62 protein-coding genes, 1 tRNA gene and 1 riboswitch are annotated in these 53,016 nt (G+C 68.0%); of the genes, 33 read left to right on the top strand and 30 right to left on the bottom strand.

The features are described from left to right. From QZ847_RS13530 to QZ847_RS13485, 10 genes are all read left to right on the top strand, one after another. A partial coding sequence (locus QZ847_RS13530; protein ID WP_294357283.1) for a Maf family protein occupies positions 1–329 on the top strand: 329 nt, incomplete at its 5' end. A 34-nt stretch (positions 330–363) separates the two neighbouring features. After that, positions 364–1,173, top strand: coding sequence for a shikimate dehydrogenase (locus QZ847_RS13525; protein ID WP_294357281.1), 810 nt, complete (start codon positions 364–366; stop codon positions 1,171–1,173). Continuing rightward, a complete protein-coding gene (coaE, locus tag QZ847_RS13520) occupies positions 1,170–1,772 on the top strand; it encodes a dephospho-CoA kinase (RefSeq protein ID WP_294357279.1) in 603 nt (200 codons plus the stop codon). Before QZ847_RS13525 ends, coaE begins: the two co-directional genes overlap by 4 nt. A 10-nt stretch (positions 1,773–1,782) precedes the next feature. Continuing rightward, complete coding sequence (dnaQ, locus tag QZ847_RS13515) at positions 1,783–2,475, top strand: DNA polymerase III subunit epsilon (RefSeq protein WP_294357277.1); 693 nt, start codon at positions 1,783–1,785, stop codon at positions 2,473–2,475. 70 nt (positions 2,476–2,545) lie between these two features. Continuing rightward, the gene (raiA, locus tag QZ847_RS13510; protein WP_093006868.1) at positions 2,546–3,136 is read left to right on the top strand and encodes a ribosome-associated translation inhibitor RaiA; all 591 of its coding nucleotides are present in this window, start codon (positions 2,546–2,548) and stop codon (positions 3,134–3,136) included. A gap of 15 nt (positions 3,137–3,151) precedes the next feature. After that, positions 3,152–3,616 carry a PTS sugar transporter subunit IIA gene (locus tag QZ847_RS13505; protein ID WP_294357273.1) on the top strand — a complete coding sequence of 155 codons (465 nt, stop codon included), beginning with the start codon at positions 3,152–3,154 and terminating at the stop codon, positions 3,614–3,616. Continuing rightward, positions 3,603–4,061 carry a PaaI family thioesterase gene (locus QZ847_RS13500; RefSeq protein ID WP_294357271.1) on the top strand — a complete coding sequence of 153 codons (459 nt, stop codon included), beginning with the start codon at positions 3,603–3,605 and terminating at the stop codon, positions 4,059–4,061. Before QZ847_RS13505 ends, QZ847_RS13500 begins: the two co-directional genes overlap by 14 nt. Further along, positions 4,058–4,393 carry a DUF1491 family protein gene (locus tag QZ847_RS13495; RefSeq protein WP_294357269.1) on the top strand — a complete coding sequence of 112 codons (336 nt, stop codon included), beginning with the start codon at positions 4,058–4,060 and terminating at the stop codon, positions 4,391–4,393. The genes QZ847_RS13500 and QZ847_RS13495 overlap by 4 nt, the downstream gene beginning before the upstream one ends. Before the next feature lie 165 nt (positions 4,394–4,558). Then, entirely contained in the window at positions 4,559–5,212 is a 654-nt protein-coding gene (locus tag QZ847_RS13490) for a cell wall hydrolase (protein WP_294357266.1), read from the top strand. 53 nt (positions 5,213–5,265) lie between these two features. Next, a complete protein-coding gene (locus QZ847_RS13485) occupies positions 5,266–5,760 on the top strand; it encodes an MmcB family DNA repair protein (protein ID WP_294357264.1) in 495 nt (164 codons plus the stop codon). 1 nt (position 5,761) lies between these two features. On the opposite strand, the gene QZ847_RS13480 is transcribed toward QZ847_RS13485, so the two are convergent. After that, a complete protein-coding gene (locus QZ847_RS13480; protein WP_294357262.1) occupies positions 5,762–6,358 on the bottom strand; it encodes an ankyrin repeat domain-containing protein in 597 nt (198 codons plus the stop codon). 94 nt (positions 6,359–6,452) lie between these two features. Here QZ847_RS13480 and QZ847_RS13475 point away from each other — a divergent pair, with 94 nt between their 5' ends. From QZ847_RS13475 to QZ847_RS13465, 3 genes are read left to right on the top strand one after another with little or no spacing between them, the layout of a single operon-like run. Beyond that, positions 6,453–7,049 (top strand): SCO family protein, encoded by a 597-nt coding sequence (locus QZ847_RS13475; RefSeq protein WP_294357260.1) that lies wholly within the window; start codon positions 6,453–6,455, stop codon positions 7,047–7,049. After that, the gene (locus QZ847_RS13470; RefSeq protein WP_294357257.1) at positions 7,037–7,480 is read left to right on the top strand and encodes a YcgN family cysteine cluster protein; all 444 of its coding nucleotides are present in this window, start codon (positions 7,037–7,039) and stop codon (positions 7,478–7,480) included. Before QZ847_RS13475 ends, QZ847_RS13470 begins: the two co-directional genes overlap by 13 nt. Before the next feature lie 24 nt (positions 7,481–7,504). Beyond that, positions 7,505–8,185, top strand: coding sequence for a YgjP-like metallopeptidase domain-containing protein (locus tag QZ847_RS13465; RefSeq protein WP_294357256.1), 681 nt, complete (start codon positions 7,505–7,507; stop codon positions 8,183–8,185). Here the strand turns inward: QZ847_RS13465 and QZ847_RS13460 are convergent. From QZ847_RS13460 to QZ847_RS13435, 6 genes are all read right to left on the bottom strand, one after another. Further along, the gene (locus QZ847_RS13460) at positions 8,155–10,323 is read right to left on the bottom strand and encodes a transglycosylase domain-containing protein (protein WP_294357254.1); all 2,169 of its coding nucleotides are present in this window, start codon (positions 10,321–10,323) and stop codon (positions 8,155–8,157) included. The two genes, QZ847_RS13465 and QZ847_RS13460, sit on opposite strands and share 31 nt — an antisense overlap. Before the next feature lie 92 nt (positions 10,324–10,415). Then, entirely contained in the window at positions 10,416–11,516 is a 1,101-nt protein-coding gene (locus tag QZ847_RS13455) for an FAD-dependent monooxygenase (protein WP_294357253.1), read from the bottom strand. After that, the gene (locus tag QZ847_RS13450) at positions 11,498–12,145 is read right to left on the bottom strand and encodes a methyltransferase domain-containing protein (protein ID WP_294357289.1); all 648 of its coding nucleotides are present in this window, start codon (positions 12,143–12,145) and stop codon (positions 11,498–11,500) included. Before QZ847_RS13450 ends, QZ847_RS13455 begins: the two co-directional genes overlap by 19 nt. Before the next feature lie 35 nt (positions 12,146–12,180). Beyond that, complete coding sequence (locus tag QZ847_RS13445) at positions 12,181–13,257, bottom strand: type III polyketide synthase (protein ID WP_294357251.1); 1,077 nt, start codon at positions 13,255–13,257, stop codon at positions 12,181–12,183. Between the two features lie 136 nt (positions 13,258–13,393). After that, positions 13,394–13,480, bottom strand: a tRNA-Leu gene (locus tag QZ847_RS13440). Positions 13,481–13,588: 108 nt separating this feature from the next. Continuing rightward, positions 13,589–14,305 (bottom strand): zinc-ribbon domain-containing protein, encoded by a 717-nt coding sequence (locus tag QZ847_RS13435; protein WP_294357249.1) that lies wholly within the window; start codon positions 14,303–14,305, stop codon positions 13,589–13,591. Positions 14,306–14,476: 171 nt separating this feature from the next. Here QZ847_RS13435 and ftsE point away from each other — a divergent pair, with 171 nt between their 5' ends. From ftsE to QZ847_RS13415, 4 genes are read left to right on the top strand one after another with little or no spacing between them, the layout of a single operon-like run. Then, positions 14,477–15,181: a cell division ATP-binding protein FtsE gene (ftsE, locus tag QZ847_RS13430; RefSeq protein WP_294357247.1), complete on the top strand. Its 705-nt coding sequence runs from the start codon at positions 14,477–14,479 to the stop codon at positions 15,179–15,181. A 19-nt stretch (positions 15,182–15,200) separates the two neighbouring features. Beyond that, positions 15,201–16,067, top strand: a complete 867-nt coding sequence (locus QZ847_RS13425; RefSeq protein WP_294357245.1) for a permease — start codon at positions 15,201–15,203, stop codon at positions 16,065–16,067. After that, positions 16,064–16,600: a YdcF family protein gene (locus QZ847_RS13420; protein ID WP_294357244.1), complete on the top strand. Its 537-nt coding sequence runs from the start codon at positions 16,064–16,066 to the stop codon at positions 16,598–16,600. The genes QZ847_RS13425 and QZ847_RS13420 overlap by 4 nt, the downstream gene beginning before the upstream one ends. Then, positions 16,593–17,282, top strand: a complete 690-nt coding sequence (locus QZ847_RS13415; protein WP_294357242.1) for a 1-acyl-sn-glycerol-3-phosphate acyltransferase — start codon at positions 16,593–16,595, stop codon at positions 17,280–17,282. Before QZ847_RS13420 ends, QZ847_RS13415 begins: the two co-directional genes overlap by 8 nt. Before the next feature lie 107 nt (positions 17,283–17,389). Here the strand turns inward: QZ847_RS13415 and QZ847_RS13410 are convergent, their stop codons facing one another. Next, positions 17,390–18,298, bottom strand: a complete 909-nt coding sequence (locus tag QZ847_RS13410) for a prephenate/arogenate dehydrogenase family protein (RefSeq protein ID WP_294357240.1) — start codon at positions 18,296–18,298, stop codon at positions 17,390–17,392. Further along, a complete protein-coding gene (gene hisC, locus QZ847_RS13405) occupies positions 18,298–19,464 on the bottom strand; it encodes a histidinol-phosphate transaminase (protein WP_294357238.1) in 1,167 nt (388 codons plus the stop codon). Before hisC ends, QZ847_RS13410 begins: the two co-directional genes overlap by 1 nt. Before the next feature lie 192 nt (positions 19,465–19,656). Here hisC and QZ847_RS13400 point away from each other — a divergent pair, with 192 nt between their 5' ends. The 4 genes from QZ847_RS13400 to QZ847_RS13385 are packed head-to-tail and all read left to right on the top strand — an operon-like array spanning position 19,657 to position 22,278. Beyond that, positions 19,657–20,787, top strand: coding sequence for a homoserine O-acetyltransferase (locus QZ847_RS13400; RefSeq protein WP_294357236.1), 1,131 nt, complete (start codon positions 19,657–19,659; stop codon positions 20,785–20,787). After that, complete coding sequence (locus tag QZ847_RS13395; RefSeq protein ID WP_294357234.1) at positions 20,784–21,218, top strand: GNAT family N-acetyltransferase; 435 nt, start codon at positions 20,784–20,786, stop codon at positions 21,216–21,218. Before QZ847_RS13400 ends, QZ847_RS13395 begins: the two co-directional genes overlap by 4 nt. Further along, positions 21,215–21,850: a methionine biosynthesis protein MetW gene (gene metW / locus QZ847_RS13390; protein WP_294357232.1), complete on the top strand. Its 636-nt coding sequence runs from the start codon at positions 21,215–21,217 to the stop codon at positions 21,848–21,850. Before QZ847_RS13395 ends, metW begins: the two co-directional genes overlap by 4 nt. Before the next feature lie 29 nt (positions 21,851–21,879). Next, positions 21,880–22,278 (top strand): response regulator, encoded by a 399-nt coding sequence (locus QZ847_RS13385; protein ID WP_294190936.1) that lies wholly within the window; start codon positions 21,880–21,882, stop codon positions 22,276–22,278. Here the strand turns inward: QZ847_RS13385 and QZ847_RS13380 are convergent. The 6 genes from QZ847_RS13380 to QZ847_RS13355 all read right to left on the bottom strand — a co-directional run bounded on the left by QZ847_RS13380 (position 22,256) and on the right by QZ847_RS13355 (position 28,354). Then, entirely contained in the window at positions 22,256–23,737 is a 1,482-nt protein-coding gene (locus tag QZ847_RS13380; RefSeq protein WP_294357287.1) for a PAS domain-containing protein, read from the bottom strand. The genes QZ847_RS13385 and QZ847_RS13380 overlap by 23 nt on opposite strands. Positions 23,738–23,839: 102 nt before the next feature. Next, complete coding sequence (gene ssb / locus QZ847_RS13375) at positions 23,840–24,397, bottom strand: single-stranded DNA-binding protein (RefSeq protein WP_294190935.1); 558 nt, start codon at positions 24,395–24,397, stop codon at positions 23,840–23,842. Positions 24,398–24,407: 10 nt separating this feature from the next. Further along, complete coding sequence (locus QZ847_RS13370; protein ID WP_294357229.1) at positions 24,408–26,261, bottom strand: ferrous iron transporter B; 1,854 nt, start codon at positions 26,259–26,261, stop codon at positions 24,408–24,410. A gap of 27 nt (positions 26,262–26,288) precedes the next feature. Next, entirely contained in the window at positions 26,289–26,552 is a 264-nt protein-coding gene (locus tag QZ847_RS13365; protein ID WP_294190933.1) for a FeoA family protein, read from the bottom strand. A gap of 51 nt (positions 26,553–26,603) precedes the next feature. Further along, positions 26,604–27,293 carry a COQ9 family protein gene (locus tag QZ847_RS13360; RefSeq protein WP_294357227.1) on the bottom strand — a complete coding sequence of 230 codons (690 nt, stop codon included), beginning with the start codon at positions 27,291–27,293 and terminating at the stop codon, positions 26,604–26,606. Beyond that, entirely contained in the window at positions 27,293–28,354 is a 1,062-nt protein-coding gene (locus tag QZ847_RS13355; RefSeq protein ID WP_294357225.1) for a DMT family transporter, read from the bottom strand. Before QZ847_RS13355 ends, QZ847_RS13360 begins: the two co-directional genes overlap by 1 nt. A gap of 63 nt (positions 28,355–28,417) precedes the next feature. Between QZ847_RS13355 and QZ847_RS13350 the strand changes: the two genes are divergently transcribed. After that, positions 28,418–29,500, top strand: a complete 1,083-nt coding sequence (locus tag QZ847_RS13350; RefSeq protein WP_294357224.1) for an alkene reductase — start codon at positions 28,418–28,420, stop codon at positions 29,498–29,500. Between the two features lie 34 nt (positions 29,501–29,534). On the opposite strand, the gene QZ847_RS13345 is transcribed toward QZ847_RS13350, so the two are convergent. From QZ847_RS13345 to QZ847_RS13305, 9 genes are all read right to left on the bottom strand, one after another. Then, entirely contained in the window at positions 29,535–30,038 is a 504-nt protein-coding gene (locus QZ847_RS13345; protein ID WP_294357222.1) for a hypothetical protein, read from the bottom strand. Positions 30,039–30,050: 12 nt separating this feature from the next. Continuing rightward, positions 30,051–30,470: a 6,7-dimethyl-8-ribityllumazine synthase gene (ribH, locus tag QZ847_RS13340; RefSeq protein ID WP_294357220.1), complete on the bottom strand. Its 420-nt coding sequence runs from the start codon at positions 30,468–30,470 to the stop codon at positions 30,051–30,053. A 4-nt stretch (positions 30,471–30,474) separates the two neighbouring features. Further along, a complete protein-coding gene (gene ribB, locus QZ847_RS13335; protein ID WP_294189523.1) occupies positions 30,475–31,617 on the bottom strand; it encodes a 3,4-dihydroxy-2-butanone-4-phosphate synthase in 1,143 nt (380 codons plus the stop codon). Further along, entirely contained in the window at positions 31,607–32,224 is a 618-nt protein-coding gene (locus QZ847_RS13330; protein WP_294357286.1) for a riboflavin synthase, read from the bottom strand. Before QZ847_RS13330 ends, ribB begins: the two co-directional genes overlap by 11 nt. Before the next feature lie 2 nt (positions 32,225–32,226). Continuing rightward, positions 32,227–33,195 (bottom strand): bifunctional diaminohydroxyphosphoribosylaminopyrimidine deaminase/5-amino-6-(5-phosphoribosylamino)uracil reductase RibD, encoded by a 969-nt coding sequence (ribD, locus tag QZ847_RS13325; RefSeq protein ID WP_366930197.1) that lies wholly within the window; start codon positions 33,193–33,195, stop codon positions 32,227–32,229. Between the two features lie 7 nt (positions 33,196–33,202). Continuing rightward, positions 33,203–33,550 carry a hypothetical protein gene (locus QZ847_RS13320; protein WP_294357218.1) on the bottom strand — a complete coding sequence of 116 codons (348 nt, stop codon included), beginning with the start codon at positions 33,548–33,550 and terminating at the stop codon, positions 33,203–33,205. Between the two features lie 38 nt (positions 33,551–33,588). Then, the gene (locus tag QZ847_RS13315) at positions 33,589–34,938 is read right to left on the bottom strand and encodes a glutamate--tRNA ligase (RefSeq protein WP_294357216.1); all 1,350 of its coding nucleotides are present in this window, start codon (positions 34,936–34,938) and stop codon (positions 33,589–33,591) included. Between the two features lie 40 nt (positions 34,939–34,978). After that, entirely contained in the window at positions 34,979–35,869 is an 891-nt protein-coding gene (locus QZ847_RS13310; protein WP_294357214.1) for a zinc ribbon domain-containing protein, read from the bottom strand. Between the two features lie 83 nt (positions 35,870–35,952). Next, on the bottom strand, positions 35,953–37,398 hold the full coding sequence (locus tag QZ847_RS13305; RefSeq protein WP_294357212.1) for a S41 family peptidase: 1,446 nt from the start codon (positions 37,396–37,398) through the stop codon (positions 35,953–35,955). A gap of 166 nt (positions 37,399–37,564) precedes the next feature. Between QZ847_RS13305 and QZ847_RS13300 the strand changes: the two genes are divergently transcribed. Then, entirely contained in the window at positions 37,565–37,915 is a 351-nt protein-coding gene (locus QZ847_RS13300) for a hypothetical protein (RefSeq protein ID WP_294190302.1), read from the top strand. 29 nt (positions 37,916–37,944) lie between these two features. Here QZ847_RS13300 and QZ847_RS13295 read toward each other — a convergent pair whose 3' ends face one another. The 3 genes from QZ847_RS13295 to QZ847_RS13285 form a co-directional block, all read right to left on the bottom strand. Continuing rightward, positions 37,945–38,376 (bottom strand): DUF1810 domain-containing protein, encoded by a 432-nt coding sequence (locus QZ847_RS13295; RefSeq protein ID WP_294357210.1) that lies wholly within the window; start codon positions 38,374–38,376, stop codon positions 37,945–37,947. A 426-nt stretch (positions 38,377–38,802) separates the two neighbouring features. After that, positions 38,803–39,840 carry a diguanylate cyclase gene (locus QZ847_RS13290; RefSeq protein WP_294357208.1) on the bottom strand — a complete coding sequence of 346 codons (1,038 nt, stop codon included), beginning with the start codon at positions 39,838–39,840 and terminating at the stop codon, positions 38,803–38,805. Positions 39,841–39,978: 138 nt separating this feature from the next. Further along, the gene (locus QZ847_RS13285) at positions 39,979–40,518 is read right to left on the bottom strand and encodes a peroxiredoxin (RefSeq protein WP_294357205.1); all 540 of its coding nucleotides are present in this window, start codon (positions 40,516–40,518) and stop codon (positions 39,979–39,981) included. Between the two features lie 64 nt (positions 40,519–40,582). Here QZ847_RS13285 and QZ847_RS13280 point away from each other — a divergent pair, with 64 nt between their 5' ends. Continuing rightward, complete coding sequence (locus QZ847_RS13280) at positions 40,583–41,407, top strand: inositol monophosphatase family protein (protein WP_294357203.1); 825 nt, start codon at positions 40,583–40,585, stop codon at positions 41,405–41,407. 42 nt (positions 41,408–41,449) lie between these two features. Then, positions 41,450–42,331 carry a polysaccharide deacetylase family protein gene (locus QZ847_RS13275; RefSeq protein WP_294357201.1) on the top strand — a complete coding sequence of 294 codons (882 nt, stop codon included), beginning with the start codon at positions 41,450–41,452 and terminating at the stop codon, positions 42,329–42,331. A gap of 3 nt (positions 42,332–42,334) precedes the next feature. Here the strand turns inward: QZ847_RS13275 and QZ847_RS13270 are convergent, their stop codons facing one another. Then, entirely contained in the window at positions 42,335–42,868 is a 534-nt protein-coding gene (locus QZ847_RS13270) for a hypothetical protein (RefSeq protein ID WP_294357198.1), read from the bottom strand. A gap of 27 nt (positions 42,869–42,895) precedes the next feature. After that, entirely contained in the window at positions 42,896–44,986 is a 2,091-nt protein-coding gene (locus QZ847_RS13265; protein ID WP_294357196.1) for an AsmA family protein, read from the bottom strand. A 170-nt stretch (positions 44,987–45,156) separates the two neighbouring features. Here QZ847_RS13265 and rpmI point away from each other — a divergent pair, with 170 nt between their 5' ends. Continuing rightward, positions 45,157–45,360: a 50S ribosomal protein L35 gene (gene rpmI / locus QZ847_RS13260; RefSeq protein ID WP_019515415.1), complete on the top strand. Its 204-nt coding sequence runs from the start codon at positions 45,157–45,159 to the stop codon at positions 45,358–45,360. A gap of 18 nt (positions 45,361–45,378) precedes the next feature. After that, a complete protein-coding gene (gene rplT, locus QZ847_RS13255; RefSeq protein WP_093006686.1) occupies positions 45,379–45,753 on the top strand; it encodes a 50S ribosomal protein L20 in 375 nt (124 codons plus the stop codon). A 138-nt stretch (positions 45,754–45,891) separates the two neighbouring features. On the opposite strand, the gene QZ847_RS13250 is transcribed toward rplT, so the two are convergent. After that, positions 45,892–46,185, bottom strand: a complete 294-nt coding sequence (locus tag QZ847_RS13250; protein ID WP_294357194.1) for a hypothetical protein — start codon at positions 46,183–46,185, stop codon at positions 45,892–45,894. 73 nt (positions 46,186–46,258) lie between these two features. On the opposite strand from QZ847_RS13250, the gene QZ847_RS13245 reads away from it, so the two are divergent. The 6 genes from QZ847_RS13245 to thiC all read left to right on the top strand — a co-directional run bounded on the left by QZ847_RS13245 (position 46,259) and on the right by thiC (position 52,922). Then, a complete protein-coding gene (locus tag QZ847_RS13245) occupies positions 46,259–47,074 on the top strand; it encodes a sterol desaturase family protein (protein WP_294357192.1) in 816 nt (271 codons plus the stop codon). Then, a complete protein-coding gene (locus QZ847_RS13240; protein WP_294357190.1) occupies positions 47,019–47,429 on the top strand; it encodes a DUF2141 domain-containing protein in 411 nt (136 codons plus the stop codon). Before QZ847_RS13245 ends, QZ847_RS13240 begins: the two co-directional genes overlap by 56 nt. Positions 47,430–47,493: 64 nt before the next feature. Then, complete coding sequence (locus QZ847_RS13235; RefSeq protein WP_294357188.1) at positions 47,494–48,381, top strand: MipA/OmpV family protein; 888 nt, start codon at positions 47,494–47,496, stop codon at positions 48,379–48,381. 153 nt (positions 48,382–48,534) lie between these two features. Further along, on the top strand, positions 48,535–49,587 hold the full coding sequence (locus tag QZ847_RS13230) for a ferritin-like domain-containing protein (protein WP_294357186.1): 1,053 nt from the start codon (positions 48,535–48,537) through the stop codon (positions 49,585–49,587). 54 nt (positions 49,588–49,641) lie between these two features. After that, entirely contained in the window at positions 49,642–50,757 is a 1,116-nt protein-coding gene (locus QZ847_RS13225) for a ferritin-like domain-containing protein (RefSeq protein ID WP_294357184.1), read from the top strand. Positions 50,758–50,925: 168 nt separating this feature from the next. Then, positions 50,926–51,035: riboswitch (TPP riboswitch) on the top strand. Between the two features lie 39 nt (positions 51,036–51,074). Further along, on the top strand, positions 51,075–52,922 hold the full coding sequence (gene thiC, locus QZ847_RS13220) for a phosphomethylpyrimidine synthase ThiC (RefSeq protein ID WP_294357181.1): 1,848 nt from the start codon (positions 51,075–51,077) through the stop codon (positions 52,920–52,922). The last annotated feature ends 94 nt before the right edge of the window (positions 52,923–53,016 follow it).

The raw sequence follows: 53,016 nt of genomic DNA, 5'->3' as shown, positions 1-53,016 counted from the left end.
ACCGCGACGACGCGCGCGATCACCTGATCCGCATGTCGGGCAAGCGCCACGATCTCGTCAGCGCGGCGGTGATCGCGGAAAACGGTCGCCCGGTGTGGCGCCACGTAGAAGCGGCGCGGATGTTCGTGCGGCCATTATCGGACGCCTTCATCGAGGCTTATCTCGACGCCGAATGGCCCGCGATCTCGGCCTGTGTCGGTTGCTACCGGATCGAGGGGCCGGGCGCGCAACTGTTCAGCCGGATCGAAGGCAGCCAGTTCACCGTGCTCGGCATGCCGCTGCTGCCGGTGCTCGGCTACTTGCGCGAGCGCGGCGTGCTGCTCGCGTGATCCCTCCGTCCTCACCCGACCGGAACAAGCTTCCATGACCAAGCCATATGCCGAGGTGATCGGCGACCCGATCGCGCAGTCCAAGTCGCCGCTGATCCATCGTTTCTGGCTCGACCGGCTCGGCATCGACGCCGATTATCGCGCGACCCGCATCGCGCCCGACGCGCTCGCGGCGTACTTTGCCGACCGAGCCGCCGATCCCGCCTGGCGCGGGTGCAACGTGACAGTGCCGCATAAGGTCGCCGCGCTCGACCACGTGCCCGATCCCGGCGACGTGCGCGGCTCGATCGGCGCCGCCAACACGGTGTTCCGCACTACCGACGGACTGGCCGCGACCAACACCGACGCCGCGGGCTTCCTCTCGCCGATTGCCGAACTCGACCTCACCGGCAAGCCGGTCGTCGTAGTCGGGGCAGGAGGGGCGGCGCGCGCGGTCCTGTTCGCGCTGTCGAAGGTCGGCGTGGGACCGGTCACGCTGCTCAACCGGACTCCGCTGAAGGGCGCGGCGCTGCTCTCGACCTTCGGGTTGAAGGGGCAGGCGCTGCCGCTGTCCGCCAGGCTCCCGTCCGCGGCACTGCTCGTCAACACCTCGACGCTCGGCATGACGGGTCAGCCGCCGCTCGAACTCGACCTGTTGGCGCTGCCCGCCGATGCGATCGTCTACGACATCGTCTATTCGCCGCTCGAGACCGGGCTGCTCACGCAGGCGCATGAGCGCGGGCTGGATACGATCGACGGGCTCGACATGCTGGTCGGCCAGGCCGCGCTCGCATTCGAGCTGTTCTTCGGTCAGCCCGCGCCGCGCGAGCATGACGATGAGTTGCGCGAACGGTTGCTCGCGTGAGCGCGCCGTTGATCGTCGGGCTCACCGGATCGATCGGCATGGGCAAGTCGACCGTCGCGCAGATGTTCCGCGAGGAAGGCGTACCCGTGTTCGACGCCGATGCGGAGGTGCATCGTCTGCAAGGTCCAGGTGGCAAGGTCGTCGCGGCGATCGAGGCGCGATTCCCCGGCACTACCGATGCCGGCGGCGTCGACCGCGCGTCGCTCGCCGCCGCGGTGCTCGGCGATGACGCGGCGATGAAGGCATTGGAGGCGATCGTCCATCCCGCAGTTGCGATCGAGCGCGCGGCATTCCTCCATGCCAACGCCGACGCCGACATGGTCGTGTTCGACGTGCCGCTGCTGTTCGAAACCGGCGGCGATGCCAAGGTAGACCGGATCGTCGTCGTCTCCGCCGCGTCCGAGGTCCAACGCGCGCGCACGCTCCAGCGCTCCGGCATGACCGAGGCGAAGTTCGATGCGATCCTCGCGCGCCAGACGCCCGATGCCGAAAAGCGCGCGCGTGCCGATTTCGTGGTCGCGACCGACACCTCGATCGAGGAGACCCGCGCCGCCGTCGCCCGCGTCATCGCTTGCCTAGCGCGCGACGAAGCACGATAACCGTTCCCCCATGCGTGAGATCGTCTTTGATACCGAAACCACGGGCCTGAGCTTCGCCGGCGGCGACCGGATGGTGGAGATCGGCTGCGTCGAATTGTTCAACCGGGTCGAGACCGGGCAGACGTTTCACGCTTACTACCATCCCGAACGCGACATGCCCGAAGAGGCGGCGCGGGTGCACGGGCTCAGGATCGACTTCCTGTCGAAATTCCCGGTGTTCACCGCCGGTGTCGACGCGCTGCTGGAGTTCATCGGGGATAGCCCGTTGATCGCGCACAATGCCGGGTTCGACTTTTCCTTTTTGAACGGCGAGCTCGAACGCTGCGGCCGCGCACCCGTGTGCCGCACGCGCATGGTCGACACGCTGCAGATCGCGCGCAGCCGCCATCCCGGCGCCAAGCACACGCTCGACGCGCTGTGCAGCCGCTACGGTGTCGATCGCTCGCACCGCGTACTCCACGGCGCGTTGCTCGACGCACAGCTCTTGGCGCAGGTGTACGTCGAACTGCTCGGCGGGCGGCAGATCGGCCTCGGGCTGGTCAGTGAAGTGCCGGTGGAAGCGGTCGAGGTCGTGGCGACCGCGCCGCGAAAGGCACGCGCGCCACGGGTATTTCGTGCCAGTGCCGCGGAACTGGCAGCGCACGCAGCGTTTGTGAACGGTATAAAGGAGCCTTTGTGGGGAGCGGCCGAGAGCTCTTCGTGAAGGGGGCCGTCGCGCCCGGTTGGCGCGGATGGCGGGGTCGTCCTGGCCCCGTGTCGAGCAGGAGAAGACAATGGATATCCGGACCAATGGTCATCAGGTTTCGATCGGCGACGCGCTGAAGAGCCATGTCGAGGACCGCCTCCAGGGTATCGCCGACAAATATTTCGCGCGCGCCATTTCGGCCGAGGTGACCTTTGGCAAGGGGCCGCACGATGTCGGGTTCCGCTGCGACATCGTCTCGCACGTGATGCGCGGACTGGTGCTGAAAGGCGCGCATGAGGCGCACGACGCGCACCTCGCCTTTGACGGCGCGGCGGAGAAGATCGAAAAGCAGCTGCGCCGCTACATGCGCCGGCTGAAGGATCGCCACGCGCTGCACGTCGAGGCAGAAGCGGAGCAGGATCGCTCGGGCTACGACAATGCCGGCTATACGCTGTTCGCCGAGTCGATCGCCGACGAGGAGGAGCAGGACGCACCGCTGGTGATCGCCGAAACCCGCGTCGACGTGCCCGATGCCAGCGTATCGGACGCGGTAATGATGCTCGACCTGCGTAATACGCAGGCATTGCTGTTCAAGAACGCAGGCACGGGTGCGTACAACATGGTCTATCGCCGCGGTGACGGCACGATCGGCTGGGTCGAGCCGCAGCGCGGCGGCTGATTCAACGCACGTTCGATGGATCTTAGCGACCTGTTGCTGCCCGAGTTGGTGGCGGTGAACGTATCCGCCGTCACCCGCAAGGCGGCCTTCACCCAGATCGGTGCGCTCGCCGCGCCGGTGCTGGGGCAGGATGCGCGTGTCATTGCCGACGCGCTCGGCGCGCGGGAAAAGCTCGGCTCGACCGCGTTCGGCGGCGGCGTCGCGATTCCGCACGCGCGGCTGCCAGGGCTCGACCGGATCGTCGCCGGCACGGTCCGGCTCGCGCAGCCGATCGACTTCGGTGCGGTCGATGACGCGCCCGTCGATCTGCTATTCGTGCTGCTCTCGCCACCCAATGCGGGGGGTGATCACCTGAAGGCACTGGCGCGGGTCGCGCGTCTGGTGCGCAATCGCGGGCTGCTGGCCAAGCTGCGCGGCGCAGGGTCGCGCGACGCGATCTGGGCACTGCTGACCTCGGACGAGACGCGTGACGCTGCCTGAAGGTGCGGCCGCCCACTTTCGCGCACTCGAGTCGCTCTACGCCGCGGCTCCGGTCAACCGGCTGTTCGAGTCGCGGCTGGAGGTGCCCGAGGCAGGCGTGTCGCGAATCCATTTCGCGGTCAATCGTCGCCATTTTCACGCCGCCGGCGCGGCGCACGGCACCGCATATTTCAAGATGCTCGATGACGCGGCCTTCTACGCCGCCAACAGCCTCGTCACGGATCGTTTTCTGCTGACGACCCAGTTCAGCCTCAACTTGACTCGTCCGCTAGGCGAAGGACCGGTCGTCGCGGAGGGACGCTGGATCAGCGGGCAGCGACGCGTCTTCATCGCCGAGGCGCGGTTGATCGCCTCGGACGGCGAGGAGGTCGCGCGCGGCACCGGAACCTTCATGCGTTCGCGCATCGCGCTCGCCGGTCTGCCGGGCTACGGCACGGCGACGTGAGCTCGCGGCTTCCGACGCATCTGGCGGTTGGTGCGCTCGTCCGCCGCGTCAACGATGCCGGCGGCTTCGCGGTCGTGCGTGCGCGCGGTGAAGCGCAGACCGGCGCGATCCTGCTGTTGATCGACGAGGGGCAGGTCGTGCGCGGGCTCGAGCGCTTTCGCGACCTCGACGATCGCGAGTCACTGGTACCCGCCGGACCGGTCGACGCCGACGGATTCGCAATGGACGAATATTGGCGAAAACGCCGCGCGTCCGACCCCGATTTGTGGGTCGTCGAACTGATGATCGCGCAAGCCGAACGGTTCGCCGCTGAAACGATCCTGGTTTGTTGACGCGCTGATGCGTTGCGGGACAAGAGCGGACATCAACTAAACGCGTTGTGCTGCGCCGGTGTGCGATGCCGGACGGTTACGCAGTCGGGTGGATCCCGGCGGTGGTGTTCTCGCGTGCGAGCAACACGCGCCGTTCGTGTACCAACCGCATGATGTAGACGATGAATGACGTTTCGGAAGCGCGCTGCAACGGTTGCAGCGACCCTGATTTCCCTGGCCGGTCTTGCTCTTCACAGCACCGCCAGCTTCGCCGCCGAGGCTCCGGCACTCGTCGCGAAAGATCAGACTTCCAAACCGATTACGCCGGCCTCGGTTCCGCCGGTTTCCTATTTCGTTCAACAGCTTCCGACCCAGCCCGCAGTCGCGCAGGACCCGGCGTTCGCGCCCGAGGCCGATGAGAACGACGTGGTCGCCTATCCGACCCTCGCCGCCGCCGTCGCCGCGCAGGATGCCGCGACCAGCGACGAACAGCTCCGCTGCCTCGCCGGCGCGATCTATTTCGAGGCGCGCGGTGAGCCGCTGAGCGGCCAGCTCGCGGTCGCCGAGGTCATCCTCAACCGTGCGAACTCGGGCCGTTTCGCCAAGAGCGCCTGCGGCGTCGTAACCCAGCCGGGCCAGTTCTCCTTCGTGCGCGGCGGTCGCATTCCCGATGTCGCCGAGAATGCACGCTGGCGCACTGCGATTGCCGTCGCCAAGGTCGCGATGAAGGATGCGTGGGACAGCGACGCTGCCAAGGCGCTGTATTTCAATGCCGGCCGCTCGCCCAACCGTGGCCTGGTCCGCATTGCTGCGATCGGCAACCACACCTTCTATCGCTGATCCGATCCGCGGGCGACTAGCCTGCGTTCCCCGAATGTTCTAAGCGTTCGGTCATGCTTCAGCCGCCCGCCACCTGTCAGGATACGTCCAACGACGCGCTCTGCGCCGCCGATGTCGCGCGCGGGGTGACGCGCATGTTTCTGCGCCACGATCTGGTGACGATCCACGAAGTGCCGCTGGAGGGAGGACGTCGCGCCGACCTGATGGCGGTCGACGCGCGCGGGCAGCTGGTGATCGTCGAGATCAAGGTGTCGCGCGCCGATCTGCTGGGCGATGGCAAGTGGCAGGATTATCTGCCGCACTGCGACCGCTTCTACTGGGCGGTACCTGCCGGCTTCGATGCCTCGCCGATTGACGGCCCGGCGTTTCTGCCCGAGCGTACCGGCCTGATCATTGCCGACCGCTACGACGCGGAGATCGTGCGCGAGGCGCGGACCGATCCGCTACCGGCGCACGTGCGCAAGCGCTGCACGCTCGCCTTCGCCAGACGTGCCGCACGGCGGTTGATCGCGCAACATGACCCGGAAGCGATGCAGCTCGGCGGCTGAGCTAGCGCAGCGTCGGTCCTGACACCGCGCGCGGCTTCGTGGCCGGCGTGGCCGACAGTACCTTCAGCACCGGCGCGGCGCGCGGATCGGCCTTGGCATAATCGCGCGCCGACATGCCCGCGACATTGTCGGTCTGGTCGGGGTTGGCACCTGCGGCGAGAAGCGATCGCACCAGCGCCAGGTCGCGGCGCTGCACCGCGCGGATCAGCGGGGTCTCGCCGCCCGAATTACCGAGATTGGCATTGGCCTTCACCAGCGCCAGGATGTCGATCAGCGCGGGCTCGCCCTCCTGAACCGCCAGCATCATCGGCGTGTTGCCCGCATTGTCGCGGATGTTGGGATCGGCCCCTTTCGCCAGCAGGTAGCGCAGATAGGTCGCGTCGCCGCGCTTCACCACGATGTGGAGCGCGGTCTCTCCGGTTGACACGTCGCGCGTGTTGATAATCCGCTGCCCCGGCTGCTCGACCAGCTGCGTCACCGCATTGCCGTCGCCGCTGCGCACTGCCTGCAGGAACTTGTAGCTGGCGGACTGCTGCTGCGCGACGGCCGGAGCGGCGAGCATGATCGCGGCGGCGGCAAGGGGGGCGAAACGGAACATGGGCCTCACGGGGTCAGGGTGACGGTCGGATGCAAACGCCTTGGCGAACATGCACTTGCTCCCCATCGTATAACCCATCAATGCTGGATGTACCATGTACATGCCCCGTCTGATGCTCGCCCTGCCTGCGCTGTTCGCGGTGGCGCTGTCGTCCTGCTCGACGCAGTCCCAACAGCCGACTGCCGCGCCGCCGCTCGCGGGTGCAAGGATCGGCGGGCCGTTCACGCTGGTCGACCAGAACGGCCGTACCGTCACCGACCGCGACTTCGCAGGGCGCTACCGGATCATCTACTTCGGCTATACCTTCTGCCCCGACGTCTGCCCGACCGACATGCAGAACGTCGGCGCGGCAATGCGATTGTTGGAGAAGTCGAACCCGTCGCTTGCCAGCCGTGTGGTGCCGATCTTCGTCAGCGTCGACCCTGCGCGCGACACGCCCAAGGTGTTGAAACAGTTCGTCTCCGCCTTTCACCCGCGCATGGTCGGGCTGACCGGCACGCCCGAAGAGATCGCGCGCGTCGCCAAGGAATACGGCATCTTCTTTGCGCGCGGAAAGGGCAACAAGGACGGCTATCTGATGGAGCACAGCCGGCAGATCTATTTGATGGATCCGGCCGGCAAGCCGCTCGCGCTGCTGCCCGAGACACCGCCGCAGGCGATGGCGGACGAGATCGCGAAGTGGGCCAAGTGAGCGCGCGCTTCTGGGAGGACACGCCGCTGTCGAAGCTCGACCGCGCACAGTGGGAGGCATTGTGCGACGGTTGCGGCAAATGCTGCCTCCACAAGCTGGAGGATGACGAGACGGGCGAACTCTACGCAACAAACGTCGCGTGCCGGCTACTCGACCGCCGCAGCGGGCAATGCTCCAATTACCGCAATCGCCGCGCCTATGTCAGCGAATGCGTGCGGCTGACGAACGGCAACGTCGACCAGATCGACTGGCTTCCCTCGACCTGCGCCTATCGCCTGCGCGCGGCGGGCGAGCCGTTGCCCGAGTGGCATTATCTCGTCAGCGGTGACCGCGAGGCGGTGCACCGTGCAGGCGAATCGGTGCGCGGCTGGACCGTCAGCGAGGATGACGCCGGCGACCTGGAGAACCACATGGTCGATCGTCGGCTGTGAGCGTCATCGGCTGATCATGCGGCGATGACCCCGGCAATCGACGTCGTGCGTCACGCCCGCGCGCGACGCGCCAGGCTGTCGTTCGATCCGGTGACCGGCCGCGTACGGCTGACGATCCCGAAGCGCGCGGCACTCGCGCCGTTGCTCGCCTGGGCGCACTCGCACGATGAGTGGATCGCGCAGCAGCGCGATACGCTGCCGCAGCCACGCCCGTTCGTGCCCGGCGCGCAACTGCCGTTCGACGACGCCACGCTGGAGATCGTGTGGGCGGCCGACGCGCCGCGCCGCGTCGAGCGTCGGGGAGATCGGCTGATGGTCGGCGGTCCGGTCGAGCGGGTAGAGCTGCGCGTTCTCGCTTGGGTGAAGCAGCAGGCGCTCGCGCTGCTGACGGCCGACACTGATCATTATGCCGCACGGGCGGGCGTCGCGGTCACGCAGGTGACGATCGGTGATCCTCGCGCGCGTTGGGGCAGTTGCGCGTCACAGGGCGCAATCCGCTACAGCTGGCGCCTGGCGCTCGCACCGCCCGAGGTCCGCCGCGCCACCGCCGCGCACGAGGTCGCGCACCGCGTCCACATGAACCACGGGCCGGCGTTCCACGCGCTGGTCGAGCAACTGTTCGGTCGCGATCCCACCCCCGAGCGGCAGTGGCTGCGCCGGCACGGCGCCGGCCTTCACTGGTATGGTCGGTCGGCGGTCGAGTAGGTGTCGACCCGCGTCGGCGGGCGACGCTCGGCCGGCGGCGTAACCGGCACCTCGCGTGCCGACACGCCCGGGGTCGGTGCGGGCGGGGGGCGTGGCGTGTCGCGCCGGCGATTGGTGACCCGGTCAATCCAGTCCTGATCGAGCCGCTGCTCGTCGCCTTCACCGGCGGCCGGCGGCTCATTGCTCGGCACGCGCGGAGCCTCGGGCGCGACATCGGCTCCACCGCCGATCGGGTAGCCATCGCCATCGACGAATGTGCCGTTATCGGGTGAGCCGTAATAGGCCTCATCGTCGGGCTCTAGCTGCCAATCGGGCAGCGTCACCTTGGTGTCGAACTCTTCGATCGGGCGCTTGGCAACCGCCTGCCGCATGAAGGCGGCGAACGCCTTCGCGGGCGCGGTGCCGCCGTGCAGCCCGGCGATCGGCTTCGCATCGTCGCGGCCCATCCACACGCCCGTCGTCAGCCCGGAGGAGAAGCCGAGGAACCAGCCGTCCTTCGACGAGGTGGTGGTGCCCGTCTTGCCCGCGACCGGGCGCCCGATCTGCGCCGCGCGGCCGGTGCCGGTGTTGACCGCCGTCTGCAGCAGGTCGGTCATCCGCGCCGCGACATCGGGCGCGACCAGTACGTGGCTGCGATCGACCTCGTGCGTGTAGATCGTCTCGCCGTCGCTCGTCACCTTGGTGATCGCATAGGGGGTGACCGCCACGCCCTTGTTGGCGACGCTGGCGAAGGCGCGCGTCATGTCGATCAGCCGCACCTCCGACGTGCCGAGCACCATAGAGGGATGCGTGTTGACGGGGGTGGTGATGCCGAAGCGGCGTGCCATGTCGGCGACGGTCTGGAACCCGACCATCTGCCCGAGCTTCGCCGCGACCGTGTTGAGCGAGTAGGCGAAGGCGGTGCGAAGGGTGACCTCGCCTGAATTGCGACGCGAATCGTTGCGTGGGCTCCACCCGTCGATCGTGACCGGCGCGTCGAGTTCCTTGTCGTCGGGCGTCTTCCCCGCCTCGATCGCGGCGAGGTAGACGAATAGCTTGAACGCCGACCCCGGTTGGCGCACCGCCTGCGTCGCGCGGTTGTAGATCGAGCTGACGTAATCGGTCCCGCCGACCATCGCGCGCACCGCGCCGTCGCGGTCGAGTGCGACCAGCGCACCTTGTGCGCCTTTGGGCACATTCTGCTGGATCGCGGCGTCGGCGTCGCGCTGCATGCCGGTATCGAGCGTGGTCCATACCTCCAGCGGCTTGACCGTCTCGTCGATCAGCAGTTCGAGCTGCGGCAGCGCCCAGTCGGTGAAGTAGCGCACGCTGTTCTGCCGCGGCGCGGGCGCGAGCTTGACGCCTTGCGGATCGGCGGCGGCGGCCTGCGCCGGCGTGATCGCGCCCGTTTCGCGCATCGTCTCGATCACCACGCCCGCGCGACCGACCGCGGCGTCGGCGTCGGCGGTTGGCGAGTAGTTCGACGGCGCCTTGACCAGCCCGGCGATGATCGCGGCCTCTGACAGCGTCAGGTGGTTCGCGCCGTGTCCGAAGAAACGCCTGGACGCCGCGTCGATGCCGTAGGCGCCACCGCCGAAATAGACCTTGTTGAGGTACAGCTCGAGGATCTGATCCTTGGAAAACTTCCGCTCGATCGCGAGCGCGAGGATCGCCTCGCGAAACTTGCGTCCGAACTTCTTGGCCGAGGTGAGAAAGATGTTGCGCGCGAGCTGCTGCGTGATCGTCGAACCGCCTTGCGTCCAGCGACCGCGCCGCACGCGCACGTCGACCGAGCGCGCGACACCGATCGGATCGACGCCCAGATGGCTGTAGAAGCGGCGATCCTCGACCGAAATCATCGCGCGCTGCATGACCGCAGGCACCCGGTCGATCGACAGCCACTCGCCGTAGCTCGGTCCCAATGACACGATCACCGAGCCATCGGCGGCGTGAACGCGGATCATCTGCCCGTTGGGCGACGATTTCAGGTCCTCGAAGCTCGGCAGCTGCGCGCGCGCGACATAGACCGCGGTGACGAGTGCACCCACAGCGACGAGCGCGAGCACCAGCAGCGACTTCCACGCGATCGACCAGCGGCGACGCCACGGCGAGCGTGTCTTCGAGCGAGAACGCGAGGATGAGGGACGGGCACGGGCCATAAACGTCGGCCGTGGCGAATAGAGGCTTGAGCGATGCTTAACAAGCCGATCACCCGACATGCCGGCGGTGAAAAAGTTGCGCTCAGCGACAGTTAGGCGGCGGAACGATCGAGCACGGGGACGCGCGTGGCCGCCGCGACCGCGCCTAGCGCCCCCGGTATCCGCGCCAGCAGCGACAGCAGGGGCGCGCTCCAGCGCTGCTCGGCGAGCGACCAGACGAGACCGGCGTTGCGTACTGGGGCGGCAACGGTGCGCGCGAACCCGCGCTGCCAGGCGACCGATCCTGCCGCGCCGTTGGCGAGCAGTGCGCGCGCACTCGACAGCCCGCTCGCGACCGCAATGCCGATCCCTTCACCCGCCAATGACGGGATTACCGCTGCCTGATCGCCCAGCCGGAACACCCCCGTGGTCGTCTCTGCGGTACGCCAGCCATAAGGCACATTGGCGATCGCATCGATCTCACCCCAGCCCGAGGCGAGTCGCTCGGCGAGCGCGGGTGCCTCGGTTGCGATCGCGTGCAGGAGTGCGTCGGGGCTGCCCGCCTCGTGCAACCGCGATCGGTGCACCGCCATGCAGGCGTTGGCGCTGCCGTCTTCCTGCAGCACGATGCCGCAATAGCCGCGATCGAACAGGTGCAGCTCGATCACATCGCCGACCAGCGCGTGCAGGTGTGGAGAGGAGGGCAGGCGCACGCGCAAGCCGAGCGCGGGATCGTGTCCGCGCGCAACGGCGGGTCGCGCAGACCCTCGCACGTCGTGCTTGCCGCTGGCGAGCAGCAGCGCGTCGGGCTCAAGGCTCGCACCATCGGCGGTGGTGACGCTTCGTCGATCGATCGTGCGGACGGCAACGCCGCGCTCGATCGTCGCGCCCAGCGCCTCCGCGCGGCGCTGCATCACCGTGTCGAGCCGGTGACGCGAGACGGCGAGTGCGACATGCGGAAGCGCCGCCTCGCCCCGCCGCCCGCCCGCGAACACGCGCGCGCGTGTGATCCGCGCTGGGTTGAGTGCGTCCGCCTCGATGCCGAGCTGTTCCAGCGTCCGGAGCGTTCGCCAGCTGACGAAGCCGCCGCACAACGCGTCCCCCGTCTCCCGCGCGCGTTCGAGCACCACCGGCCGCGCACCGCCGTGCGCGAGCGTGATCGCCGCGGCGGTCCCCGCGGGGCCAGCGCCGACGATCAGCGGCTGCTGACGCATAGCCGAAACGGAAAAGCAGTGAACACGCGCGCGTCGACCCCGGCACGCGCCAGCAATGACTGCCACTCCGCGGGACGGTAGCTGCGAGCAATCGAGAGATGGCCGTCGTGGCGCACGATGTCGTGCCAGCGGAACGATGCAGCAAGCAATGGCCAGCCGGTGTAAGCGAAGCGGTGGCGGTGCAGGTCGTTGACCAGCCAGCCGGCACGCGCGTGCGCGTCCATGAAGGCAAGAAAAGCGACGAGCTGATCGGTCGTCATATGGTGCGCGACCAGGCTGGAGACGATGAAGTCCCAGTGCTCGCCGGCGAGATCGGCGTAATCGCCGGTGCGATAGTCGATGTCATAGCCGGCAGGTGTATCGGCCCGCGCGGCCGCTTCGCTACGCGGGTTCAGGTCGATCCCGACGAGTTCAAACTCCACGCCACGCCTGTTGCCCCAGCGCGCGATCCGCCGCAGCATGTCGCCGTCGCCGAAACCGACGTCGAGCAGGCGGTAGCGTTTACCGCGACGTGCGCGCGCGGCAAGGAAGGCGAGCGTCGGTCGCGCCGCCAGCGTGACCGTGTTCACCTGCGCCAAGTCGCGCACAACCGCGGCATAGGTGTCGGCGGGCAGATCGTCGGCGTCCATCAGCTCCTCACCGACGGCACGCGTGGTAAGCGCGCTCACGCGCTCGGCCCGAACGCGAACCCCTCGGCGGCGAGCCCGGGTCCGAAGGCGAGTGCGACACCATGCTCGACCGTCTCGCGAGCGAGGATGCGCGCCAGCACGAACATCAACGTTGCCGACGACATGTTGCCATTGTCTACCAGCACGGCACGCGAATCGTTCAGAGCGGCGGGGTCGAGCGCGAGCGCGTGCTCGACCGCGTCGAGGATCGATCGCCCACCAGCGTGAACCGCCCAGGCATCGATCTCACCCACGGCGCGACCGTTGGTGATCTGTGCAACGAGCGTAGGGTCGGCGAGCGCGGCGGCGATGCGGCCCGGAACCTCCCCCGACAGATGCATCGCGAATCCGGTGTCGGTGATGTCCCAGCGGATCAGCTGGTCAGAGGCGGCGAGCGTGGTTGCGAAGGGTTGCCCGAGCGCCAGACCGCGCGGCTCGGCCGAGACGAGCGCGGCGGCGGCACCGTCGCCGAACTGCAGCATCGCCAGCAGCGGCTCGATCTCGTCGACCTCCTGCAGGTGGAGCGTCGACAATTCCACGGTGACGACCAGCACGCGTGCCTCGGACTGCGAGCGCACAATGTGGCGCGCGGTGCGCAGCGCCGCGACCGCGGCGTAGCAGCCCATGAACCCGATCAGGGTGCGCTCGACCGAAGGGGATAGATCGAGGCGACGCGCGATGATCTGGTCGATCCCGGGCGCGACGAAGCCGGTGCAGCTGGCGACGACCAGATGCGTAACGCCGGTCATCGCGACCCGTTCGACCAGCCGCTCAACCGCCGACAGCGCGAGCGACGGTGCCGCCTCGGCATAGAGCGACATGCGCGCCGCGGTGCCGGGATGGATCGCGCCGGCGTAAAAGCCACCCTCGCCGACCGGGGACCCCGCGGATGCCGGCAGGACCGACCAGCGATGGTGAATTGCGGCGCGCGCGGCCATGCGGTCGAACAGCTTGCGCTCACGCTCAGGCAGTCGTTCGCGCGCCCAGCCGATAAAGGCCGCGTGAATATCGTGATCGGGAACAGCGGTGCCGATCGCGTTCAGGTAGACGGGAGAATGATCGGACGACGCCATCGCTATCAAACGCCGAGCGGTACGATTCGGACCCAAGCGATCAGTGGCACCATAGATGTGGAAGCAAGCGGTATCACCGAACCGTCTGCGCCGGAGCGGGGCGGATATTCACTGCTGCTCGAGGAAGAGCAGAAAATGGTGCGGTCGAGAAGACTCGAACTTCCACGGCCTTTCGGCCACAACGACCTCAACGTTGCGCGTCTACCAGTTCCGCCACGACCGCACACAATGTTCACCGGGCAGGCCCGGCGACTGGCAGGAGCGGGCCTCTAGCAAAGCCGTTCGTGGCTGGCAACGGCGATTGTGCGTGCGCGCGCACCTTTCGCTCGCGTCAGCTCGCCTCGCCGACGAAGCTGAGGTCGAGCCGCTTCGACGAGGCGGGAACATCGACCTGCGCGGAGTTGAAATCGATCGCGCCATTGGCAGGCAGCGTCCGCTGCTGCGGCGTGATCGTCCAGCTGAACACGACGCGGCCGTTCTCGTCGCGCAGGTCGGCGCGCAGGTCGGGCACGCGTTGCGCGGCCGACGACGGATTGGTGATGCGTCCGCTGACCGCGAACAGCTCCGACCCGTTGGTCATCTGGCGCCGCTCGATCGGATTGTCGACGATGCGCAATGGTGATTGCGCGGGTCCGATGTTGAAGCCCGCCTGCTGCGCGAGGCCGGGCGCGGTCGTCCACAGGATCACGCCGACTAGCGCCAGCATGATCAGCCCGGCGGCGATCGACGCGATCGTGCGGACGCGCGCCATGTTGCGCCGCGGGCGGAACGGCGCGCGGTGCGCGAATGCGTCGAAACCGGCGTCCGGCGTGCTTGTGATCGGCTCGGCGACGGGGGAGGGCGCGTAGCCGACCGGCGCGAAGCCGGGGCCGGCGAACGAGGGCGCCTCCATCGCAGGCGCGTCGGTCGCGGGTATGGAAGCGGGAGCCGGACCGTCCTGAAACCAGCTGTGCCGGCAATTGGCGCAGCGCACGGTGCGTCCGCCCACACCGACCGCGGAGTCGGGGACGAGATAGCGGGTGCGGCATTCGGGACACTCGAGGATCATGACGCCACGCTTACGGTTATCGTTAGCGACGTAAACACCTCACTTCGCGCGCTGGCAAGTATCGGCAGCGAAACGATGTCCGCGGACCGGCGGATCATCGCCCGCGACTTGATGAAAGGGCATGCGCCATGCGATGGCGGGCGCGCTCAAGCGAAGGGATGTCGCCGGCCGGTGGCCACGATCGTGCAGTTCGAGAATGTGGGGCTGCGCTACGGCCAGGGCGAGGAGGTCTTGTCGGACCTTTCCTTCTCGCTGACCTCGGGCGAGTTCTATTTCGTGACGGGAGCGAGCGGGGCGGGAAAGACCTCGCTGCTCAAGATGCTGTACCTGGCGCAGCGGCCGACGCGCGGTGCGATCCACCTGTTCGGCACCGACGTGGTCACGCTGCCGCGCGCGCGCATTCCTGGTTTCCGCCGCCGTATCGGCGTGGTGTTTCAGGATTTTCGGCTCGTTCCGCACCTGTCGGCGGCGGATAATATCGCGCTGCCGCTCAGAATCGCGGGCGTGCTGGAGGACGAGGTGCGCGAGGCGGTCTCGGAAATGCTCGCCTGGGTCGGGTTGACCAACCGCGCCGATGCGCGCCCGCCGACGCTGTCGGGCGGCGAGCAGCAGCGCGTGGCGATCGCGCGAGCGGTGATCGGGCGCCCCGAAATATTGGTTGCGGACGAGCCGACCGGCAACGTCGACGAGGCAATGGCTGACCGGCTGCTGCAATTGTTCGCGTCGCTAAACGGCCTCGGCACGACGCTGGTGATTGCGACGCACGACCTGCAGTTGATCGCGCGCGTGCGGTCGGCGCAGATGATGCGGATCGACGGCGGTCGGCTGCTCGACCCCACCGGCATGCTGCGTCACCCGCCCGGACGACAGGCATGAGCCGCGCGGGGAAGGTGGCGTGAGCAAGGCGAGCACGCGCGTGCTCGACACCGCGCGGACCGGGCGCGGGATGGTGTGGGTCATCGCGGTGATGCTGTTCCTGACTGTGCTGGCGACCGCGGCCGGGATCGGCACCGCGCGCGCGACGCAGGCGGTCGGCGTACAGCTGGGCGGCCGCGCCACCGTGCAGATCGCGGCGGCCGACCCGGCGACGCGCGAGGCCGCGGCGGGGGAGGTGGCTTCGCTGCTCGCGGGTATTTCGGGCGTTGGCGGCGTGCGCGTCGTGCCGCGTGCCGAGATCGCGAAGCTGCTCGGCCCCTGGCTCGGCGGCGACGCCGACGACGTCGATCTGCCGATCCCGGTGCTGGTCGACCTAACGCTGACCGATGCGGGCACGGCCGGGCGGGTGCGCGGCGCGCTGGCGGGCGTGCCCGGTGCACGGCTCGACCTGCACAGCCAGGCACTTGCGCCGGTTCGCGCGTTTCTGGGTACGATGAGCATGCTTGCCACCCTGCTGGTCGCGATGATGCTGGGCGCGACCGCGTTCGTGGTCGTGCTGGCGGCGCGTGCCGGATTGGAGGCGCATCGCGGCACGATCGAGGTCATGCACATGCTGGGCGCGACCGACGTGCAGGTCGCGCGGCTGTTCCAGCGGCGGCTGTCGCTCGATGCCGCGATGGGTTCGGCGGTGGGCGGAGTGATCGGGCTGGTGACGGTCGCTCTGCTGGGTGCGCAGGCGGGAACGCTCGGCTCCGAACTGCTCGGCACGGTGACGCTCGGTAGCGGCGGATGGGCCGCTCTGGTCGTGCTGCCCTTCGCGTTCGTCGCGCTCGCCGCGATGGTCGCACGCCGCGCGGTGGTGCGCAGCCTGGGGCAGATGCGGTGATCCGGCGTCTGGTCGGACTGGCGCTGATCATCTGGGCGCTCGGCTTCGCATTGTTCGCGGTGACGCTGCCGCAGCCGGCCAATGACGTGCGCACCGACGGCATTGTCGTGCCGACGGGGGCCGCGGGACGGATCGATCGCGGGCTGGAATTGCTGAAAGCGGGCCAGGCGCGGCGCATGCTGGTGACGGGCACCGCGCCCGGTGTCCGGCAGCGCGATCTGGTGCGCACCTACGGCTACGCTCCGGTGTTCGCGTGCTGCGTCGATCTGGGGCAGGAGGCAGTCGACACGCGGTCGAATGCGGAGGAGATCGCGGGCTGGGTCAAAGAGCATCGCTATCGCTCGGTCCGGCTGGTCACCTCGAACTGGCACGCGCGGCGCGCAGGCATGGAGCTGGCGCAATCGCTCGATCCGGCGGTGAGCGTGGTGATCGACGGCGTGCCGAGCCAGCCGAGCCTCGCGCAGCTCTTGAACGAATATCACAAGCTGCTGCTGCGCCGCGCAGTGCTGTGGTGGGAGAATTGGCGTGGCTGATGTCGTGCGGACCTGGGTGTTCCGCCTGCTGTTCGCGATCGGATCGTTGCTGGTCGTGATCGTCATTCCGATCGTCGCGCTGTTCGGACAGCGCGCGATGATCGCTTACTCGCACGGCTGGGCGCGTTACCACGGCGCGATCGCGCGCTGGATCATGGGGGTGCGCACGCAGGTGAGCGGCGCGGCGCTGCCCGACGGCCCGGTCCTCTACGCGGCCAAGCACGAGGCGATGTACGAGACGCTGGAGCTGCCATACCGGCTGGGTGGACCCGCGGTCGTCATCAAGCGCGAACTGGCGCAGATCCCGTTATGGGGCTGGGCGGCGCGCATCTACGGTGCGCTGCCGGTCGACCGGGAAGCCTCGGCGAAGGCGTTGCGGCAGCTGATGAGCGATGCGGCGGTGTTCAAGGAGCAGGGGCGCTCGGTGATCGTGTTTCCCGAAGGATCGCGCATGGCGCACGGCGAGCGCCCGCCGCTGCGTTCGGGCTTCGCCGGCCTGTACCGCGCGCTCGGCTACCCGGTGGTGCCGATCGCGCTCGACAGCGGACGGCGTTGGCCGCGCAAGGGACACGCGCATGCGGGACCGGTACGCGTGCTGATCGGTGAGGCGATCCCGCCCGGACTGCCGCGCCGCGAGATCGAGGAGCGCGTCCACGCCGCAATCAACGCGCTCAACGATTGAGCGCGGAAGATTTGAAAGGGCGCACCCATTGCGCGTGCGCGCGCGCCCGGATGATAGGTCAAACAGCGTCGCCGGTGTAAGCGCATCGGCAATCTGTAGGACAGCGCTCAGTCGTGCTTGCGACCGAAATCGGCGGCGGCGTCGTCCTGCCCCTGATCGACGATCGAGCGGCGGATCGCGCGGGTGCGCGCGAAGCGATCGTACAATGCGTCACCGTCACCCCAGCGGATCGCGCGCTGCAGCTGCGACAGATCCTCCGAGAAGCGCTGCAGCATGTCGAGCACCGCATCCTTGTTCGACAGGAACACGTCGCGCCACATGGTCGGATCGGAGGCGGCGATACGGGTGAAGTCGCGGAAACCGCCGGCCGAAAACTTGATCACCTCGCTCTGCGTCACCTGTTGCAGATCGTCGGCCGTTCCGACGATCGTATAGGCGATTAGGTGCGGCAGGTGGCTGGTGACCGCGAGGACGAGGTCGTGATGGTCGGGCGCCATCTGCTCGACGTCGGCGCCCAGCCGGCGCCAGAACTCGGCGACGCGCTCGATCGATACCGCGTCATTCTCGGGCAGCGGCGTGACGATGCACCAGCGACCCCGGAACAGTGTCGCGAAGCCCGCCTCGGGCCCGCTCTGCTCGGTACCCGCGACCGGATGCGCGGGAACGACCCGCGAGGCCGGCAGGTGCGTGGTGAGTGCGGCGGCGACCGATGCCTTGCAGCTGCCGACATCGCTGACGATCGCGTCGCCGGGCAGGTCGGCGGCGATCTCCGCCGCGACCGCCGCCATCGCGCCGACGGGCACGCACAGGATGACGAGGTCGGCGTCGGTCACCGCCGCTCCCGCGGTGTCGGTCACGTCGTCGGCGAGCTTGAGCGCGCGTGCCGCCTCGCGCACCTCGGCGTTGGCGTCATGGCCGGTTATTTGAACGCTCGGCATATACTCCCGCACCGCGCGCGCGATCGATGAGCCGATCAGGCCCAGCCCGATGATCGTGACGCGGGCGAACGGCAGCATCAGCCGCGCTCGATACCCTGATCGGCTGGGCTCGCGTGCGCAGGCGCGGCGTGCTGCTCGACCAGCGTGCGGAGCGCCGCGGCGACACCGCGGGTCTCTTCTTCGGTGCCGATCGTGATGCGCAGCCCTTGCGCTAGCCCCTGTCCGGGTAGCCAGCGGACGATGAACCCCGCGTCCATCAGCCCCTTGTACGCGGTCTCCGCGGTCAGCTCGCCCTCGAACACGACGAGGACGAAGTTCGCCTCGCTCGGGATTGCGCGCAAGCCGGCATTGCCCAGGCCTGCGATCTCGGATGCGAACCACGCACGCCATTCGGCATTGTGGATGCGCGTTGCCTCAACGAAGCCACGATCCTCGATCGCTGCGACGGCGGCGCGCTGTCCGCCGATCGTGATGTTGAACGGCAGACGGATGCGGTGCAGCGCCTGGATGATGTCGGCGTGCGCGTAGCCCCAGCCGATCCGTTCGGACGCGAGGCCGTGAATCTTGGAGAAGGTGTGCGTGACGAGCACGTTCGACGCGGTGCGCGCGAGGTCGAGCCCGCCGTCGTCGTCGGCGGCATCAAGATACTCGGCATAGGCCTGATCGAGGACCAGCAGCACGTGGGCCGGCAAACCGGCGTGAAGCCGCGCGATCTCCGCACGGGGCGCGAAGGTGCCGGTCGGGTTATTGGGATTGGCAATGTAGACGACGCGTGTCCGATCGGTGACGCACGCGAGCACCGCATCGACGTCGGTCGCGTAGTCGCGATCGGGCGCGATCACCGGTGTCGCGCCGACGCGCCGCGCCGCGATCTCGTACACCGCGAAGCCGTAGCGGACGAAGATCACCTCGTCGCCCGGTCCCGCGAAGGCACCCGCAGCGAGATGGAGGATCTCGTCCGAGCCATTACCGTAGATGATCCGCGCAGGATCGAGGTCGAATGCCGCGGCGATCGCCTCGCGAACCGGCGCCGCGCTGGCGTCGGGGTAGCGCTCCAGCGTGTCGGCGGCGGAGGCGTAGGCGGCGCGCGCGGCGGGCGAGGTGCCGAGCGGGTTCTCGTTCGACGACAGCTTGGCGACGGTGCGTCCATCGTCGGTGGTTGAGCGGCCGGGGATGTACGGCGCGATGTCCATCACCCACTGGTTCGGGACGGGTGCGGTCGGGCTGGCTGCTGTGTCGGTCATGGCGCGGAGGCTTAGTGCGTGGCGCGTGTCGGGGGAAGCGTATCGTGTGCCTCAGGTGCGAGCGTAGGTCCTCTTGCCACTCCGGGGCCGATCCGGAGTCCTTCAGCGGACTGGGACAAGCCACCGCTTTGGAATGGCGGTCGGGTGCGATTGCTTGCGAGCACGCGAGGGGCGGATTATCGCGACCGCTCGATGTCGCTCGCCTCTTCTTCCGACGATCAACGCTTCGGCCTGTCGCGCTCGGTGGCGCTGCCAGGGCCGCTCGCGCTCGACGGCGGCGCGACGCTGTCGCCGGTCGAGATCGCGTACGAGACCTACGGAACGCTCGACGCGAACGCCGGCAACGCCATACTCGTCTGCCACGCGCTGACCGGCGACCATCACGTCGCCAGCGCGCATCCGCGCACCGGCAAGCCGGGCTGGTGGCAGCGCATGGTCGGGCCGGGCAAGCCGATCGATACCGACCGCTTCTTCGTCATCTGCGCGAACGTGCTCGGCAGTTGCATGGGATCGTCAGGGCCGGCCTCGATCGATCCCGCGACCGGGCGCGCTTGGGGCATGACATTCCCCGTCATCACGATCCGCGACATGGTGCGCGCGCAAGGCTTGCTGCTCGATCATCTCGGGATTGCGCGGTTGGCGGCGGTGGTCGGCGGATCGATGGGGGGGATGCAGGCGCTCAGCTGGGCGGCGACCTACCCCGATCAGGTGGCGTCGGCGGTGGTGATCGCGTCGACCGCGCGCCACACCGCGCAGAACATCGCCTTTCACGAAGTCGGGCGGCAGGCCGTGATGGCCGATCCGAACTGGCGCAACGGCGATTATTACGGCGGCGAGGCGCCCGCGCGCGGTCTGGCGGTGGCGCGGATGGCGGCGCACATCACCTATCTGTCGGAGGCCGGGCTGACCGAGAAGTTCGGGCGCCGGTTGCAGGCGAGGGAGGCGAAAACCTTCGGCTTCGACGCCGATTTCCAGGTCGAAAGCTACCTGCGCCACCAGGGACTGAGCTTCACCGACCGGTTCGATGCCAATTCTTACCTCTATATTACTCGCGCGATGGATTATTACGATCTGGCGGAGGAGCATGGCGGACGGCTGGCGAAGGCGTTCAACGCCGCGACGCGTTTCTGCCTCGTCAGCTTCGACACCGATTGGCTGTACCCGACGGCCGAATCGCGCGCGATCGTCCAGGCGCTGAACGCCGCGGGCGCGCCGGTCAGCTTCGTCGAACTGTCGAGCCCGTACGGCCACGACGCATTCCTGCTCGACTCGCCCGAACTCGACCGCATCATCGCTGGGTTCCTGCGTGAGGCGCGGGCGTGATCGCGCTCGACGATGACGCTGCCCGGATCGACATCGCGCGGGTGCACGGCTGGCTGGCGTCGAGCTACTGGTCGCCCGGGATCGAACGATCTCTGGTCGAGCGCGCGGTGGCGGGATCGCACTGCCTCGGCGCCTATGACGAAGAGGCCGAGCAGCGTGGCTTCGCGCGGATGATCACCGATCGCGCGACGTTCGCCTGGTTGGCGGACGTGTGGGTCGACGAAGGGTGGCGCGGGCAGGGAATTGGGCGCGCGATGGTGCGCTGGTTCCTGGACCATCCCGATTACGCGAATATCCGGCGTGTCGGGCTGGTCACGGCCGACGCGCACGGCGTCTATGCTGCGCTCGGCTTCACGCCCCTGCTTCGGCCAGAGCGTTACATGGAGCGGCTCTCCCCGGCGTTCGCCGCGCTGCTGGATCAGGCGCGATGACCATCGCGGGGACGCTGCGGCCCGATCTTGCGATTATCGCCGCCAATGTGGCCGCGGGCGCGCGGGTGCTCGATGTCGGGTGCGGGACGGGCGACCTGATGGCGGCGTTGCGCGACCGGTCGGGCGTCGACGCGCGCGGGCTTGAGATCGACGCGGTCAAGGTCGCCGACGCGGTCGCGCGCGGGTTGAGCGTGATCCAGGGTGACGCCGACGTGGACCTGGCCGGCTACCCGGCTGCGAGCTTCGACTACGCGATCCTGAGCCAGACGTTGCAGACCGCACGCGCGCCGCACCTAGTGCTCGACCATCTGCTGCGGATCGGGCGGCGCGCGTTCGTCAGTTTCCCCAATTTCGCGCACTGGCGCGTGCGGCTGTCGCTGCTGTGGGGTGGGCGAATGCCGGTCACGCGATTGCTGCCGGAGCGATGGTACGACACGCCCAACATCCACCACGTGACGATCGACGACTTCCGCGCCTTTCTGAAGGCACGCGACATCGCCGTCGAGCGCGCGTGGTTCCTGTCGGGCGATCAGGAGATCGGCGGGTCGGCCGCCAATTTCCTCGCCGAGCACGCGGTGTTCCTGCTTGTCCGGAACCAAGAAGATTGCTCAAGGTTAAGTCAACCAGTCTGATACCCACACGAGGCCCGCGCCCCAAGCCGATGTCAAAGACCGCGCTCATCGTCGAAGATGAAATCTTCGTGGCCCTCGATCTGGAGCGTATCCTGGTCGATGCGGGCTATGAGGTGGGCGCGATCGCGGCCGACAGCGCGCAGGCGCTCGCCGCGGCGCCCACGTGCTCGTTCGCCTTCGTTGACGTCAATCTGCGCGACGGGCCGACCGGGCCGGTGATCGCGCAGCAGATCGCGCGCGATTATGGCGTCAAGGTCGTGTTCGTGACTGCGAACCCCGGGCAGATCGGTACCGTCCCCGACGCACTCGGCTATGTGCGCAAACCGTTCAGCGATCAGGCGATTCTGGCCGCTGCAGCGATCGCGGCGGCGGGCGGCGGCGATGGTTCCGCCGACGCCGACTTCGTCAGACTGGACCCGATCGGCTGAACGACGAACGTGGCGCACTGATCGTCACCGTCAATCCTTCAACAAGCCAGTTGCGCTCGATCGCGCCGCCCAACTGACGCACCGCCGACATCTCGATCAGCTGCGTACCGAAGCCGACATGATCGCTTGCACCCTCTAGCGCCGGTCCGCCGATCTCGACCCACGTCATCGTGACGTCGTCGTCGGCCACCTCGATTGTGAGCGTGACCCGGCCCGCTTCGTTCGCCAGCGCGCCGTATTTGGTCGCATTGGTGGCGAGTTCGTGAAACAGCAGCGCTAGCGGCGTTGCGGCCCGGTCGTCGACCACCAAGTCGCTGCCCGTCACACGGATCCGTGCACCGTCGGCCGACTGATAGGGCAGGAACAGCTGGGCGAGCAGCCCGTGCAGGCTGTCCTGCGCCAAGCGGGGACGCGAGTGCGGGCTGTGCGGACGGACGAAATCATGCGCGCGGCCCAGCGCGGTGATCCGCTGCCGCAGGTCGCTCGCCACCGGCGCGAAGCCGGGGTGACTGCGCGCGGCGAACTGGATCAGCCCAGACACGACCGAGAAGATGTTCTTGATCCGGTGCGACAATTCCTGGCTGATGATCTCGCGCTGCTCGAGCGCGAGCTTCTGTTCATGAATGTCGGTGCAGGTGCCGAACCAGCGCGTGATGCGGCCGGTGGCGTCACGGATCGGCAGCGCACGGCCCAGTACCCAGCGATAATCGCCATCGACGTGCCGCAGGCGGTACTCGATCTGGTACGGCTCGCCCGTATCGAGCGAGTGCTGCCACACAGTCCAGGCGCGCTCCTGATCGTCGGGATGGAACATGCCGTTCCACTCCGCGCCATCGGTCGATCCTTCGGGCATGCCGGTAAATTCGTACCAGCGTGCATTGTAATAATCATGATAACCGTCGGGCAGCGTCGACCACACCATCTGCGGCATCGTGTCGGCGAGGGTACGAAAACGCGTCTCGCTGTCGAACGCGGCGCGGCGTGCGTCATTCTCCGCCGCGCGCCACGCAGCGCCGTCGCGCGAATCGCGCAGACGCGCCAGCACGTTGGCGGCGAGCACCACCAGCCCCTCATGCTGGAGCTTCGTCAGCCCGCCCGGACGAGGCGCCATGTCGAGCACGCAGAGCGCGCCGAGTGGAACGCCATCGTCGCTGACCAGCGGGGCTCCGGCGTAGAAACGCACGCCCGGATCGACCAGCATGGGATTGCGCACGAAACGCGGGTCGAGCGTCAAGTCAGGCACGACCATCACGTCGTTGCCCCACATCGCGTGCGCGCAGAACGACTGGTCGCGCGGCGTGCCGGTCATGTCGGTGCCGGTCGCAGACAGGAACGACTGCCGCGATTCCTCCACAAGGCTGACGAGCGCGACCGGCGCGTCGCACAGTCGCGCGGTGAAGTCGGTGATCTGCTTCAGCGCGGGCGAGTTGCGCAGCAGGTCGAGTTCGTACGCCTCCAGCGCGGCCGCACGGCACGCCTCGTCGACGTGCCAGCCGGCCGCCGCGGGTACGCCTGGCGCATCGGGCGTGCCCGGCAATTCAGAGACGGTTCGGTCGGTCACTTAGAACGGAACGTCGTCGTCGAGGTCGTCCGCGTAGCCACCGCCGAAGTTACCCGAGCTACCGCCCGACGAGCCGCCGCGCGACCCGCCTGATCCGCCGCCGAAGCCGCCACCGCCGCGCGATCCGCCACGATTGCCACCGCCGCCAAAGTCGTCGCCGCCACCGAAGTCGTCGCGACCACCGCCGCCCCCGCCGCTATTGCCGCCGGGACCATCGAGCATCGTCAGCGTCGCGCCCGGGCCTTGCAGCACGATCTCGGTCGAGTAGCGGTCCTGGCCCTGCTGATCCTGCCATTTGCGGGTCTGCAGCTGCCCCTCGATATAGACCTTGGAGCCCTTGCGCAGGTAGCGCTCGGCCACGCCCGCGAGCCCTTCACCGAAGATCGCGACCGAATGCCACTCGGTGCGTTCCTTCTTCTCGCCGGTGCTGCGGTCCTTCCACGACTCAGACGTGGCGATGCGCAGGTTCACCACCTTGCCGCCGTTCTGGAACGAGCGCGATTCGGGATCGCGCCCGAGGTTGCCGACGATGATGACCTTGTTGACGCTGCCTGCCATTCCTGCCTCTTCAAAGGCCGACGGCGACCGCCAGCCAATAGGTGATTCCCGCCATCACGTATGCGGCGGCGAACAGATAGCCTACCATGAACAGCGGCCACTTCCATCCATTCGTCTCGCGCCGCGTCACTGCGATCGTCGAGATGCACTGCGGTGCAAACACGAACCACATCAGGAACGCGAGCGCGGTCGGCAGTGTCCAGCGATTGCGCAGATTCTCGACGATGGTACGCTCGCCCCTCGCATCCTCGGGATCGTCGACCGCGTAGACGGTGCCGATCGCCGCCACCGCGACCTCGCGCGCCGCCATCGCCGGAATCAGCGCGAGCGCAATGTCGCGGTTGAACCCGATCGGGCGCACCGCGACCTCAATCCCGTTGGCGATCCGCCCCGCGACCGAGTAATTGACCTGGCTCTGCCCCTCGGGCGCCTTGGGGAATGACAGCAGCGCCCACAGGATCACGGTCGTGAGCGCGATGGTGGTGCCCGCGCGCTTGAGGAAGATGTAGGCGCGCTGCCACAGCCCGATCGCGACGTCGCGGAAACGCGGCATCTGATATTTGGGCATCTCCATCATAAAGCCCGACGAAGCGCCCTGCGTAACCGTGCGGCGCAGCACCAGTGCGGCAATGAACGCGCCCAGGATGCCGAGCAGGTAGAGCACCAGCAGCACCAATCCCTGCAACCCGACGAACCCGCCCAGCCGCGTGTTGGGAATAAATGCGCCGATGATGATCGTGTAGACCGGCAGCCGCGCCGAACAGGTCATCAGCGGCGCGATCAGGATGGTGGTCAGCCGGTCCTTCTCGTCGTCGATCGTGCGCGTCGCCATGATGCCGGGCACCGCGCAGGCGAAGGAGGAGAGGAGCGGGATGAACGCGCGCCCCGACAGGCCGACCCGGCTCATCATCCGGTCCATGAGGAACGCGGCGCGTACCATGTAGCCCGACGCCTCCAGCACCAGGATGAAGGCGAACAGGATCAGGATCTGCGGCAGGAACACGACCACCGCGCCGACCCCCGCGATCACGCCGTCGGTCAGCAGCGAGCGCAGGAAGCCGTCGGGCATGACACCCTTGATCGCGTTGTCCGCGGCCGCGAATGCGCCCTCGATCCAGCCGATCGGCGCTTTCGACCAAGTGAACACCGCCTGGAACATGACGAATAGCAAGGCAACGAGCAGGATGGGGCCGACGACCGGATGAAGCGCGACCGCGTCGAGCGCGTGATTCCAGCGCCTGACCGGCGTCTCGCTGACGGTCGCGGCGTTCGCGATCTGGCGCGCGCGGCGTTGCAGCACGCCGATCTCCTCGGGCACTGCCTCGACCGACTCGCGCGCGGGGACGCGCTCGCCGAGCAGGGTGCCGAGCTGTGCCTTGAGCATGTCGATACCGCGGCGGCGCACAGCGACGGTCGGCACCACCGGCACGCCGAGCTCGCGCGCCAGCACCTCCGGGTCGAGCGTCAGCCCGTCGCGTTCGGCGAGATCGACCATGTTGAGCGCGATCACGACGGGCAGCTTCAACGCGATCAGCTGGAGCGCGAAGCGAAGGTGATTGTCGAGGTTGGAGGCGTCGACCACCACGATCATCGCGTCGGGCCGGCGCTCGAACCCGCTGCGACCGGTCACGACATCGACCGTCACGCGCTCGTCGGCGGAGGCAGGGTCGAGGCTGTAGGTACCGGGCAGGTCGACCAGTTCGACCGGGCGCCCGTCGTCGAGCGAGAGGCGGCCCGAGTGACGCTCGACCGTGACGCCGGGGTAATTGCCGACCTTCTGTCGCGCGCCGGTCAGCGCGTTGAACAGCGCGCTTTTGCCGGCATTGGGATTGCCGACCATCGCGACCAGCGGCGAGGCATGCATGTCAGCCGGCGTGTGTCGTGCGACAGGTCACTCGGCCGGCAGCGGATCGACCGACACGCGCACCGCACCTGCGACCGCGCGGCGCAGCGCGACCGTCATGCGCCCGATCCGGCAGGCGATCGGCCCGCCGCCAAAGCGCGCGCGGTGGAGCACCTCGATCGCAACCCCGGCGTCGAACCCGAGTTCGCGCAGCCGCCGCGCCTCGGGCACGGCGAGCCGCGTCCACTCGATCGAATCGACGGTCGCAGCCTGGTGGCGCGGGAGGGTTTCGAGGTTGAACGGCGCGGTCACCTGATCTGTATAAGTCGCCTGCGATTGATTATCAATAACTCACATCGGCGATCATGCGACCGGGTAACGCAGCCGTCCGACAAAGCGCGACAGGCTGGGCCGATAGCGCGTCCGCGCCGTGGCGTTCGCCTTTGCCTTTTCGATCGCCATGATGTTGTCGATTCGACGCGACAGGAACGCGCGCGTTTCCGCATGACCCTCGCTGTCGTCGTCGAGGAAGACGGTGATCGTCGCCGCATAGGTGGCGAGCAGCATCGCGCGCTTGGTGTAGTGATTGTAGTCGGTGGCGGTATCGCCCGCGAGCCGCCACATCCGGTCGGCGCTGCGCCAGCCGAGTCGCGCCGCGCGTGCCACGTTGGTCGGCAGTGCGAGGATCGCGATTGCGCGGCGCAGCGACTCGCGATCAGGCGCGAGTATCTCGAGCCGCGTCTCGATCAGCGCGGTGATGCGCTGACGAATCTTCATGCCCGCGAGCACGTCGGCAGGCAGGCGCGCCGCCATCTCCGCATCGACGTGGTCGAACCAGGCATCGATCATTGCCGGCGCACCGCCGTCGAAGGCGAGCCGCGCCACGTCGCGGTCGATGCCGGCCCCTTCGGCAGCATAGTCGCGCGCCTCGTCGCCCCAGCCGTCGAATGCGGCGTTGCTGGCGATCGCGGGGGCGAGCTGCTGCCGGACCTCGTCGAGCGTCAGGTCGGCGGGGTCGTGCGCTGCTGCATTATCGGCCATCGTATCCGTCATCACCGCTCCTCGTATCCCGCGCGCGCCGCCGCCGGTTTCTCTACTTGGGGGCTGCGGCGCACCAGCACCAGCGCCGCCGCGACCATCGCGGCGCCGAACAGGTCGGGTGCACCCAATGTCTCACCGTAAACGACCCAGCCGATCGTTGCCGCGACCACCGGCTGGATCAAGAGCGCCAGCCCGACGACGAGCGGGCTCAACTTGCCCAGCGCGTAGATCATGCAGCCCTGTCCCAGCACCTGGCTGACCAGCGCCAGCCCGATCAGCGGCCACCAGCCGTTCGGCACGATCCGCTCCCCCATCGCGATCGCGATGATGAGCAGCGGCACCAGCGCGCCGAGCGAGGACAGCGCAAGCGCGGGCCACGGTGCCATCGTGCGGCGAACCCCCGACATCAGCACGAAATAGACCGCGTAGAGCACGCCCGCGACCACGCACAGCAGGTCGCCGACCAGGTGCCGCGGATCGAGCTGGTACGACCGCCCCATCAGCAGCCCAGCGCCAAGCGCGGCGAGCAGCAGCGCAGTTCCTTGCGTCCGCGAGGGCCAGGCGCGCGCGGCCAGAAAACCGTAGATCGGAAAGATGAACGTGGCCGAATTGCCGAACAAGGTCGCGTTGGCGAGCGTGGTCTGGCGAATGCCGATATGCCAGCTGCCCAGGTCCATCGCGAAGGCAATGCCGGCGAGTACCAGCAGCACCCACATCTTCCCCGGCAATCTCAGCGCGGCGGCACGCGTCCCGCTCAGGACTGCAAACACCGCGATCAACGGCAGTGCCAGCGCCATCCGCCAGAAGGCCGCGGCGACCGGCCCGGTATCCGCCAGACGCACGAACCACGGTCCGAACGCGAGCGCGACGTTGGCGACGACGACCGCGATCAGCGACAGGGCTGGCGCACCTTCACCCCCGTCGCCACTCTTGCCGTTACCGAGTGGCATCGGACCCGGAATCGGGATCGTCACCGCATCCTGGCGGGCGTCCGTGCCGGCGTGCGGAACCTCGTCGAGGTCGAGCGCGCTTGGCAGCGGCGAAGCATTTCTTGGGCGCGCGGGCTGGTGCATGGCGCCCCTTAGCGTCCTATCTGTGCGGCGTCAGGTAGCTGAATGAAACGGAAAGGCCCACGAATGCCCAGCCTGTTCGACCCCATTACTCTCGGCGCGATCGAAGCGCCCAATCGCATCCTCATGGCGCCGCTGACCCGCTCGCGCGCCACCAAGGAGCACGTGCCTACCGATCTGATGATCGAATATTATCGTCAGCGCGCGTCCGCCGGCCTCATCATCTCCGAGGCGACCGGTATCAGCCAGCAGGGGCTCGGCTGGCCGAGCACGCCGGGCTTGTGGAGCAAGGAGCAGGTCGAGGCGTGGAAGCCGGTGACCGCGGCGGTGCACGAGGCGGGCGGGCGCATCGTCGCGCAATTGTGGCATATGGGCCGGCTCGCGCGTCCCGACGTCAACGGGCTGGAGCCGGTGTCATCCTCCACGAAGCGCGCGCCGTATCACGATCCCGATCCGGCGAAGAACCCGTACGGCACGCCGCGCGCGCTGAGCGTGGATGAAATCCGCTCGACACTCGACGATTACGCTGCCGCTTCGCGCAATGCGATCGCCGCCGGGTTCGATGGCGTCCAGATCCACGGCGCCAACGGTTACCTGATCGACCAATTCCTGCGCGACAACACCAACGACCGCGAGGATGACTATGGTGGCTCGCCGGAGAACCGCATCCGCCTGATGCGCGAGGTGACCGAGCGCGTCGTCGCCGAGGTGGGCGCGGGCCGCACCTCGATTCGCCTGTCGCCCAACGGCGAGACGCAGGGCGCGGACGACAGCAACCCGGAAGCCGTGTTCGTACCCGCGGCGCGCGCGCTGAACGATCTCGGCATCGGCTTCCTCGAACTGCGCGAGGTCGGGCCCGAGGGCACGTTCGGTACCACCGACGTGCCGAAGCTGAGTCCGAAGATCCGCGAGGTGTTCACCGGCCCGCTGGTGCTCAATCAGGATTACACGCAGGAAGCCGGGCAGGCCGACCTCGATTCAGGCGTAGCCGATGCGATCGCATGGGGTCGGCTGTGGATCGCCAATCCCGATCTGGTGGAGCGGTTCCGCACCGGTGCGGGCTTCAACGAGCCCAATCCGAAGACCTTCTACACGCCCGGACCCGAGGGTTACGTCGACTATCCCGCGTTGGAACGCGCGGACGCGTGATCGCAGTGCCCCGCCGCTGACGTGGCGGGGCGCTTCACGCCGGATCGGTGTAACGGTCGAACAGCGTCGTCACCGTGGCGCGCAGCCGCTCGCGCACCTTCGGGTTGAACGCGACGGCGGCGAGCATGATCAGCAGCGGGAAGCTCGACCAGGCGAGCATGAGCAGCAGTGCCGGTGTGACGATGAGAAGCACCAGCGCGGCAAAGGCCGCCGCGTGGACGATCTTCGCGCGCGCCGGATCGAGCGTCACCGTGCGCGGCGCGCGATTATCGTAGAAGGGACGGGTCGTGACGCTGACGGTGCCGTCGAAGCGGGTCCTGCGCGGCAACGCACCGGCTTTCGGTGCTGAGCTGGTGCGCGGGACGGTCGCGCGGCCGATGACCTGATCCAGCATCAGCGGCGCGTCTTTACCCGTCACGTTGAGGGACGACGTGGCGCGCCCGGAACGTGGACTGCCGCCGATCGGTTGCCCGGTTGCGGTGTCGATCACTTCCAGTCGCCGCCCACGCTCCACGACGCGGAAGCGGGAGGGCGGCATGTCCATGGCTCGTCAGCCGAGCCGCGACTTGAGGTCGAACATCGCGAGCGCAGCCTTGGCCGCGCCGCCGCCCTTGTCGAGCTGTGCCGGATCGGCGCGGGTGATCGCCTGCGCCTCGTTTTCGGTCGTCAGGATGCCGTTGCCGATCGGAATACCGTCCATCGTCAGCGCCATGATCCCGCGCGCGCTCTCGTTCGAGACGATCTCAAAATGGTAGGTCTCGCCGCGGATCACGACGCCCAGTGCGACGAACCCGTCGTAGCGCCCCGTCTCCGCCGCGAGCGCGATCGCGCCGGGCACCTCGAGTGCGCCGGGAACGGTCACGACCTCGCAACTGTGACCTGCCTGCTTGAGCGCAGCCTCGGCCCCTGCGACAAGCATGTCGTTCAGGTGATCGTAGAACCGCGCCTCCACGATGAGGAAATGCGCCATGCCGTCAGTCTCCAGCTCGGTCGATCTTGCGCTCACCGACGATCGACAGGCCGTAGCCGTCGAGGCCGACCAGCGTGTGGTGCGTGTTGGTGAGCAGCACCATGTCGTGGACGCCCAGTTCGGCGAGGATCATCGCGCCGACGCCATAGTCGCGCAATTCCTCCATCTCGACCTCGACCGGCTCGCCGACCTTCATCTTGACCGCGGTGGAAAAGGCGTCGGCGCGGTGGCGGTTGATGACGATGATGACGCCCGCGCCTTCCGCTGCGATCAGCTCCATCGAGCGCGACAGCAGCCGTCCACGGTCATTGTCCTCGCCGAACACGTCGGCGAAGGGAGAAAGCGCGTGCATACGTACCAGCGTCGGCTTGGCCGGGTCCACGCGGCCCTTGACCAGTGCGACCTGCTCGGTCCCCGTCGCCTTGTTGCGATACGCGCGGACTGTCCAGTCGCCGCCCCAGCGGCTCGTGAACGGTGCCTCGCTCGCCAGTTCGACCAGATGGTCGTGGCGGCGGCGGTAGGCGATTAGGTCGCGGATCGTGCCGATCTTCAGGTTGTGGAGCTGCGCGAAGGAAACGAGGTCGTCCATCCGCGCCATCGTCCCGTCCTCATTCATGATCTCGCAGATCACGCCCGAAGGATTGAGGCCGGCCAATCGCGACACGTCAACCGCCGCCTCGGTATGGCCCGCGCGCACCAGCACGCCGCCGTCGCGCGCGACCAGCGGGAAGACGTGGCCCGGCGTCACGATGTCGGTCTTGTCCTTGGTGCCGTCGATCGCGACTGCGATCGTGCAGGCGCGGTCGGCGGCCGAGATGCCCGTCGTCACGCCCTCGCGCGCCTCGATCGAGACGGTAAAGGCGGTTTCGTGCCGGGTGCCGTTGTTGCGGCTCATCAACTCTAGCCCAAGCGTCTCGACCCGCGACTTGGTCATGGCGAGACAGATCAAGCCGCGGCCGTGGCGCGCCATGAAGTTGATCTTCTCGGGCGTCGCCATCTGCGCCGGGATGACCAGGTCGCCCTCGTTCTCGCGGTCCTCGTCGTCGACCAGGATGAACATGCGCCCATTGCGCGCCTCGTCGATGATCTCTTCGGGGCTGGACAAGTAACCGTGCCGCAGGCGGGCGAGTTCGGGGTTAGCGGCCACGGTAATGCTCCATCCGTTGGAGATAGCGGGCGAGGACGTCGATCTCGATATTGACCGACTGCCCGACGTCGAGCTTGCCCAGCGTCGTCACCGCCTGCGTGTGCGGGATCAGGTTTATCGTGAAGGTAGACCCGTAGGCGCCATCCTCCACTGTGTTGACCGTCAGCGACACGCCGTCGACCGTCACCGAACCCTTGGGCGCGAGGAATGGCGCCAGGTCGCCGGGCACGCGGATGCTGAGGCGGCGCGAGTCACCATCGGGCGTCACGTCGGTCACCTCGGCGACGCCGTCGACGTGACCGGTGACGATATGCCCGCCCAGCTCGTCGCCCAGCTTCATCGCGCGTTCGAGGTTGAGCGCCGCGCCCTCGATCCACTGGCCGCTGGCGGTGCGGCTGATCGTCTCACCCGAGACGTCGACCGCGAACCAGTGGCGACCGTCGTGCGCGCCCTTGTCCACGACGGTCAGGCATACGCCGGAGCAGGCGATCGACGCGCCGAGATCGACGGTGTCGGTGTCGTAGGCAGTGGTGATGGTCAGGCGCGTGTCGCCGCCGCGTGTCACGCGCTCGACCGTGCCGATGTCGGAGATGATGCCGGTAAACATGATCAACCGCGCTCGTAGACCTCGAGGCGGTCGCTGCCAAGCGCACGCGCGTCGGTGAGCCGCCAGCGTCCATGCGCATCTGCGAGGTCGGTGAGCCCGATGTCGGGGAGCGTACGCCCGCCGCCGACGATCACGGGCGCGCGGTACAGCAGTAGCCGGTCGACCAGATCGGCGGCAAGGAACGCCGCGGCGGTGCGCGCACCGCCCTCGACCAGCAGGTGGTCACCCGCGAGTGCAGCGATCTCGGCCGGTCGCGCGATCGTCCGCACGCCGTCGATCGGTCGCGACGACAGCACGATGCGCTCGGGTGAACGCTGTTCGAGGCCGGGCAGACGTACATCGAGCCGCGGGCGATCAGCCTCCCACGTGCCGCGCCCGACCAGGATCGCCTCGTGACGCGCGCGTTCGAGATGCGCGTGCGCGCGTGCCCCCGCGCCGGTGATCCACTGGCTGCGTCCGTCCACCATCGCCGCCGCGCCGTCGAGCGACAGCGCGAGCTTGAGTGTCACGAATGGTCGCGCACGGACACGGCGGGTGAGAAACCCGGCCATCACGCGCGCGGCGTCGTGCTCACGCACCCCGGTGTCGACGACGATCCCGGCGGCGCGCAGCCGGTCGATGCCTCGCCCGTCGGTGCGCGGATCGGGATCGCGGTGCGCAACGACAACGCGCGCGACATCGGCAGCGACCAGCAGGTCGCTGCACGCCGGTCCACGCGGCGACACATGCGCGCATGGCTCCAGCGTGACATAGGCGGTCGCACCCGCGGCACGTGCTCCCGCCTGTTCCAGCGCCATCGCCTCGGCATGCGGACGTCCGCCCGCCTGCGTCCAGCCGCGCCCGACCACCACCCCGTCGCCCACGATGACGCATCCGACATTAGGATTCGGCGCGGTCATCCCGCTTGTCCGCTCGGCGAGCGCAAGGCTTGCGCCCATCCAGCGCGCGTCGTCGGCGGGCGGGCTGGTCACGTGTCGGTCAGAGGCCGAGGCGGTTCATCGCGTCGTCCATCTTCTTGAACGATTGCCGCAACTTCTCCTCGCGTGCGGCCTGCTTCGCCCTGGCGGCGTCGATCGCCGGCTGATCGATTTTCTGCTGCGCGATGATCTGCGCGTCGGTGCGATCGAGGCGATATTGCTGCACGTAGATGATGTTGGGTTTGTACTCCTTCTCGAAATACGAGTCGTGCGCGAAGGCCCAGATCAGCGTGCTGGTGATCACCACCGCGAGCACGAGGAACCACAATTCGTACGGCTGCCGCTGGCTGAGGAAGAAGCGGAGGTCGCGGTACGCACGCACCGGGGACATGCGGCTGAAGAATTGCATCGGCACGATATAGGACGTGCCGACGACGGCTGCGAGTCCTACCCGCGCGCTGCCGCCTCCAGCCGCTCGACGCCGCGCGCCTGCCCGATCAGCGGCAGCAGCGCCGCCATGTCGGGGCCGTGATCGCGCCCGGTCAGCGCGCGGCGAAGCGGCAGGACCAGCGCCTTGCCCTTGCGTCCCGTCTCCCCCTTCAACCGGTTGGTCAGCGTGTGCCACGCGTCCCCTGTCCAATCGATCTCGCGCGCCGTGGCCGCGGCTTGTGCGAGATAGTTGGCGTCCTCGCCCGCGGGCACCGCCTCGATCGGCCCCTCGACGACGTGCCACCAGTCGGCTGCCTCCGCCACCGTGTGGAGGTTGGGGCGCACCGCTTCCCAGCCGGCCGCGTCCATGCCGGCGGGCAGGCGAGCGGCGACGCGCGCGAACGGCAGCTGGTGCACGACCCGCGCGTTGACCTGCGCCAGTTCGACCTCGTCGAAGCGCGCGGGGGCGCGGCCGAAATGCGCGAAATCGAACGCCTCGATCAGCGGCGCAGGGTCGATCACCGGCTCGACGGGATCGCTGGTGCCGAGCCGGGCGAGCAGCGAGACGATCGCGGCGGGCTCGATGCCACTCTCGCGCAGTTCGTCCATGCCCAGCGCGCCGAGCCGCTTCGACAGCTTGCCCTCGGCGCCGGTCAGCAACGCCTCGTGCGCAAAGCGCGGACGCGTCGCCCTCATCGCGTCGAACATCTGCAATTGCAGCGCGGTGTTCGACACGTGATCCTCGCCGCGCACGACGTGGGTCACCCCCATGTCCACGTCGTCGATCGCGCTCGGCAATAGGTAGAGCCACGACCCGTCGGCGCGGCGGATCACGGGGTCGCTCAACTGCGCCGGGTCGAACGACTGCGATCCGCGGATCAGGTCGTCCCATTGGATCGGTGCGGCGTGATCGAGCCGAAAGCGCCAGTGCGGGCGCGTGCCTTCCTCGGCGAAGCGCGCGTGATCGGCGTCGGTCAGCGACAGCGCGGCGCGGTCGTAGATGGGGGGCAACCCGCGCCCGCGCGCGATCTTGCGCTTCAGGTCCAGTTCCTGCGCGCTCTCATACGCCGGGTAGATGCGACCGGCGTCGCGCAATGCCGCGAACACCGCCTCGTAGCGATCAAAGCGCGCCGACTGCCGCTCCTCTAAATCGGGATGGAGCCCCAGCCAGGCGAGATCGGCGTGGATCGCGTCGACGAAGCGCTCCTCGCTGCGCGCGGCGTCGGTATCGTCGATGCGCAGGATGAAGCGTCCCCCATGCTTCCTCGCCCACATCCAATTGTGCAGCGCCGCGCGCACGTTGCCGACGTGTAGCCGACCGGTGGGCGAGGGTGCGAAGCGGGTAACGACAGGTGTGGCAGCGGTCATCGCGCCGCCCTAGGCGAGCGCGGGAACAGGCTCAACCGCGTCAGATGCGGCAGCCGAGCAGCACCGTCGTCGTCGCCTGCCGCCTGACCGACGCGCACCGCAAACGCACCACCGATCCGCTGGCGAGCAGGTCGACCGCGTCATCCTGTCCGCGCGCCAGATCGGCGACGACGATGCCGCCGCGGCGATATCCCTCCAGGCTGAGTGCCGGAGGCGAATCGGACAGGAGCCCGATCACCGTGCCGCGAACGGTGACTGGTCCGGGGAACTCGGCAAAGGCGCGCTCGGGATCGTCGTTGAACGCGGCATCGATCGCGGCGGCGGGGATCGCGGCCTCGCCGTTCGGGTCGAGCGAGGCGGGCGAACCGATCTCGTCGCCGGTCTGCGCCAGTTCGGGGGTCGGCGTATCCGACGGGGTGGGCGTGGGCTCGGGCGTCGGCGCAGCCGCGACCTCGGACGGCTCGGCGCTGGGTGCCTCGTCGGGTGCCTCGGTGTTCGTGGCGGTCTCGGCGACCGGGCGTACACCGTCGCGCTGCTGCCAGAAGACGACGGCGAGCACCGCCAGCGCGACAAGCGCGAGGATGACGAGCAACCGCGTGCCCGTGCCGCCGCGCTCTTCCTCGTCGTCGTCATCGGTGTCGGCGTTCGGGGGGCGGCGGTCGTCGCGGTAGCGCTCGTCGACCGCAGGGCGGGTTGTGGGGCGGGATGCAGGCTGGGGATCGGGTCCGAAGTGCAGCCCGTCGGACGGGAAGTCGTGATCGGGGGTGACTACCGGCACGCGAGGAGCGGGCGGCTCGCTCGCCCCCGTGCGGTCGTCGAATGCGCGAACGGCGTCGGCCGACGCGTCGGGCAGGACGACGGGTGCGCCGCAACGTGCGCAGAACCTGGCGTCATCGGGCAGGCGCGCGCCGCACTGGGTACAGAATGCCATCGCTCGCCTCCTTAGTTCGCACCGAGCGATCCGCGACTAGCCCAGCGGACCGGCGCCGAACAGTGCGCCCGGCGGTGTGCGCGTCAGAACAGTCCGGGCGTCTCGCGCTGCGCGGTCGTCGGTCGCGCGGGGCTCAGCAGCTCGCGCGATTGCGCGAACGGCGTCGCGGTGCGCTCCAGCGAGGCGGTGGCGCCGATCCGCGTGCAGCCGCGCCCTTCGATGAAATCGAGCGCGGCGCGCGTCGATGCCTCGCGCGGGTCGCCGAGCGGATAGGTCGAGTCGTCGACTGCTTGGCACGACGCCTCCACCTTGGTCGCGAGCCCGTCGTAATAGTCGCCCTGCTTCGCCGCATTCTGCAACGCGAAGGCGATCACGCGCAGCCGGTCGTCGCACTGCGACCGGTCTAGCGCGATCTGCCCCACCGGTTTGCCATAGGTGTTGCTGCCGACCAGCGCGACATTGGCATGCAGGTACGGGATCATCGCGTTAATGACATATTCGCTCGCCGAAGCGGTGCCGCCGGTGCCGATGAACGCGATCTTGGTCGGGGTGATCGTCTGCGGTTGCTGCGCGAAGAACGTCGTCTCGTTGTTCGACGATTTCGACGCGCGGAAGGTGGTGTAGCTCTGCACGTCGTTGGTCGAGCGCCCGCCGCCGAGCAGGTTGGTGAACAATTCGGCGATCGAGATCAGCCCGCCGCCGTTGTAGCGCAGGTCGACAATGACGTTGGTGATGCCCGCGTTGCGGAACTGCTGGAACGCGCTGCGCAAGCCCGGATCAGCAGTGTTGATGAAGGTGCGCAGGTTGACGTAGCCGACGCGCTGGCCGTTGTCGGTGATGATCTTGGCACCGTAGCGCGAGGATACCGGCGTCAGCGTGTAATCGGCCTTGGTCAGCGTGACGGTCCGCGTGCCCGTCGCATCGTTGACGCGCAGCACGCGCGTGGTGCCCGCCGTGTCGGGGCCGAGCGCGTCGACCACGCCCTGCGTGCCCGATGCGGCGATGATGTCGCTGGTGGAGCGCAGATTGTCCGCGCTGGTGCCGATCGCCACGATCTCGGTGCCGCGGTCGAGCCCGGCGGCGAGCGCCGGCGCGCCCTCGAACGCCTCGATGATGCCGACGCGACGATTGGTCGTGTCATAGCCCAGCCGGATACCGAACCCGCCGCTGGTCGTGCCCGAGTTGTAATAGGCATTCTCCTCGGCGATCGAGGTGAGATAAGTGAAGTAGCGATCCTTGCGCTGCGCCCGTGCGGTCGCGGTCAGCGCGTCGATATAGGCGTCGACGCTGGAATAAGGCGACGGGTCGAGCGAGGCGGGTAGCGTTTCGGGAAACAGGTACCATTCGTTCAGCTGCGCGAAGGCCCAGTTCTGCCGGTCGCGGAGCGAGCAGCCCGCGGCGGCGGTAGTCGGCGTGGGCGTAGGGGTCGGCACCGTACCCGTCGCAGCGCCCGATCCGCCGCCATCGCCGCCACACGATGCGAGCAACGCCGTGCCCGCCAGCAAACCGGAAAAACGCCCGTACCGCATCCTCACGCTCCACTTGCCCGAGACAGCTCGCCCGAGATTATTTTGTACGTGTAACGCGTTCAAAAGACGCCGTCATTCGCGAATATTGCCGGTTCGGCACCGATCTCGGTTGGATCCGTGCGCGCGGAACGATCGTTCGATCGGCGGAAAGGGAGTTTTCGGAACAATGACGATCCGCCGCTTCGCCTTCGTGGCCCCCGTCCTGCTCGCCGCATGTGGTCAGCCCACCACGGCAACGGTCAACGCGACCGATCCTGCGATGTCGAACAGCGATGCTAGCGCGACCAACACCGCTGATGCGATCGCCTCGCTCAACGAGGCGCAGCGCAATGCGGTGCTGTTCCGCGCTATTCGCGACGGCAACGAAGCGTGCCAGGAGATCACCGGCGCGACCGCGACCCAGTCGCTCGACAACAAGCCGGCGTGGCTGGTCACCTGCGACAAGCGGCAGCGATATACCGTGGTGCTGCGCAACGGCGACACGGCACTGGTGACGCCGGTCACGACGCAGAACTGATCGTCGGCGTTGGTCGGGTGCGACTTCGCTCAGCGCCCGACCAGCCGCAGCGTTGCCGGGTCCGGTGCGGGGAAAAAGGCCGCGAGCGTGTGCGCGGCAGTCGGTGCTGCGCCGGCGGCATCGAACAGCGTCAGTGATGAACGCAGCTTCACCGCATCGATCTCGCCCATGATATCGCGCGCGTTGCGCCCTTTATGCCGCAACAGTGCGGTGCAGCAGGCGAGATAGCGTGGTCCGAGCAGCGGGTACGCGAGATAGGCCTGCGCCTCAAACAGATCGTGAATGGCGTAGTGGATCGCCGTGGCGCTGCGGCCAAGCCCGGCGATCTGCGGAAAGATGAACCACATCCAGTGGCTCTGCTTGCGGCCCGCGGTCAGTTCGGCGAGTGCGCGATCGTAGCTGTCCGCCTGCGCGGCGACGAAGCGGTTCAGATCGTGGGAGACATCGAGTGGGTCTGGCATCCGGGCCTTAACGCGGACCCCGGTCAAGAGGTGCCGCGATCAGGCGACCGCCGCACCCACGTGACCCCAGAGCAGCAGTGACGTCGTGACGAAGCCGAAGGTACCGATCACGAGCGGATGAGCGGCAAGGCGAGAGAAGGTGATCATTTCCGGTCCCTCACGCGATCGGCGAGACGGGAACGGCGGCACCGATCATCAGCGCGGCGACCGAGAAGGCGGCGACGAGAGCGAATGCCTGGCGACCGAGTGCGTCAAAGGTGCGGATCATGGTGGTAACTCCTGCTGGTCGATCGGCTGATCCGATCGATGCAGGAGGCTTTGCATCTCGCGTGCCAATTTCGAATTTTCGGTGCGATCAAAGACTTAGAAAGGCAGGCTGATCTGGTATGGCGCCGTGCGCCGCAGTGAGGCGCGAAATGCGCCAGATTATGGCGCGACGATCGTCTGACCGCGCCCGGCCTGCTTCGCGGCGTAGAGCGCGCGGTCGGCACGTTCCATCAGCGGGGTCAGCGTGTCGCCCGCATATCCCACCGCGACGCCGGCGGAGAAATTGATCGTGCCGATCGGTCGATTGGAGTCGCGGTCGCGCAGGTGACGTGCCGCGATGGCGTCGCGCGCAGCCTCAATCCGTGCCAGCACCGCAGCCTCGTCCTCTGCCTCGAACAGGAGCGCGAATTCCTCGCCGCCGTAACGCGCGACCGTGCACGCGACTTCGGCTTCGAGCATTTGCGCCACCAGTTTCAGCACCCGGTCGCCGACCGCGTGACCGAAGCCGTCGTTAACGCGCTTGAAATGATCGATGTCGCAGATCGCGAGCGCGACCGCTGTCTCGGGGGACAGCGCGGCGAAATGTTCGTCGAAAGCGCGGCGGTTGAGCAACTCGGTCAAGGGATCGGTCTGAGCGGTGGTGCGCGCTTCCTGCAGCGCGGCGCGCAGTTCGGCCGTCTCGCTCTTTGCCTGTTCGAGTCGCGACTCAGCCTGGTGGACCCGGTCGATCATTGCCGCGGTCAGGTGCGAGATCCGCTCCACGCCCGCTCCCGGGCCCGAACTGCGGATCGCCTCGGCGGTTTCGGCCAGGTCACGGCCGAAATGGTTTGTCTCGCTGTGGATCGATTGCAGCGTGTCGCTGAAATCCTCGATCTGCGCGAGCGTACGGGCGACCAGCTCGACATCGGGACCCGAATCGCTGGCCTGGTCCGGTTCGGCTGCCGCCTGCACCGGTCCGTCGCGGACGAGCGCGAGGGCAGTGCTGATCGGCACGTTCGCCAGCCGCGCGACATCGGCGGCAAGCAAGCGGACGCCGTCCGCCGCTAGCGCCTGCATTTCACGCGCGCGCACGCCGAGCGGGTTGCAGACGACGTCGTAGGCGAAGGCATAATTGGCGGGTTCCGGCCCCAGCCGATGCTCGGCGAGGAAGGCGCCCACGGCCGCGAATACGCCTTGAGGCTCGCTGCCCGCACGCACGTTCCTAGCCCTTGATGCCACGCCACCCCCAGCTGCTTTTATTGCTGATCGTCCGGTTATGACAGAAGAGCTAACATCTGGTGTCGCATATTCGACAAAAATCTTACGTTTTGTTGCAAACGTGCCTTGCGCCTCGGCTCAGCGGGTGCCGAGCTGCTTAACCGCGGCGAGCGTCATCTGAACGTGCTCGGCCGGGTTCATGTCGGAATGGACGAAGGCGATGCGACCGGTGCGATCGATCACGTAGCTGGTCCGGCTGGTGACGTTGCGGCCCTTGACCGCCTGACCGAGTGCCACGTCGTAGCCCGCGATCACGCGCGGCCCTGCGCTCGCCACCGCGAACTTGCCCGCGCACTCGCTCGACGAGAATTTCTGCAAGGTGGCGACATCGTCCGCCGACATGCCGATGACGTGGGCGCCGGCAGCCTCGAACTGCGGCACGGCCTGTGCAAAGGCGCGCGCCTCCGCGTTGCAGCCGCCGGTAAACGCGGCGGGGAAGAAGTAGAGCACCACCGGCCCGCGGCGCAGCTCTTTGGCGAGGTCGATCGGGATCACCTTGCCCGCCATCGCGCCACGCGTGGCGAACGCGGGCGCCTTCGCGCCGACCGCCAGCGTGGCGGCGGCGGGGAGCGCGGTGAGTGCAGCGGCGGCGGCAAGGGCGGTGGCGAGAATGCGCATCGATCGAATCTCCTGTTGCCGCGCATCCTAGCGCCGGCTCGCGCGCCGCGATAGGCGTCGGTGCATGCCCGTACGCCCCGCCGACATCCAGCTCGCCCACCGCCTCGCCGACGCCGCGGGCGCGGTGATCCGACCCTATTTTCGCAGCGCCGCCGGTGTCTGGTTGAAGGACGACAAGTCGCCCGTCACGCTCGCCGACACCGAGGCGGAAGCGGCGATGCGACGGATTCTCGACGCGGAGCGGTCGGGCGACGGCATCGTCGGCGAGGAATATGGAGAAAAGCCGGGCGTGACCGGGCGCCAGTGGGTGCTCGATCCGATCGACGGCACGCGCAGCTTCACCGCCGGGCGTGCGATCTTCGGAACGCTGATCGCGCTGGTGGAGGATGGCTGGCCGGTGCTCGGCATCATCGACCAGCCGGTACAGCGCGAACGCTGGATCGGCGTTGCGGGTCGCGCGACCGAGCTGAACGGGGCGCCCGCGCGTACCCGCGCCTGCGCCGCGCTGAAGGGCGCGACGATCGCGACCACCAGCCCGCACCTGTTCGCCGACGGCGATGTGCCGCACTACCTGTCGCTCGTCGCGGCGGTGAGCGGCAATGCACCGCGGCAAGGGCCGGTCTACGGAGGCGACTGCTACAACTACGGGCTGCTCGCATCCGGCCACCTCGACCTGGTGTGCGAATCGGGGCTCCAGCTGTACGATTTCGCCGCGCTCGTACCGGTTGTGGAAGGTGCAGGCGGGCGGATGTGCGACTGGAACGGCGACCCATTGACCGCGGCGAGTGCAGGCCACGTGCTCGCGATCGGCGACCCGGCACGTACCGATGACGTGCTGGAGGCGCTGCGTAACGTCGCGCACGATCATGATCATGCGCATGACCATTAAGCCGGATTGAGCCGATCGCGTGGTTGTCGCGTTGTGCCGCGCATGACCGTTTCGACGCCGCCCCGCTATGCCTATCGTGCGATCACCGACCGGGATGAGTACGACTGGCCCGGGGACAAGCGGCTCGCGATCTATTTCGGCATCAATTACGAGGTATTCGAATTCGGCGGCGGGATGGGTGCCGAACTCGCCCCGGCGAAGAACCAGCCCGACGTGATGAACTATGCCTGGCGCGATTATGGCAATCGTGTCGGTGCGTGGCGGCTGTTCGACCTGTTCGACCGCCTCCAGCTACCCGCCACCGCGCTGGTGAACGCCGACGTGATCCGGACTTGTCCGGGTCTCGCGGAGGCCTGCGTCGCGCGCGGTTACGAGATCGCGGCGCACGGCGAGAGCAACGCCGAGGCGCAGGGCGAGAAGTCGCGCGACGAGGAAGCCGCGCTGATCGCGCGCACCACCGACGCGCTGGCGGTGCTGGGAACGCGGCCGACCGGGTGGCTGGGTCCGTGGATTTCGGAAAGCCACGACACGCCCGACCTGCTCCACCAGGCCGGCTATCGCTACCTGCTCGACTGGGCGCACGACGATCAGCCGACGTGGCTGTCGACCGAGAGCGGCCGCATCCTGTCGGTGCCCTATTCGCAGGAGATCAACGATATTCCCGCGATCGTGGCGCGCAACGGTGAGGCGGCGCAGTTCGCGGCGATGATCGAGGATGCGGTGACGCAGTTGCTGTCCGAATGCGACCGCCGCCCGCTGGTGCTAGGCATCGCGCTCCACCCGTATCTGATGGGGCAGGCGCACCGTGTACCCCCGCTCGCACGCGTGCTCGAGCGACTGCGCGAGGCGGACGATCAGCGCATCTGGTGGACGACCGCAGGTGCGATCGCCGACCACGTGATCGAGCACGACCTGGGGGTGTGAGGCCTAACGCACGCAGATACGCGTGCGCTCGTTCACCCAGCAGTCGCCATCTCGCCGCACGGTGCCGAGCGGGTCCATCGCGTGGTCGTCGCCGGGGTCGGCGTTCCACGTCGCAGTGGCGGTCGCGTCGGCGTCGTTGTCCTTCGTCACGACGGCGAAGTGCGACCGCGCGGGCTTGCCGCTGTCCCAGGTGTTGAGCGTGTACTGATCGTTCCCCATCGGGAATACCCGGCAGCGGCCCGATACGAGCACGCGGCCATCAACCTTGAAATAACAGTCACGCATGGTCGAGCGCGAGTTGGCGGTGTCGGTCGGCGATGCGCTCGGGCTCGGGCTCGGGCTCGAGGAGGGGGCATCTGCCGCGACCGGCCTCGCGGGGGTCGCCGGTACATCGGCTCGAGCAGTTGCCGGCGCGGTGCGGATCGAGGCGGTGCTGTTCGCTGCTAGCTCACCTATGTCCTGCTGGTTGTCCGAGATGGACGGCTGGCTGCATGCAGCCGCCAGGGTAATCAGGCCGACTGCTGGGATCCGCTTCATCACTCGCTCCCTCACTTGCCCGGCGTGTCAGAAGATGCCGAGGAACTTTTTGCGCTTCTTCGGTGCCGCTTGCCCGTCACCGACATCGTTGCGCGGATCACCCTTGATGGTGCGCTGCGCTGCCGCCGTCTTGCCCGCGAGTACGGGATCGCATGCCGCCGCCTTCGCGTCGCCCGGATCGATGAAGGCGAGCAGCCCCGCGACCGGCGTCGCCAGCACGGCGAGGCCGAGTCCCGCGCCCGCGCGCGTCAGCAACTGCGGCGTGACCACGCGCAGCGTTGGCGCGGCGAATGTGCCTCCGATCCCGACGGGCGACTGTCCCGAGAACAGGCTGAATCGTTTCGAATCGGCGCGAAAGGCGAGGTCGACCGCCTCGGTGCGGAAACTGAAACCGCCGTGCCCCAGCACGACGTTCTTGCTCGTGTCGATCAGGATCGGGTCCGCTGCCGCGACGCCGCCGCGTACGGTGAAGCCGATCAGCCCGCAATTGATCCTGACCGGCTCCTTGAGCTCACCTGAGAACATCTTCTGCACGAAGGTACCGACGTCGAGCTCGGCCAGTTCGGCGTTGCGCGTCCACAAGGTGCCGGCGGGAAGGACGAAGGCGATGCGCCCGCGCGCGGTCGAGAGCGAGTCGTGGATCGTGTCGCCGCGCCCCGCCAGCTGGATGCGCCCGCGCACCGTCCCGCTCGTCCCCGCTTCCGCCACACCCCAGCCCGCGAGCAGTCGCCCGAGCGGGGTGGGAGCGAGCCGGATGTCGTAGCGCACGTCGCTCGGGCGCGAGCGGGTGTCGAACACCGCGTCGGCGGACAAATTGCCGCGTGCCATCGCGAAGGTCAGCGGCGACAGCGTCAGTTTGCCGTTCGTCAGGTCGAGCGTCACGTCGACGTCGCTTATCGGTACGCGACGCGATTTGACCGTCCGGATGGTCCATTTCAGGTCGGCGTCGAAGCGCCGCATCGTCTCGACCGGCAGCGCCGCGTCGGGCAGCAGCCGCGCCGGTGCCGCGCCCGTCGCGGCGGCGGCGGCGGTCACGCCCTTGTCCGCGACGATGTCGGGGTTGAAGCCGATGAACGGCGCCGCATCGATGATGTCGAGACTGCGCGTCGCCAGCTGCGAATCGAGGTGAAGCCGAGCGCCGTTGGTGATCGTCAGCCGCCCGGCCAGGTCGGTCGCGCCGGCGACGCCGGTAATTTGCGTGAAGCGGTATTCGTCGCCCGACTTCACCAATTGTCCGCGCAGGCGATACGTCCGTGTGCGCGGCAGCACCACGTCGATGATGCCGAGCAGCGTCGACAGGTCGCGTCCGCGCGCGCGCACCGACAGCGGCACGCCCTCGATATCGGCGAGGCTGGGGAGCGTGCCCGATACATCGACGGTGTTGCCGGCCGCACGCATCGTCGCGACCAGTTCGTTCTTGCCGCGGTTCACCGTCGCGTCGGGCGACAGCAGCCGCGCCGACACAGTGAACGGGGTCGAGCGGATCGTGCCGCCGCCGCGCACGCCCACCGCCTGCCCGATCCGCGCCTCGGTCGAGCGAATCGTGTCGACGTCCAAGTCGGCGAGCAATCGCATTCGCGGATCGCGGTAGCGGACCACCGTCCCGGCAATCGTCGCGCGGTCGATTCGCGGCAGCTCGAACGGCTTGCCGCCTTTGCTCTCGCTGAACGTCCAGGTGTTGGAATCGTGCGCCGCGTTCCATTCGAGGTCGAGCGCGCCGTTGGTCAGGTCGAGCCAGTAGAGGCGGCGGCGGCCGAAGATCAGCGACAGCGGCGCGATGCGCGTGTCGATTCGCTCGGCCGCGAACAGGTCGGGCTTGGTCGCCCAATCGGGATTGGAGACGCGCAGCCGCTCGGCGTAAAATTTGATCTGGAAGGGCGCGAAATAGAGCTGGAAGTCGCCACCGACGCTCACCTGCCGATGGACCATGCCGCCGACGAACCGTTCGAACGGATGCTTGAGGAAGCGTCCCTTGGTGATGAACAGGACCAGCCAGACCGCAAAGATCGCGACGATTATGCCTAGGAGGATGCGGCGGACGAGGTGACGGCGCCGCGGCGGCGTTCCGCGCGCGTCCTCGGCTGGGCTCTCGTCACCTGCAGCTGCCGCGGTCGTCATAACGGGAGCGCAACCGTCCGGCGCGGGCTTGGTTGCATGCCGCTGCCCCGTTGCGTTCTGCCGGCAACGCGGCTAAGGCGCGCGGCTTCACGAGAGCGTGACGCTATGGACTGCCCGGCCAACTGGGGCTGCCGCGGCTGTCTAGTCACGTTCCAACCGAAAGGACCAAAATGCCCAAGCTCAAGACCAAGAGCGGCGTGAAGAAGCGCTTCAAGCTCACTGCCAGCGGACTGCTGAAGCACGGCGTCGCCGGCAAGCGCCACCGCCTGATCAGCCATAACGCCAAGTACATCCGCCAGAACCGCGGCACCAAGGTGCTGTCGAAGGCCGACACCGCGACGGTGAAGGCCTGGGCGCCGTACGGCCTCAAGTAAGCGGGAAGGTATTAGCATATGGCACGCGTCAAGCGGGGCGTAACCACTCGCGCCAAGCACAAGAACATTTTGGAACAGGCCAAGGGTTACCGCGGCCGTCGCAAGAACACGATCCGCGTCGCGCGGCAGGCGGTCGAGAAGGCCGGCCAGTACGCGTACCGCGACCGCAAGGTGAAGAAGCGCACCTTCCGCGGCTTGTGGATCCAGCGCATCAACGCCGGCGTCCGCGCCGAGGGGCTGAGCTACAGCCAGTTCATGCACGGGCTGAAGCTCGCCGGCATCGAACTGGATCGCAAGGTCTTGGCCGATATCGCGATGCACGAGGGCGAAGCCTTCTCCGCGATCATCGCGCAGGCGAAGGCCGCGCTGCCGGAGCAGCAGCAGGCCGCCTGATCGGGCATCACGGCTGACGAAAAAAGGCGTCGGTGGAGCGATCCACCGGCGCCTTTTTCGTTTTGGTGCTGTTGTCGCGCGGGAGAGTCGGACCAGGGGGTAGGGCAACTCTCCGGGGCAAGCGGTGCCTAGGTCGACTCAGCGCGCCTGTGACCCGCTGTCCTCTACCGCGCGTGCACGCGCCTCGGTGGCGGCATCGGCCGCACCGGTGTCGAGCCCTGTGTCGACCGGGTTGGCCGCATTGGCGCCGCCCTCGCTCGCCGCGGCTGACGCCGCCGCAGCATCGGCCGCATCCTGTCCACCCAGCCCGCCGCCGCCGCCGGCGTCACCGCCCGGAGTGGCCCCGTCCTGATCGCGCAGCACCTGCGCCGCGGTCGTATCGTCGCGAGCATCGGTGCCGATCGTGTCGGGTGCGGCGTTGGGTTCGGTCATCACCATCTCCTTGTTTTCAGGCGGCTTAACGAGCGGGATGGGCGGATGATCCGCGATCGGCTACACAGGGTTCATGTCCGCGCTGTCGATCATCGCCGCCGTTACGCTGTCCGCGCTCGCGATGACGCTGATCGTCGGGGTGCGCTATCTCGTTACTTCGGCGGGGTTCGCGCTGGCGACGAAGCTCCGGCATCCCGGCCTTTACACCGGGCTCGACCCGCAGATCAGGCGCGAGATCTGGTGGAGCCTCATCTCCGCCGCGATCTACGGCATTCCCGCGGGCGTGCTCGCCTGGGGGTGGGAGCGGCACGGCTGGACGCGCGTCTACCGCGACGTGCAAGACTATCCGCTGTGGTATCTGCCGGTGTCGGTGCTCGCCTACCTGTTCCTGCACGACACCTGGTTCTACTGGACCCACCGCTGGATGCATCGGCCCGAGCCGTTCAAGCTCGCGCACGCGGTGCACCATGCCAGCCGCCCGCCGACCGCCTGGGCGGCGATGGCGTTCCACCCGATCGAGGCGCTGACCGGCGCTGTGGTAATTCCGCTACTGGTGCTCGCGATTCCGATCCACGTCGCAGCGCTCGGCTTGGTGCTGACGATCATGACCGTTATGGGTGTGACCAACCATATGGGATGGGAGGTTTTTCCCCGGTTCATGTGGCGGGGGATAGTGGGGCGCTGGCTGATCACGGCCAGCCATCATCAGCGTCACCACGAGCGGTACGGGTGCAATTATGGGCTTTATTTCCGGTTCTGGGACCGGCTGTGCGGCACCGACGACGGCGTCGGCGACTTCGCGCGCGCACATGCCAGGGCGCGCGCGCGCAGCGATGCTGGCGGGCGCGGGATTGCTGCTGATCGGGGCAGCGCCGGTCGCGTCGCTTGACGTCGGGATCGACCACCTCCGCTCGGGCAAGGGGCTGCTGCGCGTCTGCCTGACCGCCGATCCGGAGAATTTCCCCTCCTGCGTCGACGACAAGGACGCGGTGACGCGCAACGTGCCCGCGGCGACGCACGGGCTGCGCTTCACCGGGCTGCCGTACGGCACCTACGCGGTGGCGGTGATCCACGACGAGAACAGCAACGCGAAGCTCGATACCTTCGCCGGCATCCCGCGCGAGGGGTTCGGTTTCTCGCGCAATCCGCCGATCCGCTTCGGCGCGCCGCGCTTCGCCGCCGCGCGATTCACGGTGGCGGGTGATGCACAGCGGCAACAGATCGGCATGCGCTACATGCTGTAGTACGCGGCAACGGACACAAACCCGTAAATGCTCGTTCACGCGGGAACTAGAAGGGGAAAATATCGTGTCCGTCGTCCGTCCCGCCGCCCGCGCGGCTTTTCGTTCTGCCTGCGTGGCGCTCGCCGGCCTGGTCGCGCTGCCCGCCGCGGCGCAGACCAACGACATCAACCCGAACGGGCCACCCGCGCCGCTGGTCACCGGCGACACGGTGACGGTCGCGGTCGCAGGCGCGTGGCTGCCCGATTACGAAGGCTCGAACGATTATTCGCTGACCCCCGGCCCGGCTGCGATCGGCACGGTCGGCGGCATCTCGTTCCAGGTGCTCGGCAACCGCGCCTCGGTCGACCTGATCGCCGACGCGCCGACGTCGCGCTGGGACTTCCAGGCCGGGCCGGTCGGGCTCGTCAACTTCAATCGCACCAGCCGCAAGGGCATCGACGATCCGCGCGTCAAGGCGTTGCCGACGACGTCGACCGCGCTCGAACTCGGCGGTTACCTCGGCATCGGCCGCACGGGGCTGATCACCAGCGATTACGACAAGCTATCGGTCGCGGTCAGCTATCGCTACGACGTGACCGGCATCCACGACAGCGGCGTGCTCCAGCCCTCGGTCAGCTACTACACCCCACTCAGCCTGAAATCGGCGGTGGGCATCTTCGCCTCGGCCGAGAAGGTCGAGCGCGCCTATGGCCGCACCTATTTCGACGTGCGCCCGCAGGATGTGGCGGCGAGCGGTCTGCCCGCGTTCCGCACGCGCGGCGGGTGGAAGAATTACGTCGTCGGCTTCGCCGGTACCTATGCGCTGACCGGCGACCTGCTGCACGGGTTCAAGGTGATCGCGGGCGGCACCTACAAGCGTATGCTCAACGACTTCGGCGATACGCCGATCGTCAGCATCGCCGGATCGCGCAACCAGTGGCTGGGCGCGATCGGCATCGGTTACACCTTCTAAGATCACTGCCTGCCCGTCCGCGTTGCCGATCGGGCAGGCAGTGAGCCTTCGTTTGCACCCGCGCGCGCCTGCGCCTATCGACGGCGGCGAGTCATCTGCGCGAAAGCTTCGCTGCGGCAGAGACGCGTGGACGTGGGTAGAAGGATGCAGGCGATGGGCGAAAGCGAACTGATCGGGGCGCTCGACGCACGGGTGAAGCGGCGTGAGGAGCGGCGCGCGTTCTTCGGCCAGGCGTTGGGTGCCGCCGCTTTGGGTGGTGCGATGCTGACCGCCGGCCGCGCGGGCGCGCAGACCGCGACGCCGACCCCCACGCCGTCGCCGTCGCCGTCGCCGACCGCGACCTCCACGACGCCGATCCTGGGCCCGTCCGATTACCTGAACTTCGCGCTCAACCTCGAATATCTCGAGGCGAACTTCTACGCCTTTGCGACCACTGGCGCGGCGATCGCCTCGACGCTGCAAGGCGGCGTCGTCACCGCGGGCGTGCAGGGCGCGGCGACCGGCGGTCGCGCGGTCAACTTCACCGATCCCGTCGTGGCGCAATATGCGCGCGAGATCGCGGCGGACGAACTCGCACACGTGACGTTCCTGCGCTCCAGCATCGGGGCGCTGACGGTTGCGCAGCCCGCGATCGATCTGAGCCCGGCGGGCGCCTTCACCACCGCGGCGCGTGCCGCCGGGCTGGTGGGCGGTAGCGCGACCTTCGACCCGTATTCCAGCGACGAGAACTTCCTGCTCGCCTCGTTCCTGTTCGAGGATGTCGGCGTCACCGCCTACAAATCGACTACCGCGTTGCTCACCTCGACGCTGCGCGAGGCGGCGCAGGGTATCCTGGCGACCGAGGCCTATCATGCCGCGATGATCCGCGGGACCTTGTACCGCAAGGGAATCCAGACGCCGTCGCTCGGCCTGATCGAGGCGGCGCAGAAGATCTCGGATGCGCGCGACACGCTCGACGGCAGCGTGACCGAGAACCTGACGCTCGGCTACGCCCCCGACGACGATCAGGGCATCACGCCGACGACCAATGCGGCGGGCGAGACGGTGTCGAACATCGTCCCGCTTAACAGCAACGGCCTTGCCTACAGCCGGACAAGCGACCGCGTGCTCAACATCCTGTACCTCAACCGGGCAGCAGTGACCTCGGGCGGGTTCTTCCCCGCTGGCGTCAACGGCGCGATCAAGACCAGCGCCGCCGCGACCTAACGCGGCGCCTGTCTGCACCTGTCCGATCCTTCTCGCATAAAGTGTCCCGATCCCATGACCGACCTCATGACCGATCCCGAAGTCGCCAACACGATCCTCACCGCTTCGGCTGAGCGCCGCGCCGAGCGTCGCCGCTTCATCAAGCTGGCGAGCGGCGGCGTTGCGGTGGCGGGCGGGCTGACGCTGCTCGCCGCCTGCGGTGGCGGGGACAGCAATCCCGCACCGTCGCCGACACCGACGCCCTCACCGACACCGTCGGCGAGCAGCATCGCGGCCGAGGTCGACGTGCTCAACTTCGCGCTCCAGCTCGAATATCTCGAGGCGCAATTCTACGCCTACGCCGCGACCGGCGCGGGGCTGCCGGCGAATTTGCTGTCGGGCACGGGGACGCAGGGAGCCGTGACCGGCGGGCGCCGCGTCACCTTCACCGATCCGGTGGTTGCCGCCTATGCGCGCGAGATAGCGGCGGACGAGGTCGCGCACGTCACCTTCCTGCGCTCGGTGCTGGGCAGTTCGGCGGTGGCGATGCCCGCGATCAACATCGACGGCAGCGCGTCGGGTGCGTTCAGCACCGCGGCGCGCGCCGCCGGGCTGATCGGCACGGGCGCGGCGTTCGACCCGTACGCAAACGACGAGAACTTCCTCCTCGGCGCGTTCATTTTCGAGGATGTGGGCGTCACCGCGTACAAGGGCGCGTCGGCGACGCTGATCTACACCGCGGGCTATCAGGAAGTGACCGCCGGGCTGCTCGCAGCGGAGGCGTATCACGCCGGCCTGATCCGCACGACGCTCTACCAGAAGGGGCTCGCCACGCCGAGCTTGCGCACCAGCGCCGACGCGATCTCCAACGCGCGCGACGTGCTCGACGGTGTGCAGTCCTCGACCGCCACGCCGACGCCGACGCCCACTCCCACCCCGAGCGGTACGCCGACGGGGTTCCCGACCGGCGTCAACAATCGCGACGACGATCAGGGCATCTCGCCGACGACCAATGCTGCCGGACAGCTCGTCTCGAACATCGTGCCGACCGATGCGAACGGCATCGCATTCAGCCGGACGGTCGGACAGGTGCTCAACATCGCCTTCCTCAACAATGCGGCGGTGACGAGCGGCGGGTTCTTCCCCGCGGGCGTCAACGGCAATCTGAAGACTAGCGCCGCCAGTAACTGAGGCGCGGACGCCGCGGGCGATCGCCGATCGCCCGCGAGTCGTCACGGCGGCCAGCGGTGCCGCCCGGCACCGTCTGACGTCGTGGCGGCTGTTTGCGCGCTCGACCCCACGCGGCCTCACCCCGCACCGAATAACCCTTTCCCTCGCTCGCCTCGCGCGCCTATACCGGCCACTTCCCCGGGGGACCGCTGAGGCGGTTGAGAGGGGGGCGCCAGAGCCCCCGACCCGCTGAACCTGATCCGGCTGACACCGGCGTAGGGAGTGGAGCGGCGACCAGACAGGCCACCGATCCTCTCCCCCTTAGGAGAGAGAAGCGAATGGCAGATATCCAGGCCCGCAGCGAAATCGGCGTCACCACCGGCGCGATCCGCGGTTCCCGTAAGATTCACGTCGGACCACTCGGCGTCGCGATGCGCGCGATCGACCTCGATCCCTCGTGCGGCGAGCCGCCGCTCAACGTCTACGACACCTCGGGCCCGTACAGCGACCCGAACGCGCGGATCGACATCATGGCAGGCATGCCCGCGCTGCGTCGCGACTGGATCATGGCTCGGGGTGACGTAGAGGCGTACGACGCGCGCGAAATCCGCCCCGAAGACAACGGGCAGCTCGGCCCCGACCGCTCGGGCGGGGTGCAGCCGTTTCCGAACGTCAACAAGCGCCCCTTGCGCGCGAAGGCCGGCGCCAACGTCAGCCAGATGCACTATGCCCGCCGCGGCATCATCACGCCCGAGATGGAATATGTCGCCACGCGCGAGAATCTGGGGCGTGAGATGCTCAAGGAGTATGTCCGCGACGGCGAGAGCTTCGGCGCCGCCATCCCCGATTACGTGACGCCCGAGTTCGTCCGCGACGAGGTCGCGCGCGGCCGCGCGATCATCCCCAACAACATCAACCACCCCGAAACCGAGCCGATGGCTATCGGCCGCAATTTCCTGGTCAAGATCAACGCCAACATCGGCAATTCCGCGGTCGCGTCGAATGTCGCGAACGAGGTCGACAAGCTCGTCTGGGCGATCCGCTGGGGCGCCGACACGGTGATGGACCTGTCGACGGGCCGCAACATCCACGACACGCGCGAGTGGATCATCCGCAACTCGCCCGTGCCGATCGGCACCGTGCCGATCTATCAGGCGCTCGAAAAGGTCGGCGGCATTGCCGAGGAGCTGACGTGGGAGATCTTCCGCGACACGCTGATCGAGCAGGCCGAACAGGGCGTGGATTACTTCACCATCCACGCCGGCGTCCGCCTGCCCTACGTGCCGCTGACCGCCAAGCGCGTGACCGGCATCGTCAGCCGCGGCGGCAGCATCATGGCGAAATGGTGTCTGGCGCACCACAAGGAATCGTTCCTCTACGAACGCTTCGACGAAATCACCGAGATCATGAAGGCGTATGACATCGCCTATTCGCTCGGCGACGGCCTCCGCCCCGGCGCGATCGCCGATGCCAATGACGAGGCGCAGTTCGCCGAGCTGTATACGCTGGGCGAACTCACCAAGCGCGCGTGGGAGCAGGACGTTCAGGTGATGATCGAGGGCCCCGGCCACGTGCCGATGCACAAGATCAAGCAGAACATGGAAAAGCAGCTGGAGGCGTGCGGCGAGGCGCCCTTCTACACGCTCGGGCCGCTCACCACCGATATCGCGCCGGGCTACGACCATATCACCAGCGGCATCGGCGCGGCGATGATCGGCTGGTACGGCACCGCGATGCTCTGCTACGTCACGCCCAAGGAGCATCTGGGCCTGCCCGACCGCGATGACGTGAAGGTCGGCGTCGTCACCTACAAGCTGGCCGCCCACGCCGCCGACCTCGCCAAGGGCCACCCCGCCGCCAAGCTGCGCGACGACGCGCTAAGCCGCGCCCGCTTCGAGTTCCGCTGGCGCGACCAGTTCAACCTGTCGCTCGACCCCGACACGGCGGAATCCTACCACGACCAGACCTTGCCGGCCGAAGGCGCGAAGACCGCGCATTTCTGCTCGATGTGCGGCCCGAAATTCTGCTCGATGAAGATCACGCAGGAAGTGCGGGACTTCGCGGCCAAGCAGAATGCGCCGGTCGAGACGTTCGTCGCGGCGGAGGATGCCGAGGCGGGGATGGCGGAGATGAGCGAGAAGTTCCGCAAGAAGGGCAGCGAGGTGTATCTTCCGGCGGCGGAGTGATAGCCTTCGCCAACGTTAGGAAAGGGTGGGCTTTTGAATTTACGAGAACGAGTTTTCGAATGTTTGAAGGCCCACCCCGATCAGCGTTTTAAAG

The sequence above is a fragment of the uncultured Sphingomonas sp. genome (assembly GCF_913778135.1).
Lineage (GTDB): Bacteria > Pseudomonadota > Alphaproteobacteria > Sphingomonadales > Sphingomonadaceae > Sphingomonas.
The sequence above is the reverse complement of the archived record's forward strand: the minus strand, read 5'-3'. Positions and strand labels throughout refer to the sequence as shown.

Excerpts from the sequence above, each read along its gene's own strand:
- QZ847_RS13475 (WP_294357260.1), top strand. The coding sequence starts at position 6,453 with ATGTACATGCCCCGTCTGATGCTCGCCCTGCCTGCGCTGTTCGCGGTG.
- dnaQ (WP_294357277.1), top strand. The coding sequence starts at position 1,783 with ATGCGTGAGATCGTCTTTGATACCGAAACCACGGGCCTGAGCTTCGCC.
- QZ847_RS13265 (WP_294357196.1), bottom strand. The coding sequence starts at position 44,986 with ATGACGACCGCGGCAGCTGCAGGTGACGAGAGCCCAGCCGAGGACGCG.
- QZ847_RS13305 (WP_294357212.1), bottom strand. The coding sequence starts at position 37,398 with ATGCGGTACGGGCGTTTTTCCGGTTTGCTGGCGGGCACGGCGTTGCTC.
- QZ847_RS13345 (WP_294357222.1), bottom strand. The coding sequence starts at position 30,038 with ATGCCGCCCTCCCGCTTCCGCGTCGTGGAGCGTGGGCGGCGACTGGAA.
- metW (WP_294357232.1), top strand. The coding sequence starts at position 21,215 with ATGACCATCGCGGGGACGCTGCGGCCCGATCTTGCGATTATCGCCGCC.
- QZ847_RS13230 (WP_294357186.1), top strand. The coding sequence starts at position 48,535 with ATGGGCGAAAGCGAACTGATCGGGGCGCTCGACGCACGGGTGAAGCGG.
- rplT (WP_093006686.1), top strand. The coding sequence starts at position 45,379 with ATGGCACGCGTCAAGCGGGGCGTAACCACTCGCGCCAAGCACAAGAAC.
- QZ847_RS13310 (WP_294357214.1), bottom strand. The coding sequence starts at position 35,869 with ATGGCATTCTGTACCCAGTGCGGCGCGCGCCTGCCCGATGACGCCAGG.
- QZ847_RS13385 (WP_294190936.1), top strand. The coding sequence starts at position 21,880 with ATGTCAAAGACCGCGCTCATCGTCGAAGATGAAATCTTCGTGGCCCTC.
- QZ847_RS13285 (WP_294357205.1), bottom strand. The coding sequence starts at position 40,518 with ATGCGCATTCTCGCCACCGCCCTTGCCGCCGCCGCTGCACTCACCGCG.
- QZ847_RS13400 (WP_294357236.1), top strand. The coding sequence starts at position 19,657 with ATGTCGCTCGCCTCTTCTTCCGACGATCAACGCTTCGGCCTGTCGCGC.
- QZ847_RS13525 (WP_294357281.1), top strand. The coding sequence starts at position 364 with ATGACCAAGCCATATGCCGAGGTGATCGGCGACCCGATCGCGCAGTCC.
- QZ847_RS13330 (WP_294357286.1), bottom strand. The coding sequence starts at position 32,224 with ATGTTTACCGGCATCATCTCCGACATCGGCACGGTCGAGCGCGTGACA.
- ribH (WP_294357220.1), bottom strand. The coding sequence starts at position 30,470 with ATGGCGCATTTCCTCATCGTGGAGGCGCGGTTCTACGATCACCTGAAC.
- QZ847_RS13355 (WP_294357225.1), bottom strand. The coding sequence starts at position 28,354 with ATGCACCAGCCCGCGCGCCCAAGAAATGCTTCGCCGCTGCCAAGCGCG.
- QZ847_RS13245 (WP_294357192.1), top strand. The coding sequence starts at position 46,259 with ATGTCCGCGCTGTCGATCATCGCCGCCGTTACGCTGTCCGCGCTCGCG.
- hisC (WP_294357238.1), bottom strand. The coding sequence starts at position 19,464 with ATGACCGACACAGCAGCCAGCCCGACCGCACCCGTCCCGAACCAGTGG.
- rpmI (WP_019515415.1), top strand. The coding sequence starts at position 45,157 with ATGCCCAAGCTCAAGACCAAGAGCGGCGTGAAGAAGCGCTTCAAGCTC.
- QZ847_RS13450 (WP_294357289.1), bottom strand. The coding sequence starts at position 12,145 with ATGGACGCCGACGATCTGCCCGCCGACACCTATGCCGCGGTTGTGCGC.
- thiC (WP_294357181.1), top strand. The coding sequence starts at position 51,075 with ATGGCAGATATCCAGGCCCGCAGCGAAATCGGCGTCACCACCGGCGCG.
- QZ847_RS13275 (WP_294357201.1), top strand. The coding sequence starts at position 41,450 with ATGACCGTTTCGACGCCGCCCCGCTATGCCTATCGTGCGATCACCGAC.
- QZ847_RS13315 (WP_294357216.1), bottom strand. The coding sequence starts at position 34,938 with ATGACCGCTGCCACACCTGTCGTTACCCGCTTCGCACCCTCGCCCACC.
- QZ847_RS13360 (WP_294357227.1), bottom strand. The coding sequence starts at position 27,293 with ATGACGGATACGATGGCCGATAATGCAGCAGCGCACGACCCCGCCGAC.
- QZ847_RS13280 (WP_294357203.1), top strand. The coding sequence starts at position 40,583 with ATGCCCGTACGCCCCGCCGACATCCAGCTCGCCCACCGCCTCGCCGAC.
- QZ847_RS13250 (WP_294357194.1), bottom strand. The coding sequence starts at position 46,185 with ATGACCGAACCCAACGCCGCACCCGACACGATCGGCACCGATGCTCGC.
- QZ847_RS13480 (WP_294357262.1), bottom strand. The coding sequence starts at position 6,358 with ATGTTCCGTTTCGCCCCCCTTGCCGCCGCCGCGATCATGCTCGCCGCT.
- QZ847_RS13505 (WP_294357273.1), top strand. The coding sequence starts at position 3,152 with ATGGATCTTAGCGACCTGTTGCTGCCCGAGTTGGTGGCGGTGAACGTA.
- QZ847_RS13455 (WP_294357253.1), bottom strand. The coding sequence starts at position 11,516 with ATGCGTCAGCAGCCGCTGATCGTCGGCGCTGGCCCCGCGGGGACCGCC.
- QZ847_RS13435 (WP_294357249.1), bottom strand. The coding sequence starts at position 14,305 with ATGATCCTCGAGTGTCCCGAATGCCGCACCCGCTATCTCGTCCCCGAC.
- raiA (WP_093006868.1), top strand. The coding sequence starts at position 2,546 with ATGGATATCCGGACCAATGGTCATCAGGTTTCGATCGGCGACGCGCTG.
- QZ847_RS13445 (WP_294357251.1), bottom strand. The coding sequence starts at position 13,257 with ATGGCGTCGTCCGATCATTCTCCCGTCTACCTGAACGCGATCGGCACC.
- QZ847_RS13490 (WP_294357266.1), top strand. The coding sequence starts at position 4,559 with ATGACGTTTCGGAAGCGCGCTGCAACGGTTGCAGCGACCCTGATTTCC.
- QZ847_RS13465 (WP_294357256.1), top strand. The coding sequence starts at position 7,505 with ATGACCCCGGCAATCGACGTCGTGCGTCACGCCCGCGCGCGACGCGCC.
- QZ847_RS13370 (WP_294357229.1), bottom strand. The coding sequence starts at position 26,261 with ATGCATGCCTCGCCGCTGGTCGCGATGGTCGGCAATCCCAATGCCGGC.
- QZ847_RS13460 (WP_294357254.1), bottom strand. The coding sequence starts at position 10,323 with ATGGCCCGTGCCCGTCCCTCATCCTCGCGTTCTCGCTCGAAGACACGC.
- QZ847_RS13270 (WP_294357198.1), bottom strand. The coding sequence starts at position 42,868 with ATGAAGCGGATCCCAGCAGTCGGCCTGATTACCCTGGCGGCTGCATGC.
- QZ847_RS13295 (WP_294357210.1), bottom strand. The coding sequence starts at position 38,376 with ATGCCAGACCCACTCGATGTCTCCCACGATCTGAACCGCTTCGTCGCC.
- QZ847_RS13485 (WP_294357264.1), top strand. The coding sequence starts at position 5,266 with ATGCTTCAGCCGCCCGCCACCTGTCAGGATACGTCCAACGACGCGCTC.
- QZ847_RS13300 (WP_294190302.1), top strand. The coding sequence starts at position 37,565 with ATGACGATCCGCCGCTTCGCCTTCGTGGCCCCCGTCCTGCTCGCCGCA.
- QZ847_RS13410 (WP_294357240.1), bottom strand. The coding sequence starts at position 18,298 with ATGCTGCCGTTCGCCCGCGTCACGATCATCGGGCTGGGCCTGATCGGC.
- ssb (WP_294190935.1), bottom strand. The coding sequence starts at position 24,397 with ATGGCAGGCAGCGTCAACAAGGTCATCATCGTCGGCAACCTCGGGCGC.
- QZ847_RS13240 (WP_294357190.1), top strand. The coding sequence starts at position 47,019 with ATGCTGGCGGGCGCGGGATTGCTGCTGATCGGGGCAGCGCCGGTCGCG.
- QZ847_RS13320 (WP_294357218.1), bottom strand. The coding sequence starts at position 33,550 with ATGCAATTCTTCAGCCGCATGTCCCCGGTGCGTGCGTACCGCGACCTC.
- QZ847_RS13225 (WP_294357184.1), top strand. The coding sequence starts at position 49,642 with ATGACCGACCTCATGACCGATCCCGAAGTCGCCAACACGATCCTCACC.
- QZ847_RS13350 (WP_294357224.1), top strand. The coding sequence starts at position 28,418 with ATGCCCAGCCTGTTCGACCCCATTACTCTCGGCGCGATCGAAGCGCCC.